Annotated in this window: 43 protein-coding genes and 1 pseudogene (2 of these 44 only partly in view); 28 read left to right on the plus strand and 16 right to left on the minus strand. The window is 61.7% G+C overall.

All coding sequences use genetic code 11. The features are described from left to right. The 4 genes from JAB4_RS06775 to proX all read left to right on the plus strand — a co-directional run. A protein-coding gene (locus JAB4_RS06775) for a polyhydroxyalkanoic acid system family protein (RefSeq protein WP_070219270.1) crosses the window boundary here: on the plus strand, positions 1-272 show its 3' portion. 13 nt of this gene lie to the left of the window's left edge; only the last 272 of its 285 coding nucleotides appear in the window; its start codon lies off the left edge, out of view; it ends in the stop codon at positions 270-272. Between the two features lie 584 nt (positions 273-856). Further along, the gene (proV, locus tag JAB4_RS06780) at positions 857-2,089 is read left to right on the plus strand and encodes a glycine betaine/L-proline ABC transporter ATP-binding protein ProV (protein ID WP_070219346.1); all 1,233 of its coding nucleotides are present in this window, start codon (positions 857-859) and stop codon (positions 2,087-2,089) included. After that, on the plus strand, positions 2,086-3,189 hold the full coding sequence (gene proW, locus JAB4_RS06785; RefSeq protein ID WP_070219269.1) for a glycine betaine/L-proline ABC transporter permease ProW: 1,104 nt from the start codon (positions 2,086-2,088) through the stop codon (positions 3,187-3,189). The genes proV and proW overlap by 4 nt, the downstream gene beginning before the upstream one ends. A 12-nt stretch (positions 3,190-3,201) precedes the next feature. Continuing rightward, entirely contained in the window at positions 3,202-4,260 is a 1,059-nt protein-coding gene (gene proX / locus JAB4_RS06790; RefSeq protein WP_070219268.1) for a glycine betaine/L-proline ABC transporter substrate-binding protein ProX, read from the plus strand. Positions 4,261-4,351: 91 nt separating this feature from the next. Here proX and JAB4_RS06795 read toward each other — a convergent pair whose 3' ends face one another. From JAB4_RS06795 to JAB4_RS06805, 3 genes are all read right to left on the minus strand, one after another. Beyond that, positions 4,352-4,813 carry a GNAT family N-acetyltransferase gene (locus JAB4_RS06795; protein ID WP_070219267.1) on the minus strand — a complete coding sequence of 154 codons (462 nt, stop codon included), beginning with the start codon at positions 4,811-4,813 and terminating at the stop codon, positions 4,352-4,354. A gap of 47 nt (positions 4,814-4,860) precedes the next feature. Further along, positions 4,861-5,115: an acyl-CoA-binding protein gene (locus JAB4_RS06800; protein ID WP_070219266.1), complete on the minus strand. Its 255-nt coding sequence runs from the start codon at positions 5,113-5,115 to the stop codon at positions 4,861-4,863. A 200-nt stretch (positions 5,116-5,315) separates the two neighbouring features. Beyond that, positions 5,316-5,672: an FKBP-type peptidyl-prolyl cis-trans isomerase gene (locus tag JAB4_RS06805; RefSeq protein ID WP_034760263.1), complete on the minus strand. Its 357-nt coding sequence runs from the start codon at positions 5,670-5,672 to the stop codon at positions 5,316-5,318. A 197-nt stretch (positions 5,673-5,869) separates the two neighbouring features. Between JAB4_RS06805 and JAB4_RS06810 the strand changes: the two genes are divergently transcribed. The 6 genes from JAB4_RS06810 to JAB4_RS06835 all read left to right on the plus strand — a co-directional run bounded on the left by JAB4_RS06810 (position 5,870) and on the right by JAB4_RS06835 (position 13,851). Next, positions 5,870-6,841, plus strand: a complete 972-nt coding sequence (locus JAB4_RS06810; protein ID WP_070219265.1) for a beta-propeller fold lactonase family protein — start codon at positions 5,870-5,872, stop codon at positions 6,839-6,841. Between the two features lie 71 nt (positions 6,842-6,912). Next, on the plus strand, positions 6,913-7,689 hold the full coding sequence (locus tag JAB4_RS06815) for a polysaccharide deacetylase family protein (protein WP_070219345.1): 777 nt from the start codon (positions 6,913-6,915) through the stop codon (positions 7,687-7,689). A 32-nt stretch (positions 7,690-7,721) separates the two neighbouring features. Then, positions 7,722-8,726: a sterol desaturase family protein gene (locus tag JAB4_RS06820; protein WP_070219344.1), complete on the plus strand. Its 1,005-nt coding sequence runs from the start codon at positions 7,722-7,724 to the stop codon at positions 8,724-8,726. Continuing rightward, positions 8,726-9,553 carry an EI24 domain-containing protein gene (locus JAB4_RS06825; protein ID WP_070219264.1) on the plus strand — a complete coding sequence of 276 codons (828 nt, stop codon included), beginning with the start codon at positions 8,726-8,728 and terminating at the stop codon, positions 9,551-9,553. The genes JAB4_RS06820 and JAB4_RS06825 overlap by 1 nt, the downstream gene beginning before the upstream one ends. Positions 9,554-9,584: 31 nt before the next feature. Continuing rightward, a complete protein-coding gene (locus JAB4_RS06830) occupies positions 9,585-10,370 on the plus strand; it encodes a molybdopterin-binding protein (RefSeq protein WP_070219263.1) in 786 nt (261 codons plus the stop codon). A 364-nt stretch (positions 10,371-10,734) separates the two neighbouring features. Continuing rightward, positions 10,735-13,851, plus strand: a complete 3,117-nt coding sequence (locus JAB4_RS06835) for a transglycosylase domain-containing protein (RefSeq protein WP_070219262.1) — start codon at positions 10,735-10,737, stop codon at positions 13,849-13,851. Positions 13,852-13,906: 55 nt separating this feature from the next. Here JAB4_RS06835 and JAB4_RS06840 read toward each other — a convergent pair whose 3' ends face one another. Next, complete coding sequence (locus JAB4_RS06840; RefSeq protein ID WP_070219261.1) at positions 13,907-14,512, minus strand: glutathione S-transferase; 606 nt, start codon at positions 14,510-14,512, stop codon at positions 13,907-13,909. Positions 14,513-14,643: 131 nt separating this feature from the next. Here JAB4_RS06840 and JAB4_RS06845 point away from each other — a divergent pair, with 131 nt between their 5' ends. After that, positions 14,644-15,990 carry a TAXI family TRAP transporter solute-binding subunit gene (locus JAB4_RS06845; RefSeq protein ID WP_070219343.1) on the plus strand — a complete coding sequence of 449 codons (1,347 nt, stop codon included), beginning with the start codon at positions 14,644-14,646 and terminating at the stop codon, positions 15,988-15,990. 13 nt (positions 15,991-16,003) lie between these two features. On the opposite strand, the gene JAB4_RS06850 is transcribed toward JAB4_RS06845, so the two are convergent. The 3 genes from JAB4_RS06850 to JAB4_RS06860 form a co-directional block, all read right to left on the minus strand. Then, positions 16,004-16,288: an XRE family transcriptional regulator gene (locus JAB4_RS06850; RefSeq protein ID WP_070219260.1), complete on the minus strand. Its 285-nt coding sequence runs from the start codon at positions 16,286-16,288 to the stop codon at positions 16,004-16,006. Further along, positions 16,285-16,635, minus strand: a complete 351-nt coding sequence (locus JAB4_RS06855; RefSeq protein WP_070219259.1) for a type II toxin-antitoxin system RelE/ParE family toxin — start codon at positions 16,633-16,635, stop codon at positions 16,285-16,287. The genes JAB4_RS06850 and JAB4_RS06855 overlap by 4 nt, the downstream gene beginning before the upstream one ends. Before the next feature lie 157 nt (positions 16,636-16,792). Then, on the minus strand, positions 16,793-17,254 hold the full coding sequence (locus tag JAB4_RS06860) for a rhodanese-like domain-containing protein (RefSeq protein ID WP_070219342.1): 462 nt from the start codon (positions 17,252-17,254) through the stop codon (positions 16,793-16,795). Between the two features lie 385 nt (positions 17,255-17,639). On the opposite strand from JAB4_RS06860, the gene glnA reads away from it, so the two are divergent. From glnA to JAB4_RS06900, 9 genes and pseudogenes are all read left to right on the plus strand, one after another. Next, a complete protein-coding gene (glnA, locus tag JAB4_RS06865; RefSeq protein WP_070219258.1) occupies positions 17,640-19,055 on the plus strand; it encodes a type I glutamate--ammonia ligase in 1,416 nt (471 codons plus the stop codon). Between the two features lie 173 nt (positions 19,056-19,228). Further along, complete coding sequence (locus JAB4_RS06870) at positions 19,229-19,711, plus strand: DUF4124 domain-containing protein (protein WP_070219341.1); 483 nt, start codon at positions 19,229-19,231, stop codon at positions 19,709-19,711. A gap of 5 nt (positions 19,712-19,716) precedes the next feature. Then, on the plus strand, positions 19,717-20,805 hold the full coding sequence (glnL, locus tag JAB4_RS06875) for a nitrogen regulation protein NR(II) (protein ID WP_070219257.1): 1,089 nt from the start codon (positions 19,717-19,719) through the stop codon (positions 20,803-20,805). Between the two features lie 48 nt (positions 20,806-20,853). Further along, entirely contained in the window at positions 20,854-22,347 is a 1,494-nt protein-coding gene (gene ntrC, locus JAB4_RS06880) for a nitrogen regulation protein NR(I) (RefSeq protein WP_070219256.1), read from the plus strand. A 138-nt stretch (positions 22,348-22,485) separates the two neighbouring features. After that, complete coding sequence (gene corA / locus JAB4_RS06885) at positions 22,486-23,451, plus strand: magnesium/cobalt transporter CorA (protein ID WP_034760218.1); 966 nt, start codon at positions 22,486-22,488, stop codon at positions 23,449-23,451. A 134-nt stretch (positions 23,452-23,585) separates the two neighbouring features. After that, positions 23,586-24,959 (plus strand): ATP-binding protein, encoded by a 1,374-nt coding sequence (locus tag JAB4_RS06890; protein ID WP_070219255.1) that lies wholly within the window; start codon positions 23,586-23,588, stop codon positions 24,957-24,959. A gap of 300 nt (positions 24,960-25,259) precedes the next feature. Beyond that, positions 25,260-25,544 carry a hypothetical protein gene (locus JAB4_RS06895; protein WP_139143725.1) on the plus strand — a complete coding sequence of 95 codons (285 nt, stop codon included), beginning with the start codon at positions 25,260-25,262 and terminating at the stop codon, positions 25,542-25,544. 24 nt (positions 25,545-25,568) lie between these two features. Continuing rightward, positions 25,569-25,772: pseudogene (locus JAB4_RS30910) on the plus strand (Plug domain-containing protein); the annotation flags it as partial. Between the two features lie 477 nt (positions 25,773-26,249). Continuing rightward, positions 26,250-28,082 carry a TonB-dependent receptor gene (locus tag JAB4_RS06900; protein ID WP_265334731.1) on the plus strand — a complete coding sequence of 611 codons (1,833 nt, stop codon included), beginning with the start codon at positions 26,250-26,252 and terminating at the stop codon, positions 28,080-28,082. 88 nt (positions 28,083-28,170) lie between these two features. On the opposite strand, the gene JAB4_RS06905 is transcribed toward JAB4_RS06900, so the two are convergent. The 3 genes from JAB4_RS06905 to JAB4_RS30915 all read right to left on the minus strand — a co-directional run bounded on the left by JAB4_RS06905 (position 28,171) and on the right by JAB4_RS30915 (position 30,535). Further along, on the minus strand, positions 28,171-29,802 hold the full coding sequence (locus JAB4_RS06905) for an NAD(P)/FAD-dependent oxidoreductase (RefSeq protein ID WP_070219253.1): 1,632 nt from the start codon (positions 29,800-29,802) through the stop codon (positions 28,171-28,173). 75 nt (positions 29,803-29,877) lie between these two features. Continuing rightward, a complete protein-coding gene (locus JAB4_RS06910) occupies positions 29,878-30,186 on the minus strand; it encodes a hypothetical protein (RefSeq protein WP_139143724.1) in 309 nt (102 codons plus the stop codon). A 217-nt stretch (positions 30,187-30,403) separates the two neighbouring features. Further along, positions 30,404-30,535 (minus strand): hypothetical protein, encoded by a 132-nt coding sequence (locus tag JAB4_RS30915; protein ID WP_265334721.1) that lies wholly within the window; start codon positions 30,533-30,535, stop codon positions 30,404-30,406. 359 nt (positions 30,536-30,894) lie between these two features. On the opposite strand from JAB4_RS30915, the gene JAB4_RS06915 reads away from it, so the two are divergent. Further along, positions 30,895-33,894, plus strand: a complete 3,000-nt coding sequence (locus tag JAB4_RS06915; protein ID WP_083287270.1) for a carboxypeptidase regulatory-like domain-containing protein — start codon at positions 30,895-30,897, stop codon at positions 33,892-33,894. Between the two features lie 174 nt (positions 33,895-34,068). On the opposite strand, the gene JAB4_RS06920 is transcribed toward JAB4_RS06915, so the two are convergent. Further along, complete coding sequence (locus tag JAB4_RS06920; RefSeq protein WP_070219251.1) at positions 34,069-34,794, minus strand: 16S rRNA (uracil(1498)-N(3))-methyltransferase; 726 nt, start codon at positions 34,792-34,794, stop codon at positions 34,069-34,071. A gap of 524 nt (positions 34,795-35,318) precedes the next feature. Between JAB4_RS06920 and JAB4_RS06925 the strand changes: the two genes are divergently transcribed. The 3 genes from JAB4_RS06925 to gap all read left to right on the plus strand — a co-directional run bounded on the left by JAB4_RS06925 (position 35,319) and on the right by gap (position 41,386). Next, positions 35,319-38,057, plus strand: a complete 2,739-nt coding sequence (locus JAB4_RS06925) for a TonB-dependent receptor (protein ID WP_070219250.1) — start codon at positions 35,319-35,321, stop codon at positions 38,055-38,057. A gap of 244 nt (positions 38,058-38,301) precedes the next feature. Then, positions 38,302-40,299 (plus strand): transketolase, encoded by a 1,998-nt coding sequence (gene tkt, locus JAB4_RS06930; protein WP_070219249.1) that lies wholly within the window; start codon positions 38,302-38,304, stop codon positions 40,297-40,299. A gap of 76 nt (positions 40,300-40,375) precedes the next feature. Next, positions 40,376-41,386: a type I glyceraldehyde-3-phosphate dehydrogenase gene (gene gap, locus JAB4_RS06935; protein WP_010395244.1), complete on the plus strand. Its 1,011-nt coding sequence runs from the start codon at positions 40,376-40,378 to the stop codon at positions 41,384-41,386. Between the two features lie 42 nt (positions 41,387-41,428). Here gap and JAB4_RS06940 read toward each other — a convergent pair whose 3' ends face one another. The 3 genes from JAB4_RS06940 to glnE form a co-directional block, all read right to left on the minus strand. Further along, a complete protein-coding gene (locus JAB4_RS06940) occupies positions 41,429-42,211 on the minus strand; it encodes a YoaK family protein (RefSeq protein WP_070219248.1) in 783 nt (260 codons plus the stop codon). A gap of 27 nt (positions 42,212-42,238) precedes the next feature. Next, the gene (locus tag JAB4_RS06945; protein ID WP_083287269.1) at positions 42,239-42,730 is read right to left on the minus strand and encodes a cache domain-containing protein; all 492 of its coding nucleotides are present in this window, start codon (positions 42,728-42,730) and stop codon (positions 42,239-42,241) included. 96 nt (positions 42,731-42,826) lie between these two features. After that, entirely contained in the window at positions 42,827-45,763 is a 2,937-nt protein-coding gene (gene glnE / locus JAB4_RS06950; protein WP_343216280.1) for a bifunctional [glutamate--ammonia ligase]-adenylyl-L-tyrosine phosphorylase/[glutamate--ammonia-ligase] adenylyltransferase, read from the minus strand. 79 nt (positions 45,764-45,842) lie between these two features. Between glnE and JAB4_RS06955 the strand changes: the two genes are divergently transcribed. From JAB4_RS06955 to tldD, 3 genes are read left to right on the plus strand one after another with little or no spacing between them, the layout of a single operon-like run. After that, entirely contained in the window at positions 45,843-50,018 is a 4,176-nt protein-coding gene (locus JAB4_RS06955; RefSeq protein WP_343216281.1) for a YhdP family protein, read from the plus strand. 36 nt (positions 50,019-50,054) lie between these two features. Beyond that, positions 50,055-50,855, plus strand: a complete 801-nt coding sequence (locus JAB4_RS06960; RefSeq protein ID WP_070219245.1) for a carbon-nitrogen hydrolase family protein — start codon at positions 50,055-50,057, stop codon at positions 50,853-50,855. 24 nt (positions 50,856-50,879) lie between these two features. Then, positions 50,880-52,340 (plus strand): metalloprotease TldD, encoded by a 1,461-nt coding sequence (gene tldD / locus JAB4_RS06965; RefSeq protein ID WP_070219244.1) that lies wholly within the window; start codon positions 50,880-50,882, stop codon positions 52,338-52,340. Between the two features lie 198 nt (positions 52,341-52,538). On the opposite strand, the gene JAB4_RS06970 is transcribed toward tldD, so the two are convergent. Then, a complete protein-coding gene (locus JAB4_RS06970; RefSeq protein ID WP_070219243.1) occupies positions 52,539-55,379 on the minus strand; it encodes a TonB-dependent receptor in 2,841 nt (946 codons plus the stop codon). A 498-nt stretch (positions 55,380-55,877) separates the two neighbouring features. Here JAB4_RS06970 and aroG point away from each other — a divergent pair, with 498 nt between their 5' ends. After that, complete coding sequence (gene aroG, locus JAB4_RS06975) at positions 55,878-56,942, plus strand: 3-deoxy-7-phosphoheptulonate synthase AroG (protein WP_070219338.1); 1,065 nt, start codon at positions 55,878-55,880, stop codon at positions 56,940-56,942. Positions 56,943-57,027: 85 nt separating this feature from the next. Here the strand turns inward: aroG and JAB4_RS06980 are convergent, their stop codons facing one another. Further along, positions 57,028-57,671: the end of a TonB-dependent receptor gene (locus JAB4_RS06980; RefSeq protein ID WP_227742109.1), read on the minus strand. It continues 1,903 nt past the right edge of the window; only the last 644 of its 2,547 coding nucleotides appear in the window; the start codon falls outside the window, past its right edge — the gene reads right to left on this strand; the stop codon is at positions 57,028-57,030.

Here is a 57,671-nt window from a genome sequence, read left to right on the forward strand (position 1 = left end):
ATATAGTTCAGCAACATAAGCTGACAGCAGCAAAGGCGCGCGAAGCGGCGCAGCAAGTGGCCGACAAGCTGGCCCAGGAATATGACCTGGCGTGCGCCTGGGATGGCGATGTGCTGCGCTTCGAGCGCAGCGGCGTCGATGGTTCGCTGACCCTGGAAAAAGAGCAGGCGCAACTGCAAATCAAGTTGGGTTTCATGCTCAGCGCCTTCGCCTCCACGATTGAAGGCAAGATTGCCGAGAAAATGCGCAAGGTGTTTACCGAAGCAGTTTGATGGCATTTGGCCCGCTTGTCTGGCGCCCTGTTTGGTGCTAGGGAGCATGTCGCGGCGATGGGCGAAAAGACGATGAAAACATGTCGCTTTTCGCCTTTTTTACGTCCGACTGTACGCTGGCGAACATTGCTAGCACATTTCTATTTGGAAAGCCATTGGACTTTGATGGCTTTTTGCGTTATACTTGAGTCATATTTACAACAGCTACACCGCGTTTCACCTTCTGCTTCGCAGTACTCTCCGCTCGCTGAGTGGTGAATAATTCTTCGGGTTTTACACCCGCATCCAGTTTAAAAGTAGCTTGGTCGATTTTTTTCGGTCAAATACATTTGGTGCCATGTATTTGCATGGCGCTAGCGTTGTTAAAAGTCCTGAACCACAGCCTCTTTTAGCACGCACACGGCACCCCGGCACCGGCTTTGGCCATCCGCTGGTCACACGCGTGTCACCCCCTGTTTCCTGTCGCTCCCGTGCGCATTGTGCGCCGTGGCGTAGCCGACGCAACAGGGTTTGCTGATTCCCGCCGCAAGCTAGCAGGCTTGCTGGGTTTCAATCCATTCGTCAAATCGAGGGAGAACCACATCGTGGCAAAACAAATCATTATCGACCATGTGTTCAAAGTGTTCGGCGACAAGCCAGAAGAAGCACTTGAACTCGTCCGTCAGGGCGCCAGCAAGCAGGACATCCTGGCCAAGACCGACTGCACCATCGGCGTCTTCGACGCCACCTTTACCATTGAAGCGGGCGAGATTTTCGTCATCATGGGCCTGTCCGGTTCGGGCAAGTCGACCCTGGTGCGCATGCTGAACCGCCTGATCGAGCCCACCGCCGGCCGCATCCTGATCGACGGCAACGACATCAATACCTTGCCGGACGCCCAGCTGCGCGCCCTGCGCCGCAAGGATATCAGCATGGTGTTCCAGTCGTTCGCGCTGCTGCCGCAAATTACCGTGCTCGACAACACTGCCTTCGGCATGGAACTGGCCGGCATGCCCAAGGCCGAGCGCCATGCGCTGGCCCAGCAAGCGCTGGAACAGGTGGGCCTGGACGGCTACGGCGCCAGCTATCCCGACGAATTGTCGGGCGGCATGCAGCAGCGCGTGGGCCTGGCCCGTGCGCTGGCCTGCGATCCATCGATCCTGCTGATGGATGAAGCGTTTTCCGCGCTCGATCCGATTATTCGTACGGAAATGCAATCGGAACTGCTGCGTTTGCAGCAAATCAAGCGCCGCACCATCGTCTTCATTTCGCATGATCTCGACGAAGCCATGCGCATCGGCGACCGCGTCGCCATCATGAAAGATGGCCACGTGGTGCAAGTGGGCACGCCGGAAGAAATCCTGCGCAAGCCGGCCAACGATTACGTGCGCAACTTCGTGCGCGGCGTCGATGCGGCGGCCGTCTTCAAGGCCAGCGATATTGCCCGCAAGAGCCAGATCGTCGTGTCGGAATCGCCGAGCCGCGGTTCGCGTGCCGCGCTGTCGATGCTGGAAGAGCAGGATCGCGCATTTGCCTATGTCGTCAATCCGCAGCGCAAGTTCCTCGGCGTCGTCTCGGCCGATTCGCTGCGCAGTGCGCTCGACGGCCATGTGGGCCCGCTGGGCCTGGCCCATGCCTATCTGCCCGACGTGCAGACCATCGATGCAGACGAGCCCGTCGCCGGCCTGTTCGGCCAGGTGGCGCAACTGCCTTACGCCGTCCCTGTGGTGGCCAATGACGGCAGCTTCCGCGGCGCCATCAGCAAGACGACCTTGCTGAAGTTCCTCGACCGCGACACGCCAGCCATAGCCGAACAACAACAGAAAGGACAAGCATGAACCCAAGCACCGTTTCCACAGTAGAACCTGTTGTTGAACAGGCCGCCCAGATCAATCCCTGGGCGCTGACGCCGCCCACCGACGCCAGCACCGCCTGGCTCGACGCCGCCGCACCCGCCGTGCAGCCGGAACATGCGGCCGGCTTTCATCTGACGCAGATTTTCGACGGTTCGCTGCCGCTGGAAAGCTGGATCAACCAGGGCCTGGGCTGGGTCGTGGCCCATTTTCGCCCCTTCTTCCAGGCCGTGCGCGCGCCGATCGACAGCGTGCTGTCCGGCGTGGAAGGCGTGCTGCTGGCGGCCCCGTCGCTGACGGTGATCGCCATCATCGGCTTGCTGGCTTGGCAATTTACGAGCCGCACCCTGGCCATCGGCACCGTGCTGGCGCTGCTGCTCGTGTCGATGCTGGGCATCTGGCCGGAAGCCATGACGACCCTGTCGCTGGTGTTGACGTCGCTGGCCTTCTGCCTGGCCATCGGCTTGCCGCTCGGTATTTTCCTTGCCAGCAGCGACCGTGCACAGAATATCCTGCGCCCCCTGCTCGATGCCATGCAGACGACGCCCGCCTTCGTTTACCTGGTGCCGGTGGTGATGCTGTTCGGTATCGGTAATGCGCCGGGCGTGATCGTCACGATCATCTTTGCCCTGCCGCCGCTGGTGCGCCTGACCAACCTCGGCATCCGCCAGGTGCGTCCCGACCTGATCGAAGCGGCCCGCGCCTACGGTGCCTCGCCGTGGCAGTTGTTGACCCGCGTGCAGTTTCCGCTGGCCATGCCGTCCATCATGGCCGGTATCAACCAGTCGCTGATGCTGTCGCTGTCGATGGTCGTGATCGCTTCGATGATCGCCGTGGGCGGCCTGGGCCAGATGGTATTGCGCGGCATCGGCCGCCTGGACATGGGCCTGGCAACGGTGGGGGGGCTCGGTATCGTGCTGCTGGCCATCACCCTGGATCGCTTGACGCAAGCGATGGGCCAGCCACGCCGCGGCGTGCGCCACTGGTACCAGACGGGTCCCGCCGGTTTCGTGCTGCGCCTGGTGCGCGGCAACACGGAGAAAAATAATGTTGAACAGCAAGCAACGCTGGCCAACGCACAATAAGAAAGGATTTACATGCATCAAATTGACAATTTTAAAGTGACGCAAAAATCGCAACGCAAGTTCCAGCTGTTTTCCGCCCTGGCCATCGCCGCCATGGCCCTGACCACCAGCCTGGCCATGGCGCAGGCGCCGGCCGCAACGGCTGACGCGCTGCCCGGCAAGGGCGTCAAGGTGCAGCCGCTGCAAAGCTCGATTGCGGAAGAAACCTTCCAGACCATGCTGGTCGACAAGGCCCTGGAAAAGCTCGGCTACGAAGTGCAGCCGATCAAGGAAGTGGAATACCCGACCGCGCATATCGCCATCGCCAACGGCGACGCCACCTTCATGGCCGTGCACTGGGACCCGATGCACAAGGATTTCTATAACAATGCGGGCGGCGACGCCAAGCTGTCGCGCACGGGCCAGTATGCGGGTCCTGCGGCGCAAGGTTATCTGATCGACAAGGCGACTGCCGAGAAATACAACATCACGAATATCGACCAGTTGCGCGATCCCACCCTGGCCAAGCTGTTCGACCACGATGGCGACGGCAAGGCCGATTTGACGGGCTGCAACCCGGGCTGGGGCTGCGAAGCGCTGATCGAGAACCACATGGATGCGTACAAACTGCGCGAAACGGTGACGCACGTGCAGGGCAGCTATGCGGCCCTGATCGCCGACACCCTGGGCCGCTACAAGCGCGGCGAGCCTATCCTGTACTACACGTGGACGCCGTACTGGGTCAGCGGCGTGCTGGTGCCGGGCAAGGACGTGGTCTGGCTGAAAGTGCCGTTCTCGGCCAATCCCGACAAGGTGAACACCCGCCTCGACGATGGCAGCGATTACGGCTTTGCCGTCAACACGGCGCGCATCGTATCGAACAAGGCCTGGGCGCAGAAAAATCCGGCCGCGGCCAAGCTGTTCGAAGTGATGCAATTGCCCGTGGCGGACATCAATGCGCAGAATGAGCGCATGCGCCGCGGCGAAAACACGCAAGCCGATATCGCGCGCCATACGGCCGGCTGGATCAAGTATCACCAGCAAAAGTTTGACGGCTGGATCGCGCAAGCGCTGGCGGCGGCAAAAAAGTAAATTACGGCTGATACAGGCGTAAAAAAAGTGGCTACCGGTTTGGTAGCCACTTTTGCGTTAGCGGCCTGTTTTGGTGGTTTTTAGTGAGTTTTCAGCCGTTTTCGGCCAGTTTCAGGTGCAAAATGGGGAAAGGCTTGCCAAAGGGGTCGCATTCCGAGCGGCTTTCCTCGATAAAACCCAGGTGGCGGTAAAAGCCGTGCGCTTGCGTGTTGTGCTCGTTGACGTCGACGGCCGTGGCGCCCAAGGCCGTGATGGCGTACTGGACCAGCGTGCGGCCGGCGCCGCTGCCGCGTTGATCGGGATGCACGAACAGCATCTCGATCTTGGCGTGCTCGACGCACAGGAAAGCGTAAGCGCTGCCATCGGCATCGCGCAGCACGTGCAGCAGGCGTTCGGCCGTCACTTTGGCCAGCTCATCGCGAACGAAGGGCATGAGGAAAGCGATATCGCTGTCGGCGAGGAAATCGTGGGTGGCGCGTACGGACAGGTGCCAGACGTCGAACAAACGGGGCAGGTCGGCGGCATGGGCCAGGGAAATCGGTGATGGTGTCATGCGGAAATAATAACATTGCCCCGGGCTGTGCCGGGGCAGGGGGATGATCAGTCCTTCAAGTCTTCGATCAGGTCGATGTATTGTTGCTGTGCATCTTCCTTCGACGTGCCGGCCAGGGCCGCCCAGGCGTCGAACTTGGCGCGGTTGACGAAGTCGGTCATGCCAGGGCGCTCGCCCGTAGCGTCGCCGCTCGATGCTTGCTTGAACAAGGCATAGATTTTCAGCAAGGTCATATTGTCCGGACGCTCGGACAGGGTCTTGGAATCGAGCTGCGCTTGGTCGAATTGCTCTTGTAAACTCATGATGGCTCCTGTGTGCTGATGGAATCGCTGGAAAAGTGCGGCAGGCGCGGCGGAGTGGCCACCGTGCGTGCTGCAGTGCCTGACATCATAGTGAAAAAAGCGCGCCGTGCATTAGAGGACACACTCAAAACAAAAACGCCGCCGCTGCGTGAACAGGGGCGGCGCCAGGGACAGTCGCTCGAGCGCTGTGGAGTCTGTTCTTATACGCCCAGCAGTTCGACGTCGAAAATCAGGGTGGCGTTCGGTGGAATCACGCCGCCGGCGCCGCGTGCGCCATAGCCCAGTGCTGCCGGGATGATCAGCTGGCGCTTGCCGCCCACTTTCATGCCTTGCACGCCTTCGTCCCAGCCCTGGATGACGCGGCCGGCGCCCAGCGGGAATTCGAATGGGTCGTTGCGGTCCTTGCTCGAATCAAATTTCGAACCGGCGCTGCCGTCGTCGTTCTGCAGCCAGCCCGTGTAATGCACGACAACATTGTTGCCGGCTTGCGCTTCAGCGCCTTCGCCGACGACGGTATCGATGTATTGCAGGCCGGAAGCGGTAGTGGTGGTGGTCATGATAATCCTTGTGTAGGCGATGAAAGCTTCAGATTGTAGAGCAATGAGTTGCAAAGCGCCATTCCAGGCCCGCTGCAGGGAAAATGGGGAAGTTACGACGAGGTTTGGCGACGGCTTGTATTTAAGGGGGGATTTCACACAATAAATACGGTGTTCCACGTAAAATGCATGTTTTGTATTTAACAGTGATTTCTTCCATGTTCCGCAGTCTACGCCGCCTTGTTTTTTCCTCGCTGTGCCTGGTTTCCGCAATATCGACGGCGCAAGCCGAAGTGGTGGTGGTACTCAATTCCCGTGATGCTACGGTGCAACTGCTGGACCAGAAAACCTACGCCCCCCTGTCCACCTTTGCCGTCGGCAAGGAACCGCACCACCTGATGGAGACGCCGGACGGCAAGTCGCTGATCGTCGCCAGCTCCGTCGGCAACGAACTGATCTTCCTCGACCCCGTGTCGGGCCAGATCCAGCGCCGCATCAGCAACATCCTCGATCCCTACCAGATCGGCTTTTCGCCGGACCAGAAGTGGTTCATCTCGAACTCGCTGCGCCTGGACCGCATCGACCTGTACCGCTACGACGGCAAGAACCTGACCCTGGCCAAGCGCATCGCGCTGCCGAAGCTGCCCAGCCACATGGCCTTCACGGCCGACAGCACCATGGCTTTTATCACGCAGCAGGGCAGCAACCAGGTCAGCGCCATCGACCTGGCCACGCAGACGGTGAAATGGACCATGCCCGTCGGCCCGGCGCCGGCCGGCATCACGATGACGCCTGATGGCAAGCATTTGCTGGTGGGCATCATGGGCAGCGATTACGTGGAAGTGATCGACTGGCGCACGCAAAAGACCGTCAAGCGCATCAAGGCGGGCGCCGGCACGCATAATTTCCGCGCGCTCGGTGACAACCGCATGACGTTCGTGTCGAATCGCGTGTCGAACACGATCAACATCATCGACCAGCAAACCCTGGAAAACGTGGGCATCATCAACGTGCCTGGCGGCCCGGACTGCATGGAAATCACGCCAGATGGCAAGACCATGTGGGTCACCCTGCGCTGGATCAAGAAAGTGGCCGTGATCGATTTGACCACGCGCAAGGTGATCAAGACGATCCCCGTGGGCCGCTCGCCCCATGGCGTGTATTTCGCCACGCACTCGCCGCGCATGTGATGACGGGTGTGATGATGAAACGCCTGATTTCCGCGGGCCATGTGCCCGCCGTGCTGCTGTGCGCCGGCACCATGCTGACGCCCGCGCATGCCGCCGCACCTGCCGCCGCTGCACCAGCCGCAGCATCAGCGCCGGCCGCCTGCAAGGGTACGATCTACATGACGTTCGACACGGGCAGCCAGTCGCAAGCGCAACTGATCGCCGACGTGCTGAACAAGCGCCAGATCAAAGCCACGTTCTTCCTGGCCAATGAAAAGACGACGCGCGGCGACTATTCGCTCGATCCGTCGTGGGCACCGTACTGGAAAGCCCGGGTCGCCGAAGGCCATGCGTTCGGCACGCATACGTTCGACCATGTGTACTGGAAGAAGGATCTGGCCAACGGCTTGATCCAGGTCAAGCCCCAGTTCGGCAAGGACGGCGGCAAGCTGGCGTCGGTGACGGATCAGCAGTTCTGCGAGGAATTGCGCCGCGTCGATACACGCTTTCAGGAACTGACCGGACACAAGCTCGACCCGTTCTGGCGCGCGCCGGGCGGCTACACATCGCCGCGCACCCTGGCGGCCGGCAGCGCTTGCGGCTACCAGCATGCGGGCTGGGCGCCGGCGGGGTATTCCGGCGATGAATTGCCTAGCGATAAGTATCCAAACGCCATGCTGCTGAAGAAAGCGCTGGCGAACTTGCGCAGCGGCGACATTTTCATTGCGCACATGGGCATCTGGTCGCGCAAAGATGCATGGGCGCCCGCCAACCTCGATGCCTTGATTTCCGGCCTGCAAGACAAGGGTTTCTGTTTTGCCACCCTGCGCGAGCATCCTGCCTACGCGCGGAAGAAGGGCCAGCCATGATCGCCGCCGACATCGTCAGTTTCGTCACCCCGATGATCGACGCCGTGGTCGATGCGTTTGGCGTGGCGCAAGGCTGGCTGTTCCAGACTGTGGTGAATCCCCTCGTCTATCACCTGGGCTTTGGCGAATTTACGGAAGAAGCATTCGAGGGCACGGAATGGCTGCTGATCGGCCTGTGCGAACTGGTGCTGCTGTTCCTCGTGCTGCGCCCGCTCGAAGCCCTGATTCCCGCGCAAAAGATCACGGACCCGCGCGCCCGCTGGAACGACTTCATCTACACGGTGCTGCACCGCATCGGCCTGTTTTCTGTCGTGGTGTTCTTTACGCTCGATCCGCTGATGGATGCCTTGGCAGGCGCCTTGCGTTTCGACAATATCCATCCATTGAACCTGGAATCGCTGTTGCCCGGCATCAGTCCCTTAGTCAGTTTTATCATTTATTTTGTGATACTGGACTTCGTCGACTATTGCTACCACCGTGCCTCGCACCATTTCGGCTGGTGGTGGGGCTTGCACAGCCTGCATCACAGCCAGCAAAACATGAATTTGTGGAGCGATGACCGCAACCACCTGCTCGACGACTTCCTGCGCGACGTGGTGATGGCGCTGGTGGCGCTCGGTATCGGCGTGCCGCCAGGGCAATATGTGCTGCTGGTGTCGATTTCGCGTATTTTGCAAAGCTTGCAGCATGCGAATGTGAGGATACACTTCGGCCGCATCGGCGAGCGGCTGCTGATCTCGCCCCGTTTCCACCGCACGCACCATGCGATCGGCGTGGGGCACGAGTCGAAAGGCAAGGGCAGCATGGGGGGCTGCAACTTCGGCGTGGTGCTGCCGATTTGGGATATGCTGCTGGGCACCGCGAATTTCTCGGCCGGCTATGCGCGCACGGGCGTGCGCGACCAGCTGGCCCGCATCGACAGCCATGGCGTGGGCCGGCCCGGGCGCAACTATGGCCGCGGCTTCTGGCAGCAGCAATGGCTGGGCGTGCGCCGCATGGTGGAATTTGCAAGAATCAAACGAAAAGGACGCCGTTGATGCGTAATGTGCTGAATTCGTATGGCCGTGCCTTCCTGTCGCAATTGCACGGCAGGATATTGCTGTTGAGCATAGCGCCGTTCATCCTGTCGCTGATCCTGTGGGGCGCCCTGCTGTATGTGGGCTTACAGCCGCTGATCGACGGCCTGCATGCGCTGTTTACGCAATATGACTTCTTCCGCACCAGCGGCCAGGTGTTGGCCACCTTTGGCCTGGGCATGCTGAAAGCCGTGATCGTGCCCCTGATCGCCATGTTCATGCTGTTGCCGCTGATGATCTTGACGGCGCTGATCTTCATTGGCCTGTTCGCCATGCCGGCCATCGGCCGGCATATCGGCGGGCGGCATTTTCCGCAGCTGGAAAAGAAGCATGGCGGCAGCATGCTGGGCAGCGTCGCCACCTCGCTGGCGACGTTCCTGCTGTTCATCATCGTCTGGGTGCTCATGCTGCCCCTGTACGCGTTTCCGCCGGCCGCGCTGGTGGGGCAAGCCGTGCTGTGGGGCTGGCTGACCTACCGCGTGATGGCGTATGACGCCATGGCCGATTACGCCAGCGTGGAAGAGCGCCACGCCATCATGCGCACGCAGCGCTGGCCGCTGCTGGCCATCGGCATGGTCTCCGGCGCGGCCGGCGCCGTGCCGGGCATGCTGTGGATGGGCGGCGTGATGTCGGTGGTGTTCTTCCCCTTCCTGGCGGCGTTCGCCATCTGGCTGTATGTCTTGATCTTTATCTTTACGGGTCTGTGGTTCCAGTATTACTGCCTGGAAGCACTGGCGCGTTTGCGGGGCGTACGCGGCATGACCGACGTGGCGCCGGCGGACGCTTGAGTATTTTTATTGCATTCTACGAGGGAGTTTCATGGCTATCGGATTGATCATCATTGGCGACGAAATCCTGTCGGGCAAGCGCACGGACCAGCATTTTCCGAAAGTCGTGAGCATGCTCAAGCAGCGCGGCTTGCAGCTGAGTTGGGCGGAATACGTGGGCGACGAGCCGGCCCGCCTGGTCGCCTTGCTCCAGCGCAGCTTTGCCAGCGGCGACATCGTCTTCAGCTTTGGCGGCATCGGCGCCACGCCGGACGACCATACGCGCCAGGCGGCCGCCGATGCGCTGGGCTTGCCGCTGGTGCTGCATCCACAGGGCAAGCTCAATATCCAGCAACGGATCACGGAAATGGGCGAGGAGGCGGGCGTGCCGGCCGATTTGAACTCGCCGGAAAACCTGCACCGCCTGAAAATGGCGGAATTCGTGCAGGGCGCCGAGCTGATTCCGAATCCGTACAACAAGATTGCCGGTTTTGCCGTGCGCGAACATTATTTCGTGCCGGGCTTTCCCGTCATGTCCTGGCCCATGATCGAATGGGTGCTCGATACGCATTACGCCCACCTGTTCAACCAGGTGCCGCACGCGGAACATGCCTTGCTCGTGTATGAAACGGCCGAATCCTTGCTCACGCCGCTGATGGTGCGCCTGGAAGCGGAGTTTCCGCTGATCAAGGTGTTCAGCCTGCCCAGCGTGGGCGATGCGCAGACGCGCCGGCATATCGAACTGGGCGTCAAGGGCGAACCCGCGCAAGCGGCGGCTGCCTTTGCCGAGATGCGCGCCGCACTCGATACCTTGCAGGCGGAATACACCACCATCTGAGATGCAGCCAGCCCGGCGCCGGCGGCTTTTTCGCTGGCGTCCAGCCCGCCATGCATCTATGTACGCCAGCGTACGTTCCAAGACGTTGTTTTTTTGCGAAAATCTTCAATGAAGCAAGATTTTTGTGCGCGCTCGTCAGTCGTTTTCATGCCGATGTGGTGGAATGGTGAACAGGGGCCTTGCGTGTCGAACGCGCGGTCGCCTGCCTGTGCAGTAGCGTGTTTTTTTGATTCACCGGTATGGACATCATGTTAAGCAAGTTTTGTTGTGACCGGCCCTGGCTGGCCCTCGTCTTATCCTGCGCGGAGCGGCATCGTTGCCGCCTTTTCCGCGCCGTCCAAACCCAACCTTACCCCAGCATCCCATGAAAGACACAGGCGTCAATCTGGCCGCGCAAGAGCGGCCCCCCTCTGATCCAGCTCCCGAGGCGCCGCCGCCGGCGAGCCCGCCGAAGAAGCGCCGTTCGCGCATCTGGCCGATCTTTGCCATCATCGTGCTGGCGCTGATCGCCGGCGTGGCGTGGTTCGTCATGCGCGAAGTGCGCACGTCGGCCCTGCAGGCAGAGTTTTTCACGCGCCTGGACCGCCAACTGGCGTTCAAGGTCGAGCCCGGCCCTGCACCGGCGGGCGCCATCCGCTATCCGCAGCACGGCCCGTATGACGAGCGGCTCGGCTATGCCAGCTTGCCCGACTTCATCACCAAACTCAATGCGCGCGACTACGCCGTCACGGCGCAGGCGCGCATGTCGCCGAAAATGGTGCAGCTGGTCGACCGTGGCATCTTTGCCACCTATCACGAGAAAAATCGCGCCGGGCTGACCATCCTCGATTGCCGCGCCGCGCCGCTGTTCGCGGCCAGCTATCCCGAGCGCATGTTCGACGGCTTTGCCGAAGCGCCGCCCGCGCTCGTGCAAAGCCTGCTGTTCATCGAAAACCGCGAATTGCTCGACCCGGGCACGCCCAAGCGCAATCCCGCCGTGGAATGGGACCGTCTGAGCAAGGCGATTCTCGACAAGGCGCTGAACCTGTTCGGCGGCCACCGCGGCGGCGGCGGCAGCACGCTGGCCACGCAGATCGAAAAATACCGGCATTCGGAAGACGGGCGCACCAGTTCCATGCAGGACAAGCTGCTGCAGATGATTTCGGCCAGCCTGCGCTCATACCAGGATGGCGAAAACACCATGGAAGCGCGGCGCAAGATCGTCGTCAATTACCTCAATACCGTGCCGCTGTCGGCAAAGAGCGGCTTTGGCGAAGTCAACGGCATCGGCGACGGCATGTGGGTCTGGTATGGCCGTCCGTTTGCCGAAGTGAAAACTTTGCTTAGTGGAAAAATGGACCAGCCGGGCAGCGCGCTGGCCTACAAGCAGGCGCTGAGCCTGCTGATCGCGCAGCGCCGTCCTTCCCATTATCTGGTGGCCGGCGGCGCCGACCTGGAAGAATTGACCAACAGCCATCTGCGTTTGCTAGCGCAGGCGGGCGTGATTTCACCGCAGCTGCGCGATGCGGCCATCGCCGAGAAGCTGCGTCCGTCGACGGCGTCCGGCGTGCAATCGGAAGCATCGACCTCGTTCGTTACGCGCAAGGCCTCGAATGCCGTGCGCAACCACCTGGCCACCATGCTCGGCGATCCGCGTTTGTACAACCTCGACCGCCTCGACCTGAAAGTGGTCAGCACGCTCGACGCGCAGGCGCAAAACGCCGTCACCAAGGTCTTGCGCGAGCTGCGCGACCCGGAAGTGGCGAAAGCGGCGGGCCTGACGGGCAAAGGCATGCTGGGCAATGGCGACCCCGCCAACGTAGTCTACAGTTTTACCTTGCTGCAAAAGGGCGAGCAGGCCAACTTGCTGCGCGTGCAAACGGATAACTTTGACCAGCCGCTCGACATCAACGAAGGCGCCAAGCTGGACCTCGGTTCCACGGCCAAGCTGCGCACCCTGGTCACGTACCTGGACATCATCGACCAGTTGCACCAGCGCTACAGCGGCATGGGCGCCGCCGAGCTGGGCAAAATCGCCGTCGATCCCAAGGACATGCTGTCGCAGTGGGCGATTGCCTATCTGAAACCATTGCCGCTCGGCGAAGCGCGCAACCTGCCGGCCATGCTGGCGGCCGCCATGGAACGCAAATATTCGGGCAACCCGGGCGAAGGCTTCTTCACGGGCGGCGGCTTGCACCATTTCGGCAACTTCTCCAAGCTCGACGACAGCCGCATCATGACGGTGCAGCAGGCGCTGCGCCAGTCGACCAACCTGGTGTTCGTGCGCCTGATGCGCGACGTGGCCCGCTACTACATGTTCTCGCGCCCCGATTCTTCGGCCTCGTTGCTGGCGGACGCGGACGATCCGCGCCGTGCGCAGTACCTGAGCCGCTTTGCCGACAAGGAAGGGCGCGAATTCCTGCACCGCTTCTATCAGAAGTACCGCGGCAAGAGCGTTGACGAGCAGGAAAAGATTTTATTGGCCAGCATCCGCCCGACGCCCGTGCGCCTGGCGAATATCTTCCGCACCGTCAACCCGAAGGGCACGGTGGCGGAATTCGGCGATTTCCTCAACGCCAACCTGCCGTCGCAAAACGAAGTGCCGCCCGAGCGCGTCGCCAAGATGTACCAGCAGTACGCGATGGAAAACTGGTCCTTGGCCGACCGCGGTTATCTGGCCAATGTGCATCCGCTGGAACTGTGGATGGTGGCGTATCTGCGCCAGCATGAAGGTTCCACCCTGACGCAGATGGTGGCGGCCAGCGAAAAGGAACGCCAGGAAGTCTACAAATGGCTGTTCAACACGCACCGCAAGCATGCGCAGGACCGCCGCATCGCCAACTTGCTGGAAGTGGAAGGCTTCCTGGAAATCCACCGCCAGTGGAAGAAGATGGGCTACCCGTTTGATTCGCTGGTGCCGTCGTATGCGACCACCTTGGGCGCGTCGGCCGACCGTCCCGCCGCGCTGGCCGAATTGATGGGCATCATCATCAACGATGGCGTGCGCAAGCCGAGCGTGCGCATCGATTCCATGCATTTCGCCGCCAACACGCCGTACGACACCATGGTCAAGCGGGGCAGCAAGGTGGAGGCGGAGCAAGTGTTGTCGCCGGACGTGGCCAAGGCCGTCGCCAAGGCCATCCGCGAAGTCGTGTCGGACGGTACGGCGAAACGGGCGAAGACGGCATTCGTCGGCGCCGACGGCGTGCCGATCCCGATGGGCGGCAAGACGGGTACGGGCGACCAGCGTTTCGACGTGTATGGCGCCGGCGGCCGCCTGATCGAGTCGCGCTATGTGAACCGCTCGGCCACGTTCGTCTTCAATATCGGCGAGCGCTTCTACGGCAGCATGACGGCGTATGTGCGCGGACCGGAATCGAAGAACTACGATTTCACCAGCGCCTTGCCCGTGCAATTGCTGGTGTCGCTGGCGCCGAGCTTGATGCCGCTGATCGAACCGCCCGCGCCGGCCGATGGTGTGGCCAGGCAGTGCACGAATTAACCGGCAGTATGCGGATTGAGCAAAATGCCAGCTTCCATGCTGGCGTTTTTTCTTGCTAGCCGGCAAACGCGGCCGTTTTATCTTCCAGGCGCGCGTGATAGGCGGCGATGGCCGGATAATCGGGGCGCTGCATCGGAGCCATCAGCCAGCGCTTGACGGACAGGCCCAGCACGATATCGGCCAGGGTGAACGCTTCGCCGCACACGAAGGCGCCCGTACGCTGCAGCTGCTGTTCCAGCACGCCCATCATCTTGTTCCATCCGGCAATACCGGCTGCCAGCTGCGCCGCATCCTGGTGGGCCGGGCTGTGGCGCACCAGCGACATGAAGGCGTAGCGCCAGCTGTTGTTCAAATCGCCCATCTGCCAATCCATCCATTTTTCCACTTCCGCGCGGGCGCGTGGCGTGCTTGGAAGCAAGTCGTCGCGGCCCGCCTGGGCGCACAGGTAGCGGCAGATCGTGTTCGATTCCCACAGCACCAGGTCGCCGTCAACCAGCACGGGCACCATGGCGTTCGGGTTCAGGGTCAGGAAAGCCGGGTCGTCGGTACTGCGAAAGCCGCTGCCCCAGTCTTCGCGTTCGTAGGGCAGGTCGAGTTCGTCGCACGTCCACAGGACTTTGCGGACATTGATCGAGGCGGCTTTTCCAAGAATTTTCAGCATGCGGGGCTCCAGAGGGTAGGTGATCGATCTGCCACTGTAGCGGAAATGGCCAGGCCGCGCATGTGAAAGTGCCTTGCATAGTTGGGCTTTTCTTGGCATCGTAGCCACCCATGAAACCTATGCGCCACCACATGTCCAAAATTCTCGCGTTCAGCCGCTTTTCCGTGCGCGATTTCCTCGCCACTGCCGGTCCCACCCTGCTGCTCGTCGGCGCATTCTGCGCGCTTGCTTACTGGCTGGTCGACCCGGCGCCGCCGCGCCAGGTGAGCCTGTCGACGGGGCAGGACAATAGCGCGTATGAAGAGTTCGGCAAGAAATACGCGGCTACCCTGGCCAGGCACGGCATCAAGGTGACCTTGCAGCCATCGCTGGGTTCGCAGGAAAACCTGCAGCGCCTGAACGCGGGCAAGACCGATATCGCCTTCGTGCAAAGCGGCTCGACGGAACACGCTGATGCCGAGCGCCATGGCCTCATCTCCCTGGGCAGCCTGTTTACGGAACCCGTCTGGCTGTTCTTGCGCGAAGACAAGGCGGTGACGGAACTGACGCAATTGAAGGGCATGAAGATCAACCTGGGGCCGGAAGGCACGGGCGTGCCCAGCCTGTTCCGGCAGTTGCTGTCCGTGAATGGCGTGGAAGCGAGCGAGCTGACGGTCAGTGCCTTGCAAAACACGCCCGCCACGGTGGAGCTGCTGGAAGGGCGCATCGACGGTCTTGTGTTCAGCTCGGCGCCGGAAGCGCCGCTGATCCAGATGCTGCTGCAGACGCCGGGCATCAAGCTGTTTGATTTTTCGCAGGCGGAGGCGTACACGCGGCGCCTGCCTTTCCTCACGCATGTCGTCTTGCCGCGCGGCATAGTCGACCTGGGCAAAAACATCCCGGCGCAGGATTATCATCTGATCGCGCCGACCGCCACCCTGGTTGCGCGCGAAGACTTGCATCCGGCCCTCGTCGACCTGTTCGTGCAGGCGGCGGCAGGCATCCATGGCGGCACGGGCTGGTTCCAGCAGCAGGGGCAATTCCCGTCCGCGCGCTACACGGAAATTCCTGTCGCGCCCGAAGCGTTGAAATTCTACAAGGATGGCGCGCCCGTGCTGCAGCGCTATATGAGTTTCTGGCTGGCTAATTTCTTCGACCGCATGTGGGTGCTGGTGGTGGCGCTCGGCGCTTTGATCCTGCCCCTGTCGCGCGTGGTGCCGCCCCTGTACGTGTGGCGCATCCGCTCGCGCGTGTACCGCTGGTACGGCCAGTTGCGCACGGTGGAGCAGGCGCTGGAAGACGTGCCGCAAGCGCAGCGCGCGCACGTGTATGCGGAGCAATTGAAGCGGCTGGACCAGATCGAGGACATGGTCAACCAGATCTCGATTCCCCTGTCGTTTGCCGATGGCCTGTATGGCTTGCGCAGCCATATCAATTTCGTGCGCAAGCGCATATTGACCCTGATGGGCGAGCATCCAGAGGCAGGCGAGGCGGCCTGAGCGCTTAAGTCGCTTAAACGAGGGTGACCGACAGCTTGCGTCCAAGCAGCGCGGCGGCCCGCTCCAAGGTGGAGAGCGTCACGTCGCTGCTGGGGTCGAGCAGGCGGTCGAGCTGCGAGCGGCTCGTCTGCAGCAGGTCCGCCATGCGCGTCTTCGACAGCGATTGCTCCTGCATCGCCTGCGTCAGTTGCCAGGCGATCACTTCCTTGATGGCGCGGGTTTGCGTTTGCTCGAAGATGCCTTCTTCTTTTAAAAAGTCGTCGAGGCTGCTGCCGAGATGGGGAGCGGTGGCGTTCATGTCAGTTCCTTGTAGCGTTTGCGGGCCAGCGCCAGGTCGTCTTCCGGCGTCGTCCGGGTTTTCTTGATAAAGCCGTGCAGCGCCACCAGGCAATCGCCGTGATGGCAGATCAGCACGCGCGCAATGCGGTTGCCGGGCAAGCTGCTGCGCACTTCCGACAAGCCGTGCCCGAGATGCCGGCACAGGGGCATGCCCACGGGCCAGCGCCATTGCGCATGCATCAAGTCTTGCCCGATCACATGGCGCTCTTCAAGCGGCAAGGACTTGAGCCAGTCGCGCACGGGTTCGCCGCCATTGCCGTTCGCATAGAACAGCAGGGTAATCTGCCGCAAGCCGGAAGCATCCATGACGCACCTCTACGTTGTACTATATAAGGTACATTTCTTCAAGGAGAATTTGCGCCGCAGTTGAAAAAATCGGGCGCGCATGGATGGTTGTAGTCGATGACGGGCCATCGCGTGGCCCGCCAGATCAAACACTGTTCAGATAGTCAGGCGGCCAGCGTCAGGCGCCCAGCCACGGCAGCCCGGCCTTGCACCAGCCGCCGATCTGCTTGCGGTGGCCGTCCGCATCCTTGTCGCCTTCAAACCCTTCAAGGATGTCGAAGCAGTTGATATAGCCGTGCTCGGTGGCCAGCTTGGCGGCATGGCGCGAACGCACGCCCGAGCGGCACAGGAACAGCAGCACCTCGTCTTTGCCGGCCTGGGCCGCCAGCTGCGCGAGGAAATCGGGATTCGGCACGCCGCCCGGGTAGGTGGCCCACTGCACCGCACCATGCTGGGTATCGGCGATGTCGACCCGGCCTACCCAGTCGCGCTCGGCGTTCGTGCGCACGTCGATGAGCTTGGCGGCTGCGTCCAGTTGCAGCAGCGCGTACGCTTCCTGCGGCGTGACGGCGCCGGCATACGGCGTACCTTCATTGGCCCGGCTGCGGGCGGTGGTCAGGATGTCGGCGGCGGTAGTCATGGCGTCCTCGATGAAAGTGGGCAGGTATGGTCGATTATAGTGCGCCATCCGCGCCCCGCAAACGGGAAACCACGGCGCACGGCGCATGCACCACAACGAGGCATTTTTCAGAAATCCGCACAAAATGCACGATAATGGTGCGTTATTCGTTTTTTGCACTTGCATAGTGCATTCTTGATTTGATGCAAACTCAGCAGGAAAATCGCGGGCGGGAAAACTTTCATTGGGATAGCCGGTTTTTGCCTCTGGCGGCCAGGTCTCTTCTGGAGCTGGCATGGAATCTGCTATGATCCTTATGAGTTTTGGTGGCACGCAATGTTTGCTTCGCTTCATCAGCCCAGACGCACTAAGGTCGGCTCACCCCACATTCATTTAGGAGATACGCATGGCAATGACAGCCGCAGAAGTCTTGAAGATGGTAGAAGAAAACGAAGTCAAATTCGTTGATTTCCGCTTTGCTGATACCCGTGGTAAAGAGCAGCACGTGACGGTTCCCGTGTCGCACTTCGACATGGACAAATTCGAGTCGGGCCACGCCTTTGACGGTTCTTCGATCGCTGGCTGGAAAGGTATCGAAGCGTCCGACATGATCTTGCTGCCGGATCCAAACACGGCCAATATCGACCCGTTCATGGAAGAAACGACCCTGTTCATGCAGTGCGACGTGATCGAACCGTCGGACGGCAAGGGCTACGACCGCGACCCGCGCTCGATCGCGAAACGCGCCGAAGCCTACCTGAAATCGTCGGGCATGGGCGACACCGCCTACTTCGGCCCTGAGCCGGAATTCTTCATCTTCGACAGCGTGCGCTGGAAGATCGACATGTCGGGCTGCTTCGTCAAGATCGGTTCGGACGAAGGTTCCTGGTCGACCGGCAAGGATATCGAAGGCGGCAACAGCGGCCACCGTCCTACCGTCAAGGGCGGCTACTTCCCCGTGCCGCCAGTGGACAGCTTCCAGGACATGCGTTCGGAAATGTGCCTGATCCTGGAATCGCTGGGCATCCCGGTTGAGGTACATCATCACGAAGTGGCCGGCGCCGGTCAGAATGAAATCGGCACCAAGTTCTCGACCCTGGTCGAGCGCGCCGACTGGACGCAAAACCTGAAATACGTGGTGTGGAACGTGGCGCACAGCTATGGCAAGACCGCCACCTTCATGCCGAAACCTATCGTTGGCGACAACGGTTCGGGCATGCACGTGCATCAATCCGTATGGAAAGATGGCAAAAACCTGTTCGCTGGCGATGGCTATGCCGGCCTGTCCGATTTCGCCCTGTACTACATCGGCGGCATCATCAAGCACGCCAAGGCACTGAACGCGATCACCAATCCGGGCACCAACTCGTACAAGCGTCTGGTACCAGGCTACGAAGCGCCGGTGAAACTGGCGTACTCGGCGAAAAACCGTTCCGCCTCGATCCGTATCCCGCACGTGGCCAATCCAAAAGGCCGCCGCGTCGAAGCGCGCTTCCCGGATCCACTGGCGAACCCGTACCTGTGCTTCGCCGCACTGCTGATGGCCGGCCTGGACGGCGTTGCCAACAAGATCCATCCGGGCGAAGCCGCCTCGAAAGATCTGTACCATCTGCCGCCGGAAGAAGACGCACTGATCCCTACCGTGTGCGCTTCGCTGGAAGAAGCACTGGAAGCCCTGGACAAGGACCGCGAGTTCCTGACCCGCGGCGGTGTGTTCAGCGATTCGATGATCGACGCTTACCTGGAACTGAAAATGCAGGACGTGCAGCGCATGCGCATGACCACGCATCCTGCCGAGTTCGACATGTACTACTCGCTGTAATGGCGCCACGCCGGCAACGTGCCGGTAGTGAATAAAAAAACGCGGGTGAGGCGATGGTCTTGCCCGCGTTTTTTGTTATGGCGCCACAGTGCGTTGTTGTATAGTCGGCCCAGGAACGATGCGGCATGTGCCGACAGGAGTAGAGATTGACCAAGCATTACAGAATGGCGCTGATGGCAGGATTGCTGGGCGCGGCGGCACAGGCGCACGGGCAGTTGTATGTGTGCGCCGATGCGCAGGGACACAAGACGTACACGGACAGGCGGGCCGGCGCGCATTGCCAGCTGCTCGATTTGCCGGGCGCCCTGACGGAGCCGCCACGCAAGACGGCGCCGCTGGCCGGCGCGCCTGCCCGGTCCGCCACGCAGGCGGTGGCCACGGCGGCGCCTGCCGCCGGCGCGTTTCCCAAGGTCGATGGTGCGGAGCAGCGCGCGCGCGACCTGGACCGGCGCCAGATCCTGCAGGACGAATTGCGCAGCGAAGAGCAGAAACTGGCGGCGCAGCGCCTGGAATTTAACGGCGGGCAGCCCGAGCGCCAGGGCAACGAGCGTAACTATGCGAAATATCAGGAACGGGTGGCGCAACTGAAGGACAACATCAGCCGGACGCAGCAGAACGTCGAGGCCCTGAAACGCGAGATCGCGAATATTCGGTAAAGCACATGACACTAGACAACCATTCCAGCCGCCCGGCCCACCTGGCAGGCCTTGATCTGCTCGCTTCGGCCGTGATCCTGCTCGACGGCGACGGCCGCATCAGCTATGCCAACGCGGCGGCGGAAAACCTGCTGGAAAGCTCATTAAAGGCGCTGTCGCGGCAAAAACTGATGGCGCTGTTCCTCAATCCCGAGGAGCTGGCCGGCATCTGCGCGCAGGCGCTCGAACATAAATTTTCCGATTTGCGCCAGGACCTGAGCCTGGAACGCCTGGGGCGCGAGCCGCTGCGCGTGCACAGCATCGTCAGCGCCCTCGACGCACCGCGCGACGGCGTGCTGATCGAACTGCGCGAAAATGTGCAGCAATTAAAACTCGACCGCGAGGAGCGCATCCTCGACCAGAGCCAGGTCAACAAGGAGCTGATCCGCAACCTGGCGCATGAAATCAAGAACCCGCTGGGCGGCATCCGCGGCGCGGCCCAGCTGCTGGAGCTGGAATTGCCGGCCCTGCACCTGAGCGAATTGCGCGAATACACGCAAGTCATCATCAAGGAAGCGGACCGCCTGCAGACGCTGGTCGACCGCCTGCTGGCGCCGCACCGCCGCCCGCACATCGTGGGCGACGTGAATATCCATGAAGTGTGCGAACGGGTGCGCAGCCTGATCCTGGCCGAGTTTCCCAGCGGACTGACCATTTCGCGCGATTACGACGCCTCGATCCCCGAGTTTCGCGGCGACAAGGAGCAACTGATACAGACCGTGCTCAACATTGCGCATAACGCGGCGCAGGCGCTGGCCGAGCGCATCGAAGCGGGCGATGCGGAGCTGATTTTCAAGACGCGCGTGGCGCGCCAGGTGACCCTGGCCAAGGTCCGCTACAACCTGGCATTAGACTTGCATATCATTGACAATGGACCGGGCATCGCACCCCAGATCCGCGACCGGATTTTCTACCCGCTGGTGTCGGGCAGGGAAGGCGGCAGCGGTCTGGGGCTCACCTTGGCGCAAACCTTCGTGCAACAGCACCTGGGCGTGATCGAGTGCGAAAGCCGGCCTGGATACACCGATTTCAGGATCGTTCTCCCCTTGCCATAAGCGAGGCAGTATCCCACCCATGAAATCCATTGCGGGACGCACACACTAATGAAGCCAATCTGGATAGTTGACGACGACGAATCAATCCGCTGGGTGCTGGAAAAAGCCCTGGCGCGGGAAAATCTCGCCACCAAGAGTTTTGCCAATGCGCGCGACGCCATCGCCGCGCTGGAATTTGACACGCCGCAAGTGCTCGTGTCGGACATCCGCATGCCGGGCGCGTCCGGCCTGGAGTTGCTGCAAACGGTCAAGTCGCGCTTTCCCGGCTTGCCGGTCATCATTATTACCGCCTTTTCCGACCTCGATTCGGCCGTCGCGGCCTTCCAGGGCGGCGCCTTCGAATACCTGGCCAAGCCGTTTGACATCGACAAGGCTGTCGAGCTGATCCGCCGCGCGCTGGAAGAAAGCCTGCGCGAGACCAGCGTCGAATCGGGCCCGTCGGAAACGCCGGAAATCCTTGGCCAGGCGCCGGCCATGCAGGAAGTCTTCCGCGCCATCGGCCGTTTGTCGCAATCGAATGTGACGGTGCTCATCACGGGCGAATCCGGTTCCGGCAAGGAACTCGTGGCGCGCGCGCTGCACAAGCACAGCCCGCGCGCGGCGCAGCCCTTCATCGCCCTGAACACGGCGGCGATCCCCAAGGATTTGCTCGAGTCCGAACTGTTCGGCCATGAACGCGGCGCGTTTACGGGCGCGCAAACGACCCGCCGGGGCCGCTTCGAGCAGGCCGAGAACGGCACCCTGTTCCTCGATGAAATCGGCGACATGCCGTTCGACCTGCAGACGCGTTTGCTGCGCGTGCTGTCCGACGGCCATTTCTATCGCGTCGGCGGCCATCAGCCCATGAAGGCGAACGTGCGCGTCATTACGGCCACGCACCAGAACCTCGAGCAGCGCGTGCGCGACGGCCTGTTCCGCGAAGACTTGTATCACCGCCTGAATGTGATCCGCCTGCGCCTGCCCAGTTTGCGGGAGCGGCGCGAGGATATCCCCATCCTGGTGCGCCACTTCCTGGTGCAGAGTGCGCGCCAGTTGGGCGTGGAAGCCAAACGCATGAGCGAACCGACGATGCAGTTCCTCAGCAGCCTCGATTTGCCCGGCAATGTGCGCCAGCTGGAAAACCTGTGCAACTGGATCACCGTCATGGCGCCGGGCCAGACGGTGGAAATCAAGGACTTGCCGCTGGAATTGACGCAGGGGCAGGGCGATGGCGCCGCCACCACCGCCGCGGCGGGCGAGGCTGCGTCGCCAGCTGTTGCTCACCAGCAGGGCGGCCAGGTCTTCGAAGCGGCCGCGCCCGTCAACGGCGCGCCGCCGGGATGGATCGGCTTGCTGGAATTGCAGGCGGCCGGCATGCTGGGCGCGGGACAGCAGGAAGTCATGGCCGTGCTGGGGCGGCAATTCGAATCGGCCCTGATCAAGACGGCGCTCAAGCATACGCACGGGCGCAAGAACGACGCCGCCGTGCGCCTGGGCATCGGCCGCAACACCATCACCCGCAAGATATCGGAACTGGGCATCGACGGCGCCAAGGACGATTGACGCCTTGCCGGACGGGGACTCTCCCGTCCGCTTTTTCTTGCGGTGTTCCTTGCACGCCACAACACCCACAGCAGGCGATAAGGTAAGCTGACGCCTGCCGGACTGTTTCGTCCGGTCTTCATTTGATTGTGGAACTGTATGCTCATAAACTGCGTGGCCTACCAGGATGGCAAAAAACTGGCCGACTTGCCGATCGACGATATCAGCGATTACGTCGAGCGCCCCGATTGCTTCGTCTGGGTGGCCCTGCTCGACGCCACGCCGGACGAGCTGAAACAGATGCAGCACGAGTTTTGCCTGCACGAACTGGCGGTAGAAGACGCGCAGCGCGGTCACCAGCGCCCGAAGATCGAGGAATACGGCGATTCCCTGTTTGCCGTGGTGAAAACCGTGGAAATGGTCGAGAATGAACTGGTGCTGGGCGAAGTCGACATCTTTGTCGGTGCCAATTACGTGCTTTCGTCGCGCAGCAACAGCTCGCAAGGTTTCCTGGGCGTGCGCGCGCGTGCCGAGCGCGAACCGCATCTGCTGCGCCAGGGCTCGGCCTTCGTGCTGTACGCGTTGATGGACGCCGTCGTCGACCGTTACTTTCCCGTGCTCGACGCGCTGGAATCGGAGCTGGAATTGATCGAGGACCGCATCTTCGACCGTGGCACCGAGCGCGACAATATCGAACGGCTGTATCAATTGAAACGCAAGGTCATGGTCTTGCGCCACGTGGTGGCACCCCTGATGGAAGCGGTGGGCAAGCTGCACGGCGGGCGAGTGCCGCCGCTGTGCCACGATACCCAGGAGTATTTCCGCGACGTGCACGACCATTTGGCGCGCATCAACGGCACGCTCGACACCATCCGCGATACGATCAGCACGGCCATCCAGGTGAATCTGTCGATGGTGGCCATCGACGAGAGCGAAGTGAACAAGCAGTTGGCGGCCTGGGCGGCTATCTTTGCCGTGTTTACCGCATTTGCCGGCATCTGGGGCATGAACTTCAAGTTCATGCCGGAACTGGACTGGCATTATGGCTATCCGGCCGCCGTGGCAGTGATGAGCTGTGTCTGCGGTTATATGTATTACTTGTTCAAGCGTTCCGGCTGGCTATAAAAATTTCCTGCGTATCTGTATTATTAAACAATAGCCAGGGGTACAATCGCGGCAAGTCCCCTGACCAGGGCCTTTGCTGAGGATCGCCGCGCCGGCAGCTTTGCCTGCGCTTCCCGTGCTGCGCAGGAGCATTCATGAGTATTCCGTTGTTCGATGTGAATTCGCAAGAACCCCTGTTCGATCCCGAGCAGCGGCGCACCCTGGCGGAAGCGGCCCTGCGCTCGATCACCGCCTCGACGGCGCACGCCCGTGGCGACGACTTCCTGCGCATCCTCGTCAAGGACCTGGCCGAAGCGCTCGACGTGCACTATGTGATCGCCGGGCGGCTGGTGCGCATGGACGATGGCAGCGAAGGCATCCGCACCCTGGCCCTGTGGGGCGGCGATGGCTACCAGCCGAATATCGAATACAGCCTGCAGCACACGCCTTGTCAGGACGTGACTTGCCAGAGCATGTGTTTTCACGGCAGCGATATCCAGCGTCGCTTTCCACTCGATACCCTCCTGGTCGACATGCATGCGGAAAGCTATGTCGGCATGCCGCTGATCGATACCGATGGCAAGACCCTGGGCATCCTGTCGGCCATCGACACGCGTCCCATCGATGAAAACAAGCGCTTGCTGGCGCTGCTGCTGTTGTCGATCTTCTCGGCGCGCGGCGCGGCCGAGCTGCAGCACCAGGAGCGCACCCAGCAGCTGGAAGAAATCGTGCGCGTGCGCACCGAGTCGCTGCTGGCGGCGCAGGCCAACCTAATCGAGCAGGAACAGATGGCGGCCCTCGGTTCGCTGGTGGCGGGCGTGTCGCATGAAGTCAACACGCCCATCGGCGTGGCGCTCACAGCCGCGTCGAGCATGGGCAGCTATGCCGACCAGCTGGTGCAGCTGCTGGGCGGCGCCAAGGTCAGCCGCACCGAACTGATCGACATTGCCGAATCCCTGAAAGGGGCGGCGGCCTTGATCGAACGCAACCTGGCGCGTGCCGCCGACCTGATCGGCAATTTCAAGCAGCTGGCCGTGGATCAGGTCAGCGAATACGTGGCGGACCTGGCGCTGCACGATTATGTGCATGGCCTGGTGTCGGCGCACAGCCCGGAACTGCGCAAGGCGGCGCTCGGTGTGGAGCTTGATATCGCGCCCGATTGCCAGGTACGCCTGGCGGCCGGCAAGCTGTCGCAGATCCTCTCGAACCTGCTGATGAACAGCGCCCGCCATGGCTATCCGCAAGGCGGCCCGGGGCGCATCACGATCCGCGCGCGCATCGAGGAGGAGGGGGAAGACGCCGCCGGGCGCTGGCTGCTGCTGGACTTCTCCGATGACGGTATCGGCCTGGCGCCGGCTGTGCGCGAACACATGTTTGAACCGTTCTTCACCACCAAGCGGGGCCAGGGCGGCTCCGGCCTGGGCATGCACATCGTCTACACCATCGTGCAGCAACTGGGCGGCCAGGTGTGCGCGATCGACTGCACTCCCGGCTGTCATATACAAATCAGGCTGCCGCTGGCCAGCTGATGCCGCATGGCCTCGCGGCTAGCCGCGAGCGCGCCTTATCCCTTGTCGCCCCTGCTTTTCATATGTTGTATGTACGCCATACGCATGTTGAGTTCTGTTGACACTCATATTCTTGCCGTGATTCTATGTAGTTGTCTAGTTGACTTTTAGTTGCCTAGTTCCATTTCTGTACACGTGTCCCAGCGAACTTCACGGCGCCTGATCCGGTGCTGTGCGAGGCGTTTCCTTTAGATGAACGAGTGTAATCCGGGTAACAAATCCGGAGTCATATATAACCGTACAAATGAAAAAGGGTTCACCATGCTTAAAGAAACCGTCATCTCTCGTGCAGTTCGCATCGTCTGCGCCGGTGGTATGGCAGCGGCCTTGTCCGTTGCCTCGCAGTCTGCGGTAGCACAAGATGCGCAGGGCGCCGATGCGCAAATCCAGCGCGTTGAAGTCACCGGTTCGTCGATCAAGCGTATCGCTGCCGAAGGCGCCTTGCCGGTCACCGTGCTGACCGCCGAAGCCATCCGCACATCGGGCGCCACTTCGGTCACCGATCTGGTCAAGAAGCTCTCTTCCGCCCAGGGTGCCACGAGCTAAAGTTCCTCGGTTGGGGGAAGCACCTTCGGTTTCTCCGGTATTTCCGTGCATAACGTGGGGGAGACGCGTACGCTCGTCTTGCTGAACGGCAAGCGCCTGGCCCAGTTCGGCGGCCAGACGCTGACGGGTTTCGCCGCTGGCTTCGACTTGAATTCGATCCCTATCTCGGCCATCGAGCGTGTGGAACTGCTGACCGATGGCGCCTCCGCCCTGTACGGTGCCGATGCGATCGCCGGCGTGGTCAACTTCATTACCAAGCACGATACGACGATCGGTGATGTGTCCATCGGCTACTCCGCACCAAAAAACGGTGCGCGTGAGAAACGCCTCAGCGCCACCAAGGGCTTTGGCAACCTGGACGAAGATGGCTACAACGTGGTGCTGACCTTTGGCCACGACGAGCGCGACAAGCTCGCTTCGGTCGACCGCTCGTTCGCCAGCACGGGCAAGGTGCAATTCTCCGCCAACGGCAAGCGCTATCAGAAGCAGCAGTCCTCGGTCAGCCCGATTCCCGCCAACGCCGTCGATGACAATGGCCAGCTGATCAGTCCATATCAAAAAACCACCGGCTCCTGCCCCGCCAAGACTTTCCGCGTGCTGGAACCGTATGCAGACCCGGACGGCACCCCGCGGTTGAATGATTACTGCGGTTATGATTTCGTCAAGGACCTGGAAATCTATCCGGAGCGCAAGCGTGACAACTTCATGGCATCGGGCACCTTCAAGATCGCCGGCCAGGAAGTGTATGCGGACGTATTGCTGTCACGCACGAAACAAACTTCGCGTATCGCCCCCGTGCCTGGGGCGATCGCTGTCGATGCAGGCACGCCGCTGCATGACAAGTATTTAGTGCCAGCTGGTATTACCGGCGACAGCACGGCTTTTTACCGGCTGTTCGACATGGGCCAGCGTACCTCGAAAGATACGGCCGACTTCGCCAGCGTGGTGGTCGGTACGCGCGGCATCGCTGCCGGCTGGGATTACAACGCCTCGTACAACTTCTCGGAAAGCCGCGTAAAAGGTAGTATTTCTGGCTATCCTGGTGCGATTGCCGTCAACAACCTCACGTCGAGCGGCTTGCTCGACCCCTTCGTCGGCCCGGGCAAGCAGTCTACCGCGGCACAGGAAGCCATCAAGGCTGCCGCGTATACCGGTTACTGGGATGGCGGCACTTCGCGCCTGCAAACGATTAACCTGAATGGCTCGACGGAACTGCGCCGACTGCCTGGCGGCGCGATGATGCTGGGCATGGGAGTCAACATCAATCGCGAAGAATTCTCCGCGAAGCCAAGTCCGTTTGCGCAAGGCATCCTGGCCGACCCCGTGAAGGGCACCTTGTGCGGCGGCACGACAGGACTGGAGTGCGACCAGCGTTTCGGCGATGCGGCCAGCAGCCAGCCGTACAGCGCCAGCCGTACGTCGAAGGGTATTTTTGGCGAAGTCATCGCGCCTGTGCTGAAAGAGCTGGAACTGGGCGCCGCGCTGCGTTTCGATGACTTCTCGGACTTTGGCGGCGCCACCACGGCCAAGGCCAGCTTCAAGTGGACACCGGCGCCCACCTTGCTGATCCGCGGCTCCGTCGGTAATGGTTTCCATGCGCCAACGGTGCCACAGGTCAACGCCCTGCAGCGCGGCTATGGCGTTACCAGCGACAATTACACGTGTACGCCGGCACTGCAGGCGATCGCCACGCGTCTGAATGCACAATGCCAGCCAGGCAATCACCAGTACGACCAGTTGGCAGGCGGCAACCGCAACTTGCAGCCGGAGAAGTCGAAACAGGCCACGCTGGGCTTCCGTTATGAGCCGATCAGCGCGATCACCCTGGGCGCCGATCTGTGGCATGTACAGATCCGCGATTCCTTCGGTCAGCTGACCGAGCAGCTGGTGTTCGCCAATCCGGCCAACTTCCCGAAATCCTGGGGCGTCAACAAGGACGTGGGCACCGGCACTACCTACCTGGCCTTCCTGGCCGACAACCAGAACTTGGGCAAGTCGTTTGCCACCGGCGTCGATATCGATATCAGCGCCCGTTACCGTTCCGGCATTGGCCTGTTCACCTCGCAGCTGAACGCGACGCAAATGCTGCGCGAGGATATCCAGCTGGAACGCAACGGCAAGTATTATTCTGCGCTGGGTAACTTCGCCGAGCTCGGTACTGTCACCTTCCGCACGCGCGGCCAGTGGACGAATACCCTGAAAACGGGCAACTGGGCCAATTCGCTGACGGTCAACTTCCTGTCCGGCTACCAGGACCAGAAAACGACGGTCGATGTGCTCGACGCCTCCGGCGCCGTGACGGGCCAGGAAGATATTCGCATGCATGTCGGCTTCTATTCGACGCTCGACTGGCAAACGGTGTGGACGCCGAGCAAGAGCTGGGTGCTTACGGCAGGCGTGCTGAACCTGACCGACAAGAGCCCTCCATTCGTGCCATCGACGTCCGGCGCCAACCGCGGCCAGCAGTTCGGCTATGACGACCGCTATTACGATCCGCGCGGCCGTACCGGCTACCTGAATGCCTCGTACAAGTTTTAAAGAGCGGGAGCAGGCATAAAAAAAACCGGCACTGTGAACTCAGTGCCGGTTTTTTTTCGTCCCGCCTGCAGGCAGAGGCTGGCGTAGCTTAGCCGCGCGCCGCCATCGACAGCGCCACCGCCTCGGCCACCTTGATGCCATCGACGGCCGCCGACAGGATGCCGCCCGCATAGCCGGCGCCTTCGCCTGCGGGAAAGAGGCCCCGTGTATTCAGGCTTTGCAAGTCGTCGTCGCGGCGCTTGATGCGGATCGGCGACGAGGTGCGCGTTTCCACGCCCGTCAGCACGGCGTCGGCCTTGTAGTAACCCTTGATCTGCTTGTTGAACGCCGGAAACGCTTCGCGCAGCGCCGTGATCGCGTACTCGGGCAAGGAGGGCGCCAGGTCCGTCAGATGCACGGCCGGCTTGTACGACGGTACCACGCTGCCGAATTCCGTCGAGGCGCGGCCAGCCACGAAGTCGCCGACCAATTGTCCTGGAGCATCGTAGTTGCCGCCGCCCAAGGCAAATGCGCGCTCCTCCAGCTCGCGCTGCAGGGCGATGCCGGCCAGCGGGTCGCCCGGGTAATCGGCCGGCGTGATGCCGACGACGATGGCGCTGTTGGCGTTGCGCTCGTTGCGCGAGTACTGGCTCATGCCGTTCGTCACCAGGCGGCCCGGTTCCGAGGCGGCGGCCACCACCGTGCCGCCCGGGCACATGCAAAAGCTGTAGACGGAGCGGCCGTTGCTGGCGTGATGCACGAGCTTGTAGTCGGCCGCGCCCAGGATAGGGTGGCCGGCGCTGGGGCCGAAGCGGCAGCTGTCGATCAACGATTGCGGGTGTTCCACGCGGAAGCCGATCGAGAACGGTTTCGCTTCGATGTACACGCCGCGGCGGTGCAGCATCTCGAAGGTGTCGCGCGCGCTGTGGCCGATGGCCAGCACGACGTGGTTGCTGGCGATGGTTTCGCCATTGTCCAGCACCACGCCGCGCACCTGGCCGCCATCGCTGCCCGGCTCGATGTCGAGATCGACCACTTTGCTGCTGAAACGGTATTCGCCGCCCAGCCGTTCGATATTTGCGCGCATTTCTTCCACCATCTTGACCAGGCGGAAGGTGCCGATGTGCGGCTTGCTCACGTACATGATTTCTTCGGGCGCGCCGGCCTTGACGAATTCCGTCAGCACCTTGCGGCCGTAGTGCTTGGGATCCTTGATCTGGCTGTACAGTTTGCCGTCCGAGAAGGTGCCGGCGCCGCCTTCGCCGAACTGCACGTTCGATTCCGGGTTCAGTTCGCGCTTGCGCCAGAAACCGAAGGTGTCGACCGTGCGCTCGCGCACCTGCTTGCCCCGTTCCAGGATGAGGGGGCGCAAGCCCATCTGTGCCAGGATCAGCGCCACGAACAGGCCGCAGGGGCCCGTGCCGATGACGATGGGGCGCGGTTCATTGGTATGGCCGGCCAGCTGTTCGCCGCCGGCGACGAATTTATAGTCGGTATCGGGCGCGGGCATCAGGTGGATATCGTGGCCCAGGCGCGCCAGCACGGCCGCTTCATTCTTGACGTCCACGTGCAGCGAGTAAATCAACACCACGGCGCTGCGCTTGCGCGCGTCATAGCTGCGCTTGAAGACGGTAAAGCCGAGCAGCTCATCCGCGGCAATGCCGAGGCGCGCCAGAATGGCGGCGGGCAGGGCCGCTTCGTCGTGTTCGAGGGGGAGTTTTACTTCGTTGAGTCGCAACATGGTGTGTATTTTTAAAAATTGCCGGGCTCCGTATCTAGCGGAGAGTGTGCGGTGCCGCGTGACGGCATCCGGGCGCTATTTTACCTCCACATCGTTCACTGCTTCGTTTACCCGGACTTTTTTCGGGGGTGTAACAGGCGGCAGTGCCGTCTGTTCGCATGGTCGCCACCGTGCCGTGGCGCGATATGGCGGCGTTTCCTGGCTGCTACAAACTGGTGCAAAATCGGCGCGTTGCTGGTGCATCCGCCGCCCCTTGTTGGGGCGTGCAAATCGGGGCCAAATTTTCCCCGTAATTTGTGTTGCTTTTTTGTTGTGGCTGCTTGATTTTGTTGACGCCTTGCCATTGCGTGTGATTTGATAGTGTTTTGTTTCTTGCAGGTGCAATTCTGTATCTTTGCTTCGCACGCATTGAAGGAAATGAGCAGCGCTGCCTCTTGCCGCTGTCGCGTCCTCAATGGAATGCGGGATTTATTTTTGAGATGATGACGAGAGATTTGTTTTTATATGGAACTGTCCTGAAAAAATCTGATTGATTTATTGCGGGATGGATGTGCAATATATTCGGCCTCGTCCCGTAAAATAATTTCGTCTTGCGCGTCATTTATTTTCCGGGCTTTTTATATTCATCTTTTTTAGAAACAACTCTTCCTGCAGCATTCTGCTGCCATTGGTGCAAAGCCACTGTTTGCAGGCATTCCAAGTAAATTTGATTATCGTCCGCGAGTGTTTTCATTCAGCCTGGATGCGCTTCTGTTCGCCTATTTTTTGTATAAATTGAAGTGTTGCGCCAACAGAACAGTTTTTCTAATTTTATTGACCAGTCCGTTTCAATATGTTCCGATGTGTCATTCTGTTTATTTTGCGTATGCAAAGTGGATCGAGAGGATGCCTTGTATGAAGGGATTACAAGGTGATGAGAGTAAAAAGCGTTCAAAAACGCATAAGTGTGAGTGATAAACTCCTTTACCAAAGCAGTAATACTGCGCTCATAAATAAATAGGGAATGACATGTTGAGAAAAACTGTAATAGCACGTGCATTAACGATCGCTTTCAGCGCATCGGTATTGAGCGCTGCGATTGTTCCAACGGTAATGGCACAGTCGAATGCCACGGGCAATATCATCGGCAAGATCGCGCCGGATGCCAGCGCATCGGTGCAGATCGTCGGTGCTGACAATGGCTTCAAACGGACCATTTCGCCCGATGCAAGCGGTACTTTCCGCATCACCTCCCTGCCAGTTGGCAACTACAAGGTGACCCTGCTGAAAGGCTCTTCCGTCGTCAGCTCGCAGGATGTGGAAGTGCGCATCGGCCAGGAAAGCGAAGTGGCGCTGCAGCAGGTGCAAACCGTGAACGTGACGAGCCGCCGCCGCGCGATCGATGTCACCAGTTCCAACTCCGGTTCTTCCTTCAATTCGCGCGAACTGGCTACCCTGCCATTGGCGCCTACGGTTGCCAACATCGTGCAATTGGCTGGCGGCACCACGCGCGCCGACTCGCGCTACGGCAACAACGCCGCCAGCTTCGGCGGCTCCAGCGCGTCGGAAAATGCGGCGTACATCAACGGTTTCCCCGTCACCAACAGCCTGTATCAGGTTGGTTACTCTTCCCTGCCTTTCGGCTCGATTGCTGAAGCGCAAATCATCACCGGCGGCTACGGCGCCGAATTCGGACGTTCGACGGGTGGCGTGGTCAACATCACCACCAAGAGCGGTACGAATAACTGGGAATTCGGCGCCGGCTTTACCTACGCGCCTGATTCGCTGCGCGGCAAAGCCAAGAACATCATGTTCCCGAATACGGGTGCCAATCCCAAGACGGATGGCAAGATCTACAACTACCGCGAAGGCGACAAGCTGACCGAGAAGGTCTATAACGCCTATGTCAGCGGCCCGCTGATCAAGGACAAGCTGTTCATCTATCTGGGTGGCGAATTTACCAAGATGGACCGCGAAACGGCGCGTCTGGCATCGACCAGCCAAGTGAACAACCAGACCGGCTGGCTGGTGCAGAAATCCGATGTGCCGCGTTATATCGCCAAGATCGACTGGAATATCACCGACAACAACCGCCTCGAATACACGCACATTTCGGACGAGTCGAATGTCAACGATCAATACTACGGCTTCAACTACGACACCAAGCAGCGCGGCTATGTGCAGAACGGCGGCGCCAGATTCAAGAACTATTCGGCAGGCGTGCTGTTCCTCAACGCCACCGGTGCCGCGCTGGCGGCAGCCCAGGGCTCGAACATCGACATCCTCAAGCTGACCAGCTATGTGACCGACGATCTGACCGTGCAAGCCCTGGTTGGCCAGGCGAAGACGCAACGCGAGCAAAATCCGTTCGGCTACATTCCAGGCTTGCGTCCAATCGTCGTTAGTTCTCCAGAGTTTAAGGTACCAGGCCTGAATTATTCGCCTAGCCAAGTGCAGGGTTTCAGCTCGGCCCTGCTGCGCGACGGCGCGCAAGACACCAACCGCGGTTATCGCCTGGATCTGGAATACAAACTGGCCAAGCAGCATACGATACGCGGCGGTCTTGACCACAACAAGATCAATGCCCTGAACGGTACGGAAGCGGCTGGCGGCGGTACCTGGACGTATCTGAAAACCGATCCGAACACCGTATTGTCTGGCCACAATATCTCGCCGGCAGCTGGCGGCGGTTATGGCACCCAAGGTTACTACGTGCGTGAAAACCTGCAGCGCGGCGGCTCCACCCCGACCGTCGAGCAGTCGGCGCAATACATCGAGGATCGCTATCAGGCCACCGAAAACCTGGTCGTGACCCTGGGCTTGCGCAATGAGTCGTTCAAGAACATGAACGGTATCGGCGAAACCTTCGTGGAACAGAAAAACATGCTGGCACCGCGTTTGAATGCGGCCTGGAATGTGTATGGCGACGGTTCCCTGAAAGTCTTCGGTACGGCTGGCCGCTACTTCATGCAATTGCCGGCCAACATGGCCGTACGTTTTGCCGGCGCTTCGCTGAACACCGACCGCTTCTACACCTACACGGGCGTCAACCCGACCACGGGCGCACCGCTGGGCTTGAACCCGATCAGCAATGTCGTGTCGGCTAACAATGAATTTGGCCAGGAAAAACGCGCCAATGAGCTGGCTTCGACCAACTTGAAGGCCCACTTCCAGGACGAGATCAACCTGGGCTTCGAGAAGGCGCTGACGCCTGACTTCAACGGCGGTATCAAGTTCACCTATCGCAAGCTGAAAAACACGATCGATGACTACTCGGATCCACGCGCCATTTCGGCCAAGCTGACAGGCGCTGAAAAAGAGTACTTCGACGATCATGGCTGGAACGGCGCCCTGTTCAATCCAGGCAAGGACAACACCTTCATGATCCCGGTGGGACCAAACGGTGCACAGCGCGCGGTGACGATTACGGCTGCCGATGCCGGCTTCCCGGAAAAAGCCAAGCGTACCTATACGGCGCTGGAATTCATGCTCGAACATCCGATGCGCAATGGCTGGTACGGCAAGATGAACTACACCTGGTCGCGCAGCGAAGGCAATCAGGAAGGTCAGACCAAGTCGGATAACGGCCAGGCCGACGTGGGCTTCAGCTCGGGATGGGACTTCCCTGAGACGATGATCAACGGCAGCGGCTTGTTGCCGAACAACCGTACGCACCAGTTGAAAACCTATGGCTACTATGAGTTCACGAGCCAGTTCGGCGTCGGTGGCAACTTGCTGGTGGCAACGGGCCGTCCTATGTCGCGTACTTGCAATATCCCAGCGTCCATGGATCAACAGGGCTTGGGCTTGTCGCAATACGGTTCGATCTTCTTCCTGTGCCCAACCGGCCCGAACGGCCGTGGCGCTTACGGCACGCTGCCAACGGAAATGCGCCTGGACTTGAACTTCATCTACAAGCCAGAGCAGATCAAGGGCATCGTGTTTAAAGTCGACGTGCTGAACGCAACCAACCGTCAAGTGGCGCAATCGATCGACGAGGCTTACAACACCAGCGCCGCTGGTACTGCCGTCAGCACGACCGCCGGCATGGTCAACTCCTACTCGAGCCCGCGCACCGTGCGCTTGTCGGCCCAGTACAGCCACAAGTTCTGATGTGATTCCCTCCTTGCCGGTTGACAGTCGTCAGCCGGCGGAGACGGGGATGCACGGACGGACGGATACAGCAAAGGCATCATCAGTCATGCCAGTAAAATGCCCCGCAAGCTGCAAAGCTTGCGGGGCATTTGTTTTGGCGGCACGCTCGGTGCCTGATCGTCGTACGCTGGCTTACATCCCGCCCCACAAGGCGCCCAAGGTGGCCAGCGCCGTCAGGCCCGCCGTTTCCGTGCGCAGGATGCGCGGCCCCATAGCCAGGCCGATGGCGCCGGCGGCCAGGGCCGCCTTTTCTTCCGCTTCCGAAAATCCCCCTTCCGGCCCCACCATCACGGTGATCGCCTGCGGCGGCTGGTGACGCGCCCAGTCGGCCAGCGACTGCTCCGCACGCGGCGTCAGGATGATGCGTTTATGTAAATCCTGCTGGCTGCTCCAGCTATTAAAATCTTGTAATGGCGCCAGCTGCGCCAGGCGGTTGCGCCCGCATTGTTCCGATGCGGACACGATGATCGCTTGCCAATGGGCCAGTTTTTTCTCCGCCCGCTCGGCGGACAGGCGCACGACGCAGCGTTGCGCCGCCAGCGGCACGATGCCGGCCGCGCCCAGTTCGATGGCTTTTTCGATGATCCAGTCCATTTTGGACGCTTCCGGCAGCGCTTGTGCCAGGGTCACGGCGTAGGGCAGTTCCGCTTCGCGCGCCGTGTGGGACTTCAGTTCGGCGTTGGCGCGTTTTTTCTCGACGTTGCACAAGACAGCCGTGTACTCGCCGCCCTCGCCGTTGAAGACGGTGATGGCCTCGCCCGGCATAAGGCGCACCACATGGACGTGGTGGGCGACGGCGTCGGGCAGAGCGATGGTGGCGCCTATGGCGAGTGGCTGGGGACAGAAAAAACGCGGCATGCAACATCCTGGCGGAGAGAAACAATGGGAGGTGCCGCGCCGCGCGCGGGTGGGGCGCGCGCGGCAGCGACTCGAGAGTGCAATTTTAGTGCCGCTGCGCGCGGCCGGGGGAAATTCTTGCCGCTGGGCCTGCGCGGCGCATCCGGGACGGGAAATTGCGTGGAGATAACAAGCTGACTAAAACGAAATGTTGTTTTTTGATTTCATAAATCATTGCATTATTGACAGTGATACTTTTGGCGTGGTTTGATGACTATACAAGTTGTGTTGAACGACATCAATTGTTTCCAGCAATGTCGTCCGTGATGTGATTCGGTATGGCATGGGGAGACGCCGCACGTTTCAATGCCCGGGCCTATGACCCCGGGCGCGTTGCGGCCAGCTTAAATTGGTTGGACAAGCATGCCACTGTAGCGGGAGGGGCCTTGCAGTTTTTCGCAAGACCATGAGAGATTTAAGTGATTATAAAAATACAAACTAATCGCTTATCAAGTGATATCAGGGATCATGAAAAGGAATAAGTTATGATGTTTCGCGAAAAAAAGAGTGTGCAGGTGGTGAGATTGGCGTTGGCCGCGTTCGCCGGCGTCGCAACGATGAGCGTGCATGCGCAGGAAGCGATCGATGCGCCGGTGCCTAAGGTGCAGCGCGTCGAAATCACCGGTTCGAGTATCAAACGCATCGAAGCCGAAGGTATTTCCCCGATCACCGTGATGACGCGCGAATCGATTGCCCGTTCGGGCGCGACGTCGGTGCTGGATCTGATGCGCAACCTGACTTCTGCGGGCGGTAACGGCGGTGAGCTGGCGACATCGAGTTCCTTCCGAAACGGCGCCACCAGCGTCTCGCTGCGCGGTCTGCCGACCCTGATTCTGTTGAACGGCTATCGCCTGCCGGCGTCCGGTTCGGACGATTATAGCGGCCAGACCTCGGTCGATCTGAACGCCATTCCGCTGTCGGCCATCGAGCGCATCGATGTGCTCAAGGACGGCGCCTCGGCCATCTACGGCACCGATGCCGTCGGCGGCGTCATCAACTTCATCCTGCGCAAGGATTACCAGGGCTTGACCCTCGACGCCAGCACCGGTTCGACCACCTATGGCGACGGGCAAAACCATAAGGTGTCCGTGTCCGGCGGTTTCGGCGACCGTGACGCACAGAAATTCAACGTGACGTATTCGGCCTCTTACGAAAAAACCAAGGCTATCCACGGCGTCGACCGCGATTGGGCGAACAGTACCGATTTCACCGGCCACAATGGCGGCCTGTATCAGGGTGGCGTGTACGGCGCCAAGGGCCGCGATCCCGGCACCATATCGCTGGGCGGTTCGCAGCGCATGCCCGATCCGGAGTGCGACGCGGCCCACAGCAAGCCCTATCCGGATGCGCCGGAATGGGTGGCTGCGCCGAATCGCAGCTCCTGCATGTATTCCGCCGCTGAGTCGATAGACCTGGTGCGCCCGTCCACACGCTACGGCGGGGCGGTCACGGCGAACTGGGATTTGACGCCGGATGTGTCGCTGTTCGCCAATCTGTTTTACAACCACTTCGATACGCGCGTCCAAGGTTCGCCGGCCTGGATCCAAAATGCCGACCGCTCCGGCGTGCTGCGTGTGGCGGCGAACAACCCTTTCAATACCTACGGCGTGCCGGTCAATATCCGCCGCCTCTTCCCTGCCGCCGAGGGTGGTACGGGCACCAATGTTGACACCACCTGGCTGGTTGGCGGCGCCACCGGCCGCGTAGCCAACTGGGATTGGACCGTGTCTGTGGGCCACAGCCAGGAGAAGGGCGAAACGCGCGTGTACGGCTCCTTCATGCACGATAAATTGCAGAGTTACCTGGCGCAGGGCAAGTTCAACCCCTTCGGCGGCAACCATAATTCGGAGCAGATCATCAACGAACTGACGGCCGACCAGTACACCAAGACCAAGTCCTCGACGGACTTTGCCAAGGTGACTGCTTCCAGCGAATTTGGCCAACTGCCCGGCGGCAAGATCGGTGTGGCCGTCGGTGCCGAGTACAAGCGCGAGAAGCTCAGCTACGATCCGTCGCAGGCTTGGCGCGATGGCGCGATCGGCATCTATTCGACCCTGCGCGGCATCGACGGCTCTGAGTCGCTCGGCGCCGTGTTCGGCGAGTTGGCCCTGCCGCTGCTGAAAAACCTGGAAGCGCAGGCGGCCGTCCGCTATGATCGCTACCAGTTGGCTGGCGGTACCACCAACCCGAAGCTTGGCCTGCGCTGGACCGCCTTGCCGACCTTGATGTTCCGCACCAGCTACAGCACCGGTTTCCGCGCGCCGACACTGTCGCAGCGCTTTAACGAAGGCCGCGGCGGTTTCGTCGCGACCAAGGATCCGAAGCGTTGCATCGTGGGTGACGCGTATTTTGACACCGCTTGCAGCGGTTCTGCGCTGTCTCTGCTGTCCGGCACGAAGGATTTGAAGCCCGAAAAATCGAAGCAGTTCAACCTGGGCGTGGTCGCCGAACCGATCAAGAACCTGACGCTGGGTTTAACCTACTGGAATATCAAGTGGAACGATCGCGTCGAGAATCTTGACAACGAAACCGTGTTGGCGGGCGAGGATGGTCAGTACAAGGACGCCGTCACGCGCTATGCCGTCACGGCGGAAGACCAAGAGAAGTATAACGCGCTGAGCGCCGCCCAGCGCGCGACGCTGGGTCCGTTGGTAGGTCGCCTGAAGCAGCTGCAGGTTGGCCTGATCAACCGCAGCAAGGTCGTCACCGACGGTCTGGATGTCGAAGCGTCGTACACGCTGCGCACGGCCGAGATGGGGCGTTTCAAGGTGTTCGGCGAGGCGAGCTACACGCTGTCCTACAACCGCACGCTGCTGCCTGATGATCCGGCGATCAATTGCCCCAACAACACGGCTTGCGAGGCAGGTGAATACGGCTATCCTAAGCTGCTGGCCAAGCTGGGTGTCAACTGGGACCGCGGTGCTTGGGCGGCGACGACGAGCGCCAACTTCACTTCGCATTACCACGTGGACCGGACGCCGTCGGCGACGATCAACCTTTACTACGACGAGTACGCGAACGGCCTGATGATCCCGAGCGCGACCCTGGTTGACGCCTCGCTGTCCTACAGCGGCTTCAAGAACCTGGTGCTGCGTGGTGGCGTCAATAACGTGTTCGACCGTGCGCCGGCATTCGATCCATCGTCGAACATCGGCTACGACACCGCCTACGGCAATCCGCGTGGCCGCTACATCTACATGTCGGCGTCGTACTCCTTCAAATAACGTGAGGGTGGACTGACGGGTGGGGCGGGCCGATTTGCGGCGCGCCCCGCAGCGGCGTACGTCGCGAAAAACCGGGCCTGGCCCGGTTTTTTTTCGCCCCTGCCGGGTGCAAGCGGCACAAGCTGCGGCGGCGCGCGTTGCGCGGTTTGATTTTTCCCCTTGTTGGTCTGGTAAAATACATAGCTCTGACTGCGCCCAGCTGCGCTGCAAACGAATTTAAACTCCGCGACTGACCCACACCATCATGACAACTACGCTCCCGACTACCAAAATGGCCAATGCGATCCGCGCACTGGCAATGGACGCTGTACAAAAGGCCAATTCCGGCCATCCAGGCATGCCGATGGGCATGGCCGAGATCGCAGTTGCCCTGTGGAGTGGTCACTATCGCCACAATCCCGCGAACCCGAAATGGCAAAACCGCGACCGTTTCCTGTTGTCGAACGGCCACGGCTCGATGCTGCACTACGCGCTGCTGCACCTGACGGGCTACGACCTGTCGATGGATGACATCAAGGCCTTCCGCCAGATGCATTCGAAAACCCCGGGCCACCCGGAAGTCGATATCACGCCCGGCGTGGAAACGACCACCGGCCCGCTGGGCCAGGGCATCGCCAACGCCGTCGGCATGGCCCTGTCGGAGCAATTGCTGGCCGCTGAATTCAACAAGCCTGGCCACGACATCGTCAACCACTACACCTACGCCTTCGTCGGCGATGGTTGCCTGATGGAAGGTATTTCGCACGAAGTGTGCGCACTGGCCGGCACCCTGGGCCTGAACAAACTGATCGCCCTGTACGATGACAACGGCATTTCCATCGACGGCAAGGTCGAAGGCTGGTTCACGGACGACACCCCGGCCCGCTTCGAAGCGTACGGCTGGAACGTCATCCGCGCCGTCGACGGTCACGATGTGGCCGCCGTCGCCGCCGCCATCGCCGCCGCCAAGACCGCATCGAAGCCAACCCTGATCTGCTGCAAGACTATCATCGGCAAGGGTTCGCCGAACCTGCAAGGCGGCGACAAGGTCCACGGCGCCGCGCTGGGCGACAAGGAAATCGCTGCCGTGCGCGAATACATCGGCTGGGATGCTGCCCCGTTCGAAATGCCGGCCGACGTGTACGCCGCGTGGGACGCCAAGAAGCAGGGCGCCCTGCTGGAAGCGGACTGGAACGAGCGCTTTGCCGCCTACAGCCGCGAATTCCCGCAGCAAGCGGCTGAACTGACCCGCCGCATGCAGGGCGAACTGCCACAGGCATTCGAAGCGGCCCTGAGCGCCGCCATCGCGTCCTGCGTGGAAAAGAAAGAAAACATCGCCACCCGCAAGGCCAGCCAGAACGCCATCCAGGCACTGGCTTCGTCGCTGCCGGAATTCCTCGGCGGCTCGGCCGACCTGACCGGTTCGAACCTGACCAACTGGAAAGAGTGCGTGGCCGTGCGTTCGGGCCAGCCTGGCAACCACATCAACTACGGCGTGCGCGAATTCGGCATGAGCGCCATCATGAACGGCATTACCCTGCACGGCGGCTACATCCCGTTCGGCGCCACGTTCCTGACGTTCTCCGACTACAGCCGCAATGCGCTGCGCATGGCCGCCCTGATGAAACTGCGTTCGATCTTCGTGTTTACCCACGATTCGATCGGCCTGGGCGAAGACGGCCCGACGCACCAATCGGTCGAGCACGTCTCGTCGATGCGCCTGATCCCGAACCTGGACAACTGGCGTCCATGCGACACCGTCGAGTCGGCTGCCGCCTGGGGCGCCGCCGTGCGCCGCAAGGACGGTCCGTCGACCCTGATCTTCTCGCGCCAGAACCTGCCGTACCAGGAACGTAGCGCCGAACAGATCGAGAACATCTTCCGCGGCGGCTATGTGCTCAACGACGTGGCCGATGCCAAGGCGATCCTGATCGCCACCGGTTCCGAAGTGGAACTGGCCGTCGCAGCCGCCAGCGCGCTGGCCTCGGAAGGCATCAACGTGCGCGTCGTGTCGATGCCGTCGACCGACGTCTACGACCGCCAGGACGCCGCCTACAAGGCCAGCGTGCTGACGAAAGGTGTGCCGCGCGTGGCCATCGAAGCGGGCGTGACCAGCTTCTGGTACAAATACGTGGGCCTGGAAGGCGCCGTGGTCGGTATCGACACGTTCGGCGAATCGGCGCCGGCTGGCGTGCTGTTCAAGCACTTCGACTTCACGGTCGAGAACGTCGTCGCCAAGGTGAAAGCCGTTATCGCTGGCTAATATTGATTTTTAACGGTCCTGGCGATGTTGTCGCCGGGGGCGTGCATGTACCTTCTTTTTTAATCAGGAGCAGAGTATGACGATCAAAGTTGCAATCAATGGCTACGGCCGCATCGGCCGTAATGTGTTGCGCGCTTTCTACGAAGGCGGCAAGAAACAGGATATCCAGATCGTTGCCATCAACGACCTGGGCGATGCCAAATCGAACGCCCACCTGACCCGCTACGACACTGCGCACGGCAAGTTCCCGGGCACGGTCACCGTCGAAGGCGACAACATGATCGTCAATGGCGATCCGATCCGCGTATTCGCACAGCGCAATCCTGCTGAAATCCCATGGGGCGAGCTGGGCGTGGACGTCGTGCTGGAATGCACGGGCTTCTTCACCACCAAAGAGAAGGCTTCGGCTCACTTGAAGGGCGGCGCGAAAAAAGTCATCATCTCGGCACCCGGCGGCAAGGACGTCGATGCAACCGTCGTGTTCGGCGTGAACCACTCCGTGCTGAAATCGACCGACACCGTCATCTCGAACGCGTCGTGCACCACCAACTGCCTGGCACCGCTGGTCAAGCCATTGAACGACGCCATCGGCATCGAAACGGGCCTGATGACCACCGTGCACGCCTACACCAACGACCAGGTGCTGTCCGACGTGATGCATGAAGATCTGCGCCGCGCCCGTTCGGCCACCATGAGCATGATCCCGACCAAGACGGGCGCCGCCGCCGCCGTGGGCCTGGTGCTGCCTGAGCTGAATGGCAAGCTGGACGGCTTCGCCATCCGCGTGCCGACCATCAACGTGTCGCTGGTCGACCTGTCCTTCATCGCCAAGCGCGACACCACCGTGGAAGAAGTCAACGCGCTGATGAAAGCCGCGTCGGAAGGCGCCCTGGAAGGCATCCTGACGTACCAGACCGAACCGCTGGTCTCGATCGACTTCAACCACAACCCGGCTTCGTCGAACTTCGATTCGACCCTGACCAAGGTGTCGGGCCGTCTGGTGAAAGTATCGTCGTGGTACGACAACGAATGGGGTTTCTCGAACCGCATGCTCGACACCACCGTCGCACTGATGTCGGCCAAGTAATTTTTTGACCGCATAAGAAAAAACGCCCTTCGGGGCGTTTTTTTATTCATGGCTGTGCGAATAAAAACGGCGCCGGTAGAAGCGCCACAAGACGCGCAAGTCGCGCAGCACGGGCACGCCCGATAGCAGGGTCAGCACGCCGGCGAGCAGGATGGTGGCGGCGGGAAAGCCGATGTGCTTGAAGGCGAGGGCGCCGCTGACGCCGCCGATGAAGAAGCAGCTGATCAGCAGGCTGTGCGTCCTGAGCTTGCCGCGGTTGACCTTGACCATGCGGTCCGGCAGGTGGCGCCGGTTGTAATACGCCATCTTGCCCAGTTCGATACCGATATCGGTCGACAGCCCCGTCACATGCGTGGTGCGGATGACGGCGCCCGAAATCTTGGTGATGATGGCGTTCTGCAAGCCCATGACAAAGCACAGCAGCAAGATGGTGACGGGGCCCAGCACGTCGGGCATGGCGGCCAGGTAATTGCCCGTCAGGCCGAACAGCAGCAACAGCGCCGCTTCCAGCAGCAGGCTGGCGGCAAACTGGCTGTGCAGGCGGCGCCGCTTGCCCCAGTTCACCATGATGGCCGTGACGGCCGCGCCGCTGACGAAGGCCAGCCAGGCGCCCAGCGCGGCCAGCGCCACTGTTACGTTGCCCAGCGCCAGGTCGTCCGCCATGCCCGAGACGATGCCCGTCATGTGCGAGGTATAACCGCCGATGGCAAGAAAGCCGCCCGCGTTGACGGCGCCCGCCACCAGCGCCAGCACGCAGCCCAGCTGCAGGTTGGCTTGCGTATCGCGCGCCGATCCGCTCAGACGGGACAGGTAATGGAGCGGCATGCGGGCGCGTTTTCCTCTTGCCGTGGCTTATTTATAGATGCCGGAACCGACGATCATATTGTCGACCCGTTCGATGTAGCCGGATTTTTGTTCGACCACCTTGGTCAGGGGATTGGGCCACTTGAAGTCTACCCAGCCGCGTCCGGCCGGCGTGCTGGCCGTGGCGATCAGCGACTTGATGACGGCCTTGCCTTCATTGTCCTTCAGGTCGATCAGGTTCTTGCCGACCATCTTGGGATTGTTGCCGTGCGCCAGGGTGACGCCATTCATGTCGTACACATAAATGTACAGGTCGCGGTCATGGAAGCTGGTGTTGGCGGGATCGGCAATGGCGGCAAAGGCCTTTTCCTTGCCGTCGGCCTTGATCATGGCCACGGCGCGCTTGGTCATGGCGATGGCTTCATCCGCGCTGCCTCTGGGGGCGGCCCATGCCGTTGCCGGCATGGCGCAGAGGATGAAACTGGCAACGAGGGCGTGGATGCCCGTTTTTACACTTGCCGTTTTTACACTTGTCTTCATACGCTGTCTCCTGGTATGGGCAACCCCGGCGCGGCCTGTTGTACGGCACCACTGGGAAGTGGAGTTGCCTGTACGTATCATACGCCGGCGCCGGGCTTATGCAATCGTCGCGGGAAAGATCGTGTGCCACAGGCGCATCACGTTGTCCGCATGCACGCGCACCCGCTCCGGTTCCACCCGGGCCAGATCCTGCCCTTGCAGGCGCAGCTGGTGCTGCAGCTTGCGCAGCGCGCGGTAGGCGTCGGCGACCGAAGCGGCCAGGCTGGCGTCGATCAGGCCCAGCTCGCCGCACAGGTGCAGCAGGGCGATATTGCCCGAGTTGGCCGTCAGCTGCGGATACTGCGCCGCATGCTGCAGCACCAGGTATTGCACCATGAACTCGATGTCGATCATGCCGCCCGGATCCTGTTTCAGATCAAAGCTGCCGGGACGGGGCGGATGCGCATCGAGCATCTTCTTGCGCATGGCCACCACTTCGCCCTTGAGCGGACCGTTTTCCGGGCGTTCCTTGCGCAGGATCGTGTCGCGGATGCGCTCGAAATGCTTGCCGATGCTGACGTCGCCCGCGCAAAAGCGCGCGCGCGTGAGCGCCTGGTGTTCCCACACCCAGGCCGCGCTGCCCTGGTAGCGCTCGAACGCCTGCACGCTGGACACCAGCATGCCCGAGGCGCCATCGGGGCGCAGGGCGATGTCGATGTCGAACAGGATGCCGGCCGAAGTGTGCGAGGTCATCCAGGTGATGAAACGCTGCGCCAGCTTGGCGTACAGGCCGGGTGCTTCCTGGTCGTCGTCGTCGAACAGGAAGATGACGTCAAGGTCGGAGACATAGCCCAGTTCCTTGCCGCCCAGCTTGCCATACGCGATGACGGCGAATTTCGGCACCTCGCGGTGGCGCGCAGGTAACGTTTGCCAGACGGCTTGCACGGTGGCGGCGACGATGATGTCGGCCAGCTGCGACAGGTAATCGGCCAGCTTTTCCACGCTCAGGTCGCCCGCCAGGTCTTGCGCCAGGCACTGGAACAGCTGCGCGTGGTGCATTTCGCGCAGGATATCCATCTGCCGCTCCGTGTCGCCGGGGGCGTCGTCGAGCTGGCGCTGCAGGTCGAGCGCCAGCGCGTTTGGATCGGGCACCGTGTTGCGGATGCGTTCATCGAGCAGCTCGTCGAGCAGGATCGGGTGCTGCGTGAGGAAGGTGGCGGCCCAGCCGCTGGCGCACACCATGCGCACCACGCGCTCGAGCGTGTGCGGGTACTCTGTCAGCAATGACAGATAGGCCGATCGCCGCGCGATCGCTTCCAGGAAATCGAGCAGCCGGCCCAGGGTGGCCAGCTGGCTGGCATTGCCGTTGGACACGGAGCAATCGGTGATCAGGGGCAGGGCGGAATTGACGAGGGCCACCAGACGCGTGCGGCTCGCTTCGGGCAAGGATTGCAGGCGCGGTGCTTGCCACGTGGCCAGCAAACGGCGCGCGCAAGCTGCCGGTTCATGGAAACCCATGGCGGCAAAGCGCGCCTCGATGGCTTCCTGCTGGTCGGACGCGGCGCAGTCGTTCGAGGTTTGCGGGTCGATGCCCGTGTCGGCCGGCGGCGTGCCGCTGCTCTTGTCGCTGAACATTTCGTCGAATTGACCGGCGACAAACACGCGGTGCGCTTCCAGCTGGGCCAGTAGGGTAGCGACGTCGGGCAGGCCCATCATCTGCGCCACCACCAGGCGGTCGGCGTCATTCGCGGGCAGGGTGTGTGTCTGTGCATCGTCAAGATACTGCAGCCGGTGTTCGAGGTTGCGCAGGAAAGTGTAGGAACCAAGCAACTGTTCCACGATGGCCGGTTCCAGCAAGCCCTTGTCCGCCACCGTACGCAGGGTGGCGCGCGTGGAGCGCTCGCGCAGCTCGGCGTCGCGCCCACCGCGTATCAATTGGAATACTTGCGCGAGGAATTCGATTTCGCGGATACCGCCACGGCCCAGCTTGACGTTGTTGCTGCGGTCTGGATGCAGCCGTTCCTGGCGGTTGACCTCGGCGCGGATCTGGCCGTGCATGGTGCGGATGGCGTCGATGACGCCGAAATCGAGGTAGCGGCGGAAGACGAAGGGCCGCACGATGGCGTCGAGCGCGGCGATATCCTCCGGCTTGCCCGTCACGGCGCGCGCCTTGACCCAGGCGTAGCGCTCCCATTCGCGGCCCTGCACGATCAGGTATTGCTCCACCATGCCCAGGCTGGCGGCCAGCGGACCCGAGTTGCCGTTCGGACGCAAGGCCATGTCCACGCGGAAAGTAAATCCGTCCTGTGTGATTTCGGCCAGGGCGGCGATCAGTTTCTTGCCCATGCGAATGAAAAACTCGTGGTTGGACAGGCTGCGCTGGCCCGCTACGGTGACTTGCGTGTCGCCATCTTCCGGATACACAAAGATCAGGTCGATATCCGACGAGACGTTGAGCTCGCCGCCGCCCTGCTTGCCCATCGCCAGCACCATCAAGGCCTGTTCCTCGCCCGACTCCTCGCCGACAGGCATGCCGTGCAGGGCCACCATTTCGTCCATGATGGCGTCCACATGCGTGCGGATGGCGAAATCGGCAAAGCCCGTCATGGCCGTGACGACTTCATGCAAGTCGGCCTGACCGCCAAGATCGCGCGCGATCAGGCCGCAGACGAGCAGATTGCGCAGGCGGCGCATGGCCCGCTCGGGCGGCAGCGGCGGCGTGGCGGCGTTCGATTGCTCGGCCAGCGCGGCGGCAAAGTCGAGCCCGTCCAATGGTGCGCGCACCAGTTGCGCTACCTGCGCGGCGCGCTCGGGGGCGGCGTCCAGCCAGCGCTGGTAGAAACGGGAGGCGGAGATCAAAGGCTGTGTGCTCATGGTATCGGTAAGGGTCTCGTGGATGCTGCGTGCATGTTCTTGTTTAACTTGGCTGCGAACGGCGGGGGATGCGGTAAAATTGTGCCGCCGGGCCAATACCGCCGGTAGTGCGTGCTCTTCCGAACGATGGTAAGGGAGGCTTTGCTCAGACGCAAGCGCAAGGATGCAGGCGCGCACCACGAATGCAGACGATTTTTGCCATTATTTGACGCCGGGCCAGTTTATTAGCTTATTGATGCAAAAACCGCCAGAAGCAAGCGTGACAGAGCATGTGCCCTTGGCCCTGCGCTGGCAGCGGCTGCGTGCCGCCTATCGCCTGGCCAACCTGGCCACCCACCATGTGCTGGGTTTTACCATCAAACTGGTGCTGCTCGCGTATTTCGCCTTCGCCGTGCTGTTTTTATTCCTGCGCTACGCGATCCTGCCGAATATCGATTATTACAAAGGCGATATCGAGCGGGCGGCCAGCCGCGCGCTGGGCAACCCTGTCAGTATTGCGCGTATTTATGCCTCCTGGCATGGCGTGCGGCCCAATCTCTTCTTCGGCGACGTGACCCTGCGCGACCAGGCGGGCCGCCAGGCGCTCAGCCTGCCGAGCATATCGGCCACCGTGTCGTGGTGGAGCGTGCTCGGTTCCGTGCGCTTCACTACCCTGGAAATCACGCGGCCCGACCTGGACGTACGGCGCAGCAAGGATGGCAAGCTGTATGTGGCCGGGGTGTTGATCGACAGCACGCAAGGCAGCGATGGCAAGGGCGCCGACTGGCTGCTGTCGCAGCATGACATCATCATTCGCGACGGCAAGGTGCGCTGGACGGACGAAGCGCGCGGCACGCCGGAGCTGGCTTTATCCCAGGTCAATCTGCTGCTGCGCAACCGCTGGCGCAGCCACAGGCTGGGCTTGCAGGCCACGCCGCCCGCCAGCTTGGCCGCGCCCATCGATGTGCGCGCTCACTTCACGCATCCGCCTTTCAGCACGCGCATCTCCGATGTGTCGATGTGGAAGGGCGAGCTGTACGCGGACCTGAAAAACGCCGACCTGGCCACCTGGCGCCGCTACCTCGACTATCCATTTGAACTGAGCCAGGGCAAGGGCGCGCTGCGCGCCTGGCTGAGCCTGGATCACGCGCGCCTGGCCGGCTTCACGGCCGATGTGGGCTTGACCGATGTACAGGCGCAGCTGGGTGAGCATATCGCGCCGCTCGACCTGCTGTCGGTCAGCGGTCGCATTTCGGCCAAAGAAGAGCTGTCGGCGCAGGTGCCCGACGGCAAGCCCACCTTTGGCGCGAATGGCCATCAGGTGGAATTGACGAATTTCGCGGTGGAAACCCGCGATGGCCTCAGCCTGCCGCCCACGACCTTGTCCGAGCGTTTCATCGCTGCCACGAAGCGCAAGCCGGCGCGCACGGAAATCACGGCCAAGTCGCTCGATTTGCAAACCCTGGCCGCACTGGCCGACAAGCTGCCGCTGGGCGAGCAGCAGCGCCAGCGCCTCGACGCCCTGGCACCGCGCGGGCGTTTGCAGGATTTTTCAGCGCAATGGGAAGGCGAGATGGCCACCCCCGCCAGCTACCGTCTGCGCGGCAAGCTCATCGATCTGGGCCTGAATGCGCAGCCGGCGCGCCTGGCCGTGGCGAAGACGGCGACCAGCCCCGCGCAGGCCGCCGCACCGGCTATTCCCGGTTTCGAACATTTGACTGGCAGTATCGACGCCAGTGACAAGGGCGGCAAGGTCGATATCGATGCACGGGGATTGGTATTGCAACTGGCCTCCTATTTGAGTGAGCCGGCCTTGCCGTTCGAACAGTTCGAAATGGAGGCGCGCTGGGCTTTCCAAGCAGACAATATGCTACAAGTCGACCTGGACAGGCTTGATCTTAATCAACAAGGCATGCTAGTCGCCCTGCATGGTTCGCATCGGATGCCGCTCGACGGCAAGAACCTGGGCCAGGTCGACTTGGCGGGCACCATCGATAATTTCGAGATCAACACCATCGGCCGCTACCTGCCGCTGCAAACGCCCGAGCATCTGCGCCACTGGCTGACGGGGGCGCTGGAAGGCGGCATGGCGCACGATGTCAGTCTGCGCCTGCGCGGCGAACTCGAGCATTTTCCGTTCAAGGCCGATACACCCGCCCAGCGGAATGCCGCCCAGCGCAATCGCGGCGACTTCCGTATTGCCGGCAAGATCGAGAATGGCAAGCTGAACTATGCGCCCGGCGAATTTGCCGAAAGCGGCCCGCTGGCGGGCAAGGCGCCCCTGTGGCCGCAGGCGGAAAAGATCAAGGGCAGTTTTGTGTTCGAGCGGGCGCGCATGGAAATTCGCGGCGACACGGCCACCACGGGCGGCGTGGCCTTGACGAATGTCAAAGCCGTGATCCCCGACCTGACCGTCTTCGACACCTTGCTTGACATTGAAGGCAATGCGGCCGGACCGATGCAGGAATTCCTCAAGTACGTGACGGCCAGCCCCGTGCTGGGCTGGATCGAGCATTTCACGGACGAAACGACGGCGACGGGCAACGCCAGGCTGGCCCTCAAACTGCACTTGCCGATCGAGCGCATGCTCGAGTCGACCGTGCAGGGCAGCTTGCAGCTGGCGGGCAACGACGTGGTGCTGTTCCACGACATGCCGCCCGTGCTGGGCACGCAGGGCAAGATCGAGTTCAACGAAAAGGGCGTCAACCTCAATGGCTTGAATGGCAGCCTGCTGGGCGGGCCGCTGGCCATCTCGGGCGGCACGCAGGCGGACAGTTCGATTCAAGTGAAAATCGCCGGCAACATGACCATCGACGGCTTGCGCAAGACCTATCCGGCGCCCGTGCTGCAGCGCCTGGCGAAACATTTGAATGGCAGCGCGCGCTACAACGGCTTGATTACGGCGCGCGACCACCAGGTGGTGGTCAATGTCGAGTCGCCGCTGACGGGCCTGGGCCTGGATTTCCCCGCTCCCCTGAAAAAGCCGGCCGGCGACAGCCTGCCCGTGAAATTCACCCTGACGGGCAATGCGGCCAATGGCGCGGGCCTGCGCACGGATGATATCCGTATCGCGCTCGGCTCCGGCATCGCTGCCCGCTACCAGCGCCAGAAGCAGGGCAAGGACGCCTGGCGCCTGGTGCGCGGCGGCATCGGCGTGAACGTGCCGGCGCCCGAGCCCGATAGCGGCATGATGCTTAACGTCAACATGAAAACCCTGGACGTGGACAGCTGGATCGCCGTCGGCAGCGAGATCGCCGGCAGCGCCCCGGCGTCCGGCGACAGCGGCGCCGCCGACGATGCGCCCGATATCGCGCAATATGTGGTGCCGGACATGATGGCGGCCCGTGCCAGCGAACTGATGCTGGGCGAGCGCAAGCTGGAAAACGTCGTGGTCGGCGCCACGCATCAAAAGGATGTGTGGCAAGCCAATATCGACGCAAAACAAGTGTCGGGCTATGTGACGTGGCTGGAAACGCCGTCCGGTCTGGGCAAGATGACGGCGCGCCTGTCGTCGCTGATCATTCCGGAGTCGGCTGCCAACGACGTCAAGAATTTGCTGGAAGGAAAGAGTGGCGCCCAGTCGATCCCCTCGCTCGATATCGTTGCCGAGCAATTTGAACTGTTCAACAAGAAGATCGGCCGGCTGGAGTTGCAGGCCTATAACACGATGGCGGCGGGCGGGCGCGAGTGGCGCGTGGGTAAGCTGCAACTGTCGAACCCCGATGGCGCGCTGAGCGGCAGTGGAAAATGGGTCATCAAGGACGGACAAAGCACGACCAGCCTGCGTTTCGGCCTCGATATCGTCGATGCGGGCAAGCTGCTCGACCGCTTCGGCTTTGCCGACACGGTGCGCCGCGGCAAGGGCCGTCTGAGCGGCGATATCGCCTGGAATGGCTTGCCGTATTCGCTAGACATTCCCACCTTGTCGGGACAGATCGAGATGAAGGTGGAATCGGGCCAGTTCCTCAAACAGGACCCGGGCGCGGCCAAGCTGCTGGGCGTACTCAGCCTGCAAGCCTTGCCCCGCCTGCTGAAACTCGATTTCCACGACGTGTTTTCCGAAGGCCTGGCCTTCGACGGCATCACGGCCAACGCCAGCATCAAGCGCGGCGTGGTGACCACCGACAATCTCAAGATGCATGGCGTGGCGGCCACCGTGCTGATGGATGGCACGGCCGATATCGCCAATGAAACGACGAATTTGCACGTGGTGGTGATCCCCGAATTTAACCTGGGAACGGGACCGCTCGTGTACGCGCTGGCCGTCAATCCCGTCATCGGCCTGGGCAGTTTCCTGGCGCAACTGTTCCTGCGCGCGCCCGTGATGAAGGCACTCACCTACCATATGCAGATCGCCGGCCCGTGGAAATCGCCCGTCGTGACCAAGCTCGATGGTGGTAAATTGGAACCTGTCGCCATGCCCGCAGCGGCGGCGAACGATGCCGTGGCGAAATAAGTGCCATTCGGCAAGGTCGAATGTACAAGAGGTGAAATGATGCATACAGTTGCAGCAGTACAAATGATTTCTTCGCCTTCCGTGGAAGACAACCTGGCTACGGCGCGGCGCCTGGTGGCGCAGGCCGCCGCCGGTGGCGCGCAACTGGTGGTGCTGCCCGAATACTGGGCCATCATGGGCAAGCAGGAAACGGACAAGCTGGCCCATGCGGAACAGCCAGGCCACGGCCCCATCCAGGATGGCATGGCGCAGATGGCGCGCCAGCACGGCATCTGGCTGATCGGCGGCACCTTGCCCCTGATTTCCGGCGAGGAGGGCAAGGTTTTGAACACCACGCTGGTGTACGACCCGCAAGGCGAGCCGGCCGGCCGCTACGACAAGATCCACCTGTTCGGTTTTACGCGCGGCACCGAGTCGTACAATGAATCGCGCACCATCGTGCCGGGCGCGCAGGTGCGCGCTATCGAGACGCCGTTCGGCCGCGTCGGCCTGTCCATCTGCTATGACCTGCGCTTTCCCGAACTGTACCGCGCCATGGGCGATTGCGCGCTGATCGTCGTGCCGGCCGCGTTTACCCATACGACGGGCAGCGCCCACTGGGAAGTGCTGCTGCGCGCGCGCGCCATCGAAAACCAGTGCTATGTGCTGGCCTCGGCGCAGGGTGGCCTGCATCCGAACGGCCGCCGCACCTGGGGCCACAGCATGCTGATCGACCCGTGGGGCGAAGTGATCGCCGTGCTGCCGGAAGGCGAGGGCGTGGTCAGCGGCGAGATCGACCTGGTGTTTTTGGCCGGCGTGCGCGAGTCCCTGCCCGCGCTAACCCATCGGACGATGTAAATTGAATGTTGAGAAAAGATAGCCATGATTCCATTTGAACCCAATCTGTCCAGCCTGGCCGTGGCGCGCGATATCCTGCTCACGCCCTTCGGCCTGGACGAAGACAAGCTGCTCAAAGCCCTGGGCACGATGTTTACGCACAAGGTCGACTATGCCGACCTGTATTTCCAGTCGACCAAGAGCGAAGGCTGGAGCCTGGAAGAGGGCATCGTCAAGACGGGCAGCTTTTCCATCGACCAGGGCGTGGGCGTACGTGCCGTGTCCGGCGACAAGACGGCGTTTGCGTACTCCGATGACATTTCCGAGCGGGCCCTGCTGGAAGCGGCAGCGGCCACGCGCACGATTGCGCGCGCGGGCGCCGGCAAAATCAAGATCGCGGGCCGGATGCAGCCGCAGGGCGGACGCTCGCTGTACCTGCCCAACGATCCGCTCGCCTCGCTCGATGCCACGGCCAAGGTGCAGCTGCTCGAGCGCGTGGAAAAGATGGCGCGGGCGAAAGACCCCCGGGTGGTGCAAGTGATGGCGGGCCTGGCCGGCGAGTACGACGTGGTGCTGGTGCTGCGCAGCGACGGCGTGCTGGCGGCCGACATCCGCCCGCTGGTGCGCGTGTCGCTGACCGTGATCGCGGAACAGAACGGCCGCCGCGAAACGGGCTCGGCCGGCGGCGGCGGGCGTTTCAGCTACGACTATTTCAGCGATGCCGTGCTGGAGCAATATGCCAGCGATGCCGTCAATTCGGCGCTGGTGAACCTGGAAGCGTGCCCCGCGCCCGCCGGGCCCATGACCATCGTGCTGGGACCGGGCTGGCCCGGCATCTTGCTGCACGAAGCGATCGGCCACGGCTTGGAAGGCGATTTCAACCGCAAGGGTTCGTCCGCGTTTTCGGGCCGCATCGGCGAACGCGTGGCGGCCAAGGGCGTCACCGTGGTCGATGACGGCACCCTGGCCGGCCGGCGCGGTTCGCTCAATATCGACGACGAGGGCAATCCCACGCAGTGCACGACCCTGATCGAAGACGGCATCCTGAAGGGTTACATCCAGGACACGATGAACGCGCGCCTGATGAAGATGCCCGTGACGGGCAACGCGCGTCGCGAATCGTTCGCCCACCTGCCCATGCCGCGCATGACGAATACGTATATGCTGGGTGGCGACAAGGACCCAGGCGAGATCCTCGCTTCCGTGAAAAACGGCTTGTATGCCGTCAACTTCGGCGGCGGCCAGGTCGACATCACGAATGGCAAGTTCGTCTTTTCGGCCAGCGAAGCGTACATGATCGAAAACGGCAAGCTCAGCTATCCGGTGAAGGGCGCCACCCTGATCGGCAACGGCCCGGACGTGCTCAACCGCGTCTCCATGATCGGCAACGACATGCGCCTCGACTCGGGCGTGGGCGTGTGCGGCAAGGAAGGGCAAAGCGTGCCCGTGGGCGTGGGGCAGCCGACCTTGCGCCTGGACGGCATCACGGTCGGCGGCACGGCCTGATTTTGCTGAACACGGGGCGGCCAACACGGTTGTCGGATTACGCCCTCCGGGCTAATCCGACCTACTTTTCCGAGATGGCGCTGGCGTAGGTCGGGTTAGCGCAAGGCGCGTAACCCGACACCATTGCCGGCCGCGCCAACACGGTTGTCGGATGACGCGTGGCTGCGCCCCGCTAATCCGACCTACGCTCCCGATTTTTCAGAACTTGTATTTCACCCCCGCACTGATGAAGCGTCCCGCCGCGCCCGCGTAGTCGAGCGGGTTGTAGCCCGTGGCGCCATACGTCAGCGGGTCGAGCGGGGCGATCTTGTCGAACAGGTTTTGTATCGTCGCAAACACTTCCAGCTTGGGCGTGGCCAGCCAGCGGGCCGTCAGGTCCACCGTGGTGAACGAGGCGATGCGGCAGCCGCGCGGCGCGTCCGTACCGTCGGCAAAATGCGTGGCGCAGCCGTCCGGGTCATTCTTGAACCGCACGTTGTCGAGCGGGGCGCGGTAGTTGACGTTGGCCGTGACGCGCCAGTTCTGGCGTTCCCAGGTGGCGCCCAGGTTGATGCGGTCGTCCGGCGTGCCCATGCAGTTGGACACGTCGCAATTGCCATGCGTGCCGGCAAAATCGCGCTGCGTGCCATCCTGTTCCGTGCGCAGCCATTTGTACAGGTGCGTCCACTTCAGGTCGAACACCAGGTTGCCATAGTCGCTGCCCAGGTTGAAGCGCTGGCGGGCGTCGATATCGATGCCGCGCACCGTCGTTTGCGCCGAATTCACATAGTTGGCCAGCACGGCCGTGATGGCGCCCGGATCGCCGGGAATACCGGTGGCCGTGGACGGGTCGCGCGCCACGTTGCCGGCGGCAATGGCCGCATCCGTCTGCTCCTGGTTGATTTCATTCTTGCGGCGGATTTGCCACAGGTCGACGGAAATGCTGCTGCGCGGTAGCGGGTCCCACACGGCGCCCACGGAATAGCTGCGCGAACGTTCGGGCGACAGGTTCGGATTGGGTGAGGTGATGACGGCGATCGGCGCCGGATCGCAGGCCACTTCCACGCCCAGCGCGCAGCGCAGCGGATCGCTGGCGGTGGAGAACGCGGCCAGGCCGCCGACGCCGTTTTCCGCCGCGCTTGGCGCGCGGAAGCCCTTGGCAAAGGTGCCGCGCAGGGCCAGTTCGCGTATGGGCGTCCATTTCACGCCCACTTTCGGCGTGTAGGAATTGCCCACGTCGGTAAAATGGTCGGCGCGCAGGGCGCCCGACAGTTCCACGGTTTTCAGCACGGGCGCCAGCACTTCGGCATAGATGGCCGAGGCGTTGCGGCTGCCCTTGTAGGCGGAATAGCCGAGGCCAATGATATTGCCCCGTTCCGTGCCCGTGGTGGGTTTGAGTTCCGTCGCTTCGTGACGGAATTCTGCGCCCACGGCCACACCGAGGCCGCCGCCGTCGAGCTTGGCCACCTCGCGGCTGGCCTTGAAGTCGATCTGTGCGATATGCGTCTTGGCGTCGTTCGAGATGCGTGGCGACAGGGCCGCGTACAGCGCGGGCGAATTGAGGCCCGCGTTTTCCGCGATGCGCCACAGGCTGCCCGCCGGCAGGGCCGCATACGCGGGGTTCAGGCTGGCAGCCGCCACATTGGCGGCTGTCGGGTTGAGCAGGGCGAAGGCGACGTCGCGCTGCAGATAGCCGTTCAAGTCGTTCGAGACCTTGTTCTGCGAGTACAGCAAGGCGCTGTCGATATCCCAGCCCGCCACGCTACCCTTGATGCCGGCCACGAAGCGCGTGAAGGTGGAGTCGACTTCCGACAGGCGCGGCCCTACGTCGGCCGCCAGGTAGCGCAGCCGCGCCGCCGTGCCGAAATACGGGTTGTCCGGGTGCGCAGCACCGAGCGACACGCCGGCATTGCTGACGGGGCCGCCCGGATAGCCGACCGAACCGCTGACCGTCGAAGGCGTGGTGACGGAATTCGATTCGCTGTGATACACGTTCAATTCGGCATACGTTTGCAAGGCAGGCGTCAGTTGCCAGGCGGCGCGGCCGAAGAAATTGATGTTCTTTTGCTTGGGCTGGATCTGGCCGTATTGCTGCGCGGCATCGGTCAGGCAGCCGCCGCCCGGGTCGCCCTGCGGATGTGTGGTGAAGTTGCCGCAGGCGGCGCCGGGGAAGGTGCGCGTAAAGCCCACGCCGGCCAGGTTGCCGCGGTTGTAGTAGTCGAGCGTGTCGGGATTGCGCACATTGCCGTTGACGGCGCTGCCGGCCGCGTTGTTGGTGGTGATGGCGCCCGCGCCGCTGAGGGTTTCCTGTGCGCTGAAGCCCAGGTCGCGCAAGTCGCTGCGGCCGACGGCGCCCCGTCCGGCCCGGTCGCGGTTCCAGACGGCGGCCTTTTCGCTGTACTCGAGGTTCAGCAGCACGTTGTAGCGGTCGCTGTCGATGTCGCCGAAGCCGTGCGTGATGGCGGCGCGCGCGTCGCGCCCGTCCCACTCTTTCGTTTTGCCGTAATTGCCCTTGATGGCCGTGCCCTGGTAGTCGCGCCGCAGGATCACGTTGACCACGCCGGCGATGGCGTCCGAACCGTAGATGGCCGAGGCGCCATCCTTGAGGATTTCCACCCGTTCCACCGCTTCCAGGGGAATGATGTTCAGGTCGGCAAATACCTTCTGGCCATCGTCGGCCAGGCCATATGGCGCCACGCGGCGCCCGTTCAGCAGCACCAGGGTCGAGGCCGTGCCCAGGCCCCGCAGCGACACGCCGGAAGCGCCGGCGGCAAAGCCGTTGCCGAAGGTAGTGGGCACGGAGCCCTGGTTGTCGACGGCCAGGGTCTGCAGCAGTTCGGCCACGCTGGACTTGCCCGATTTTTCAATGTCGGCCGCGTTCAGGGTTTGCACGGCCGACGCCGTTTCCGCCTGCGCGCGGCGGATGTTCGAGCCGGTGATTTCCACGCGGGCAATGGGAGCCGCTTCCTGTGCCAGGACGGGCAGGGCGAGCAGGGCGCTTGCCAGAGCCAGGCCCATGCGTGGCGGTGAAAATGGATGGACAGATTGTTTGTAGATCATGCGAGTCTCCGGAAGGTCAGACAGAAAAAGGTGAGGTACACCTTGCAGTCTTGGCCGTGCGGCCTGGCGGGGATTCGATCTACATCAGTAGTGCGTCGCTTCCCAAGGTCAAAACGGGCTGGCGTGGCGTGCGCGCCACGGCGGCCCCAGCGTTGTTGGCCAGCCGGTGCGGACCTGCAGCGCGCAACTTTTTACGCTTTTTGGCGTGTTTTTCAGTGTGAAACGGCAGCGGCATGCGGCTTTGCCGACAAATACGCTTGCCAACCCTTGCGATTTAGGTTTATAGTCGATCATCACTTAGGGATGACTCGCATGTTCGCTCGCCACTTTTTTACCGCTTATTTTTACTTTAGCAATTCCAACCCCAAAGGCGGTGGAGTAGCGGTCGGTTCACGTAGCAGCAAAAAACGAGACCCCAGCACATTCTAAAAAACCGCCACTGATGGCGGTTTTTTTTTACCCAGATGTTTTACCCATCCTTAAATTTTGGAGAAAATGATGCCCCGCACCGATGATTTGCGAATTCGCGAAATGAAGGAATTGACCCCGCCGTCCCACCTGATCCGCGAATTCGCCTGCTCGGAGCAAGCCGGACAGACCGCCGCCAGCGCCCGTATCGCCCTGCACCGCATTTTGCATGGCCAGGACGACCGCCTGATGGTGGTGATCGGGCCTTGCTCCATCCACGACACCAAGGCGGCGATGGAATATGCGCGCCTGCTGGTCAAGGAGCGCGCGCGTTTCGCGGGCGAACTGGAAATCGTCATGCGCGTCTACTTCGAGAAGCCGCGCACGACGGTGGGCTGGAAGGGCTTGATCAACGACCCGTACATGGACAACAGCTTCCGCATCAACGACGGCTTGCGCATGGCGCGCGAATTGTTACGCGATATCAATGAGCTGGGTTTGCCTGCCGGTACCGAGTTCCTCGACGTCATCAGCCCGCAATACATCGCCGACCTGATCAGCTGGGGCGCCATCGGCGCGCGCACGACGGAGTCGCAGGTGCACCGCGAGCTGGCGTCGGGATTGTCGTGCCCGGTTGGCTTCAAGAATGGCACGGACGGCAATGTGAAGATCGCCGTGGAAGCCATCAAGGCCGCCTCGCAGCCGCACCATTTTCTTTCCGTCACGAAGGGCGGCCACTCGGCCATCGTCTCGACCAACGGCAACGAGGATTGCCATATCATCTTGCGCGGCGGAAAAACCCCGAACTATGACGCGGCCAGCGTGGACGAGGCGTGCAAGGCCATCGCCGCGCAAGGGCTGGCGGCGCGCCTGATGATCGACGCCTCGCATGCGAACAGCTCGAAAAAACCGGAAAACCAGATCCCCGTGTGCGCCGACATCGCCAGCCAGGTGGCGGGCGGCGATGGCCGCATCGTCGGCGTGATGGTGGAATCGCATCTGGTGGCGGGGCGCCAGGATTTGATCCCCGGCAAGGAATTGATCTACGGTCAATCCGTCACGGACGGCTGCATCGACTGGAGCGCCAGCGTGGCCGTGCTGGAAAACCTGGCGGCGGCCGTGAAGCAGCGCCGCTTGCAGGGCGACGCGGACTAACATGGCGCGCAGCATGAAAAAAAGCCCGGAAAGCTAAGCTTTCCGGGCTTTTTTAGTTTTCAGCTGGTATCAGTTATGCAGCAGCTTAAAACTTGTACGTGGCGCGCACGTAGAAAGTACGGCCCAGCGGATCGGCGTAACGCGGATCGTAGCCGGACTGGAAGGTGCCGATCTGGTTACTGAACGGTGGATCTTCGTTCAGCAGGTTTTTCACGCCCACGGTGACTTCGGTGTTCTTGAAGCCCGAGTACGCGCCCGACAGCGACCATACCGAGTAAGCCTTGACGCTTTGCTCGAATTGCGGATCGACATAGTTCTGGTCACGGTAGCCGCTCATGTACTTGTTCGACAGCGTGGCGTTCCATTTGTCCAGATTCCATTGCAGGGAGGCATTGTGTCTCCAGCGGAATACTGGTGCCTTGTCGCCATACACGCCCACGTTTTGCAAGAATTCGCCGCCGCGTTCGTTCTGGTACTCATACTTCTGCACCCAGGTGCCATCGAAGTTGAACGTGAAGTTGCCATACTGGCTGCGTGGCAATTTCCAGTTCAAGCCCAGGTCGATGCCCGAGGTGTGCATTTCGCCCAGGTTGCCCAGGGTAGCGAGCACGTAATCGAGCTTGCCGTCAGCGGTATAGATGAAGTTGTTTTGATACTTGGCGTAGTTGTCGAACAGGGTCTGTTCGGCCACGGTGCCAATCTTGTCGCGCAGCTTGATCTGGAAGTAAT

Origin of the sequence: Janthinobacterium sp. HH102, from assembly GCF_001758625.2 — a bacterium.
In the GTDB taxonomy this organism is placed as follows: Bacteria; Pseudomonadota; Gammaproteobacteria; order Burkholderiales; family Burkholderiaceae_D; genus Janthinobacterium.

Bases quoted from the DNA above. Each gene is read 5' to 3' on its own strand.
- proW (WP_070219269.1), top strand. From the start codon at position 2,086: ATGAACCCAAGCACCGTTTCCACAGTAGAACCTGTTGTTGAACAGGCC.
- proX (WP_070219268.1), top strand. From the start codon at position 3,202: ATGCATCAAATTGACAATTTTAAAGTGACGCAAAAATCGCAACGCAAG.
- JAB4_RS06795 (WP_070219267.1), bottom strand. From the start codon at position 4,813: ATGACACCATCACCGATTTCCCTGGCCCATGCCGCCGACCTGCCCCGT.
- JAB4_RS06800 (WP_070219266.1), bottom strand. From the start codon at position 5,115: ATGAGTTTACAAGAGCAATTCGACCAAGCGCAGCTCGATTCCAAGACC.
- JAB4_RS06805 (WP_034760263.1), bottom strand. From the start codon at position 5,672: ATGACCACCACCACTACCGCTTCCGGCCTGCAATACATCGATACCGTC.
- JAB4_RS06810 (WP_070219265.1), top strand. From the start codon at position 5,870: ATGTTCCGCAGTCTACGCCGCCTTGTTTTTTCCTCGCTGTGCCTGGTT.
- JAB4_RS06815 (WP_070219345.1), top strand. From the start codon at position 6,913: ATGCTGACGCCCGCGCATGCCGCCGCACCTGCCGCCGCTGCACCAGCC.
- JAB4_RS06820 (WP_070219344.1), top strand. From the start codon at position 7,722: ATGATCGACGCCGTGGTCGATGCGTTTGGCGTGGCGCAAGGCTGGCTG.
- JAB4_RS06825 (WP_070219264.1), top strand. From the start codon at position 8,726: ATGCGTAATGTGCTGAATTCGTATGGCCGTGCCTTCCTGTCGCAATTG.
- JAB4_RS06830 (WP_070219263.1), top strand. From the start codon at position 9,585: ATGGCTATCGGATTGATCATCATTGGCGACGAAATCCTGTCGGGCAAG.
- JAB4_RS06835 (WP_070219262.1), top strand. From the start codon at position 10,735: ATGAAAGACACAGGCGTCAATCTGGCCGCGCAAGAGCGGCCCCCCTCT.
- JAB4_RS06840 (WP_070219261.1), bottom strand. From the start codon at position 14,512: ATGCTGAAAATTCTTGGAAAAGCCGCCTCGATCAATGTCCGCAAAGTC.
- JAB4_RS06845 (WP_070219343.1), top strand. From the start codon at position 14,644: ATGTCCAAAATTCTCGCGTTCAGCCGCTTTTCCGTGCGCGATTTCCTC.
- JAB4_RS06850 (WP_070219260.1), bottom strand. From the start codon at position 16,288: ATGAACGCCACCGCTCCCCATCTCGGCAGCAGCCTCGACGACTTTTTA.
- JAB4_RS06855 (WP_070219259.1), bottom strand. From the start codon at position 16,635: ATGGATGCTTCCGGCTTGCGGCAGATTACCCTGCTGTTCTATGCGAAC.
- JAB4_RS06860 (WP_070219342.1), bottom strand. From the start codon at position 17,254: ATGACTACCGCCGCCGACATCCTGACCACCGCCCGCAGCCGGGCCAAT.
- glnA (WP_070219258.1), top strand. From the start codon at position 17,640: ATGGCAATGACAGCCGCAGAAGTCTTGAAGATGGTAGAAGAAAACGAA.
- JAB4_RS06870 (WP_070219341.1), top strand. From the start codon at position 19,229: ATGGCAGGATTGCTGGGCGCGGCGGCACAGGCGCACGGGCAGTTGTAT.
- glnL (WP_070219257.1), top strand. From the start codon at position 19,717: ATGACACTAGACAACCATTCCAGCCGCCCGGCCCACCTGGCAGGCCTT.
- ntrC (WP_070219256.1), top strand. From the start codon at position 20,854: ATGAAGCCAATCTGGATAGTTGACGACGACGAATCAATCCGCTGGGTG.
- corA (WP_034760218.1), top strand. From the start codon at position 22,486: ATGCTCATAAACTGCGTGGCCTACCAGGATGGCAAAAAACTGGCCGAC.
- JAB4_RS06890 (WP_070219255.1), top strand. From the start codon at position 23,586: ATGAGTATTCCGTTGTTCGATGTGAATTCGCAAGAACCCCTGTTCGAT.
- JAB4_RS06895 (WP_139143725.1), top strand. From the start codon at position 25,260: ATGCTTAAAGAAACCGTCATCTCTCGTGCAGTTCGCATCGTCTGCGCC.
- JAB4_RS06900 (WP_265334731.1), top strand. From the start codon at position 26,250: ATGGCATCGGGCACCTTCAAGATCGCCGGCCAGGAAGTGTATGCGGAC.
- JAB4_RS06905 (WP_070219253.1), bottom strand. From the start codon at position 29,802: ATGTTGCGACTCAACGAAGTAAAACTCCCCCTCGAACACGACGAAGCG.
- JAB4_RS30915 (WP_265334721.1), bottom strand. From the start codon at position 30,535: ATGAAAACACTCGCGGACGATAATCAAATTTACTTGGAATGCCTGCAA.
- JAB4_RS06915 (WP_083287270.1), top strand. From the start codon at position 30,895: ATGGCACAGTCGAATGCCACGGGCAATATCATCGGCAAGATCGCGCCG.
- JAB4_RS06920 (WP_070219251.1), bottom strand. From the start codon at position 34,794: ATGCCGCGTTTTTTCTGTCCCCAGCCACTCGCCATAGGCGCCACCATC.
- JAB4_RS06925 (WP_070219250.1), top strand. From the start codon at position 35,319: ATGATGTTTCGCGAAAAAAAGAGTGTGCAGGTGGTGAGATTGGCGTTG.
- tkt (WP_070219249.1), top strand. From the start codon at position 38,302: ATGACAACTACGCTCCCGACTACCAAAATGGCCAATGCGATCCGCGCA.
- gap (WP_010395244.1), top strand. From the start codon at position 40,376: ATGACGATCAAAGTTGCAATCAATGGCTACGGCCGCATCGGCCGTAAT.
- JAB4_RS06940 (WP_070219248.1), bottom strand. From the start codon at position 42,211: ATGCCGCTCCATTACCTGTCCCGTCTGAGCGGATCGGCGCGCGATACG.
- JAB4_RS06945 (WP_083287269.1), bottom strand. From the start codon at position 42,730: ATGAAGACAAGTGTAAAAACGGCAAGTGTAAAAACGGGCATCCACGCC.
- JAB4_RS06960 (WP_070219245.1), top strand. From the start codon at position 50,055: ATGATGCATACAGTTGCAGCAGTACAAATGATTTCTTCGCCTTCCGTG.
- tldD (WP_070219244.1), top strand. From the start codon at position 50,880: ATGATTCCATTTGAACCCAATCTGTCCAGCCTGGCCGTGGCGCGCGAT.
- JAB4_RS06970 (WP_070219243.1), bottom strand. From the start codon at position 55,379: ATGATCTACAAACAATCTGTCCATCCATTTTCACCGCCACGCATGGGC.
- aroG (WP_070219338.1), top strand. From the start codon at position 55,878: ATGCCCCGCACCGATGATTTGCGAATTCGCGAAATGAAGGAATTGACC.